This window comes from Pantoea sp. CCBC3-3-1, assembly GCF_007981265.1.
Taxonomy (GTDB): domain Bacteria; phylum Pseudomonadota; class Gammaproteobacteria; order Enterobacterales; family Enterobacteriaceae; genus Erwinia.
The window spans coordinates 2,865,117-2,917,990 of record NZ_CP034363.1 but is presented as its reverse complement, the minus strand read 5'-3'; the positions used below and the strand labels follow the sequence as shown (position 1 = coordinate 2,917,990).

The following is a 52,874-nucleotide window of genomic DNA, read 5'->3' as shown; positions in this document are numbered from 1 at the left end:
CCAGCAGCACCCATGAGAGCCAGAAGTGCGTCGCACCGAGCGTAAAGGAAGCAATGAAGCACACCGCGCCCAGCCCAAGGAAAAGCAGCACGATGTTTTTACGCTGCTGGTATTTATCGGAGAACCAGGATGCGGTCAGCATCAGCGGCACGGCGAGCAGATAGGGCGCGGCTGAGAGCCAGCCAGTCGCGACGATGCCCATACCTGACGCGCTCTTCAGCATGGAAGGCAGCCACATGATGAAACCGTACATGCCGATATTCCAGAAGAAGTGGATAAACGCCAGCGCCAGCACTTTAGGCGAGCGGAAAGCTTCACGGTAATTCTTAACCGGTTTAATCGACTGCTGCTCTGCCGCCAGCGCGTTTTCAACCGCACGCTTTTCGGCCTCGCTCAGCCATTTGGCATCACGCGGTCGGTCGGCATAAATTTTCCACCAGACAAACGCCCATAAGATGGCAGGCACGCCTTCAATAATGAACATGCCGCGCCAGCCAAAGGCGTTCACCAGATAGCCGGAGAGAATCGACATCCACAACACGGTGATCGGATTGCCGAGGAACAGAAAGGTATTGGCTTTGGAACGCTCCGCGCGAGTGAACCAGTGGCTGAGGAAGATCAGCATCGCCGGCATCACCACACTTTCCGCTACGCCGAGCAGGAAGCGGATCACCGCCAGCAGCGCCACGCTGTGCACCATGCCGGTGGCGGTGGCCAATGCGCCCCACAGGATCAGGCTCCAGAAAATCAGCTTCTTCGCCGAGTGCTTTTCAGCATAAATGCCGCCCGGCACCTGGAAACAGAAATAACCAAGGAAAAACAGTGCGCCAAGTAACGCCGAAATGGCGGGCGTGATATTGAGATCTTCAGCCAGACCTGCGGCGGCACCAAAACCGTAGTTGGCACGATCGAGGTAGGCGAGGCTATAGGTAATAAAGGCAATCGGGATGAGTTTTCCCCACCGACTGGCCGGTAAAATCCCTGCAATATTCTGGTTCATGGTATGACCTCAGGTCGCTTGAGTAGGATACAGCTGAGTCTTGATGCCCAGCTTAGGTCGTTTAAATCGGCCCGTTACAAGGTGGCAAGCCAGCCACCATCCACGTAAATCATCTGGCCATTGACGTAATCGGAAGCAGAGGACGCCAGATAGATGGCGGTACCAACCAGCTCGTCGGGTTTTCCCCAGCGACCAGAAGGATTACTGCTGCAGACCCATTTATTGAACTCTTCGTTTTCGACCAGCGCTTCGTTCATATCCGTGAGGATGTAGCCCGGCCCGATGCCGTTGGTCTGGATATTGAACGGCGCCCATTCAGCCGCCATCGATTTGGTTAACAGCTTGATGCCGCCTTTTGCCGCAGTGTAAGGCGCGACGGTAGGGCGCGCGGCTTCGCTGGTCAGCGATCCGATATTGATAATTTTCCCGCCGCGCTGGCGTTCCACCATGCGTTTGGCTGCGGCACGCGAGACGAGGAACGCGCTGGTGAGATTGACATCCAGCACCCGCTGCCAGTCGCTCAATGCCAGTTCCAGCATCGGTTTGCGGAACTGAATGCCTGCGTTGTTGATCACGATGTCGACGTGAATGTTCTCTTCATCAAGCTGCTGAAATACCGCTTCAATCGCGGCTTCATCTGCCACATTGAACAGAAAGCCTCGGGCATCAAATCCCTGTTGCTGTAATTGCTCCAGCGCCGTATCCATGTGCTCCTGACGCGTGCCATTCAGCAGCACCTTAGCGCCGGCCTGCGCCAGGCCTTGTGCATAAGCAAAGCCCAAACCGCGCGTTGAGCCGGTGATCAGGGCGGTTTTCCCGGAGAGGTTAAATAAGGTCTGCATAACAAAACGTCCTTCATGTAACATGACTAACAAGTTGGATGGGTCACTTTTACGTTATGCGCAGAATGGCAGCAATTGGCAGGCGAGAGATTTGTAAGATATCTCACAAATTTTTAATGCCATCGCCAGTAGGGAATTATCCGGCTTATAAACTAAATTACTGAAAACAATTACTAAATTTCGCCATTTTGAACTGTCGCTGTTGATGTCAGCAAAATTCCTGCTTGTGTTGCAGGCAGTGACGCGTTAAAAAGCGGTAGACATGTAGGACAAGTGAGTAACGCCGTGGCGCTGGAAAGTATCCAAAAACATAATGTGGTTGATGTCATCTACGAGCAGATGAAGCAGAACATTCAGGATGGTCTGTGGGAGCCGGGCTGTAAGTTGCCGTCTGAGGCGGAATTGACCGCAACCTTTCAGGTGAGCCGCGTCAGCGTGCGGAGTGCCGTGCAGAAGCTGCGTGACCTTGGCGTGGTGGTGACGCATCAGGGGAAGGGCACATATGTTACCCGCGAAGTGGCGCGCTACGGATCGTTCAGTGATAACCAGCCCATTCTGCATCTTTCACAGGAAGAGTTTGATGATATGCGGGTTTTCCGTCAGACCGTCGAGTTCAAATGCATGGAGCTGGCAGTGCAGAACGCCACCGATGAAGATGTCAAAGTGCTGGAAAGCGCCTTGAATCGCATGCTGGTGAGTAAAGATGACTATAAGAAGTACTCGCTGGCGGACTACGATTTCCATCTGGCGATTGTGAAAGCCTCGCACAACAAGGTGTTCATCCACGTCATGGAATCCCTGAAGGGGATTTATGTGCATTACCTCGAAGAGTTGAACCGCGTATTGGGCATTACGCTGGAAAGCTTTGAAGCCCATATCAAAGTCTTTATGGCGTTGAAAAACCGCGATGCATCGCTGGCGGCCGAGACGCTTAATAGCGCGATGACACATAACGTGCATGCCATTGAAGATGTACGCCATAACTGAATAACCAAAAGCCCTGCTCAGGGCTTTTTAATACACATAACATGTAGGACATCATACAGCATGTTATCCAGATACCGTGAGGATCATGATGAGTAACCTGAAAATTACCGATGTAAAAACCATCCTTACCGCGCCAGGCGGCATCGATTTGGTGGTGGTAAAAATCGAAACCAGCGAACCCGGTTTATACGGTTTGGGCTGCGCCACCTTTACTCAGCGTATCTACGCGGTCGCCGCCGCGATTGAAAACTACATGAAGCCGTTTTTGATCGGCAAAGACCCGGCGCGTATCGAAGACATCTGGCAATCGGCGGCGGTCAGCGGTTACTGGCGTAACGGTCCGGTGATGAATAATGCGCTCTCCGGCGTGGATATGGCGCTGTGGGATCTGAAGGGTAAAGTTGCCGACTTGCCGGTGTATGAACTGCTTGGCGGCAAATGTCGCGATGGCGTGCCGCTTTATCGCCACTGCGACGGCGCCGATGAGATCGAAGTTGAAGATAACATTCGCGCACGCATGGAGGAGGGCTATCAATATGTGCGCTGTCAGATGGGCATGTATGGCGGCGCGGGTACCGATGATTTGCGTTTGATCGCCGGCAAGCTGGCCAAAGCTCGCAATATCCAGCCGAAAGTGTCACCGCGTAATCCTACTCAAGGCATCTATTTCGATCCGGATGCTTATGCGCGCGCCGTACCGCGCCTGTTTGATCATCTGCGCAATAAGCTCGGTTTTGGCGTCGAGTTTATTCATGATGTGCACGAACGCATCACGCCGATCGCTTCAATCCAGCTGGCGAAAGCACTCGAACCGTATCAGCTTTTTTTCCTTGAGGATCCGGTCTCGCCAGAAAATATCGACTGGCTGAGCAAATTACGCAGCCAAAGCAGCACGCCAATTGCCATGGGCGAGCTGTTTACACAAATCAATGAGTGGAAACCATTAATTCAAAACCAGCTGATCGATTATATTCGCTGCCACGTCAGCACCATTGGCGGCATCTCGCCAGCGAAGAAACTGGCGACTTTTGCGGAACTGTTCGGCGTGCGCACTGCATGGCACGGTCCGGGCGATATCTCACCGATTGGCGTGGCAGCAAACCTGCATATTGATCTGAGCATCACCAATCTTGGCATTCAGGAATATACTCCGGTGAATGAGGCGTTGCAGGAAGTATTCCCTGGTTGTCCTGAGATTGATCGCGGCTATGCGTATCTCAGCGATCGTCCGGGGCTGGGCGTGGATATCGATTTGAAAGAGGCAGCGAAGTACCCTGTGTCGGGCGGTATTCCGGAATGGACCAATGCACGTTTGCCCGATGGAACAGCTGCAAGACCTTAATAAATTACTAAAGGCGTACTTTGTACCGGTAGCCATATTCAATTGCCATTTCTTAACCGACCAGTAGGTGAAACAAGACGAAGAGATATCTCCGCCTTGTTTCACGAGTTATCATCTGTTTTGTTTTATATCTTGAGTCACCAGATAACAACATCTTTACTGAGACAGACTTGAGCCAGATGATTCTTTCTATCAGGACTAATGGCCTTTCATGGACACGAGATAAGGCGGCATGAATATCACCCTGCATCTGTCAAGATAATCCGACCACCATTGCATCATGGCCCTTCGAGCATCAAGGTGCTCAGCTTTATGTGTATAAGCTGCCCGTACAGTGTTACGTTCCTGGTGGCTCATCTGACGTTCAACTGCATCCTGCAACCAAAGCCCGGATTCCATCAGAGCGCTACATGCCATAGACCGGAATCCATGTCCGCAGACATCGACTTTCGTGTTGTAGCCCATCATCCGTAATGCCTTGTTAACCGTATTTTCACACATCGGCCTATAGGGGTTATGATCGCTAGGGAATACTAACTCCAGATGACCTGACATTTCCTTTATTTGTTTTAGCATACAAAAGGCCTGCCGTGACAACGGGACAATATGTGGCGTGCGCATTTTTGCTCCTCGTTCAGAGTAGCGAATGCCGGGAAGAGCTTCTCGGGTTGAGGGAATAGTCCAAATTTTGTTTCTGAAATCAATTTCCGACCAGCGTGCAAAACGTAGTTCACTTGAGCGAATGAACAGGTGCAAGGTTAGCATAACGGCGAGCCGGGTAAGTTCACGCCCCTGATGATAACCCGCAATGCGTTCAAGCAGCTCAGGAAGACGCTCGAGTGGCAGTGCGGGATAATGGTGCTTAACGGGCGGAGATATCACGCCGTCAAGGTTTGCTGCCGGGTTTGTGTCGATTAATCCCTGATGAACAGCATGGCGCATGATGTTACTGAGGTGCTGCCGCGTGCGGGATGCAACTTCCAGAAGGCCTTTTTCCTCGATACCTTTCAGCAGCCCAATGAAATGCCGGGGTTTAAGTTCTGATACTGACAGATGCCCTAGAACCGGAAAGATATGGTTGTTCATACTGGCCAGCAATCGATCAGCGGTATTTTGCGACCACTTTTTATTGCTTTTATGCCAGCTCAATGCAACGTGTTTAAAGGATTTTTCAGATGAGCGGGCAGCATTTTCTGCGATACGTTGCTGTGATGGATTAATATTCTGCACCAGCAGCTTGCGGATCCCGTCACGATGTTGTCGAGCATTCGCCAGAGATACTTCTGGATAGGCACCTAAGGCAATGCGGGATTCTTTGCCATTGATACGATATTTGAGATACCAGAGACGTGAACCGTGAGGATTAACTAAAAGGTATAACCCTTGTGAATCGGAGACTTTGAATGGTTTATCAGAAGGCTTGAGGCTGCGGATTTTAGTGTCGTTCAGAGACATATGGTGGTCACTCCATAATCGAACTGAAATGACCCCAAATCAGACCACCAATCTTGCCCGATGCGGAGGGGGAAATAAAAATGCAACGGGAAGACTTTTCACGCTAACCTATTGAATCTGAATCAAATAAGGATTCGAAAAGCAGCATGAAAACAAGAATTTGGCTCCTCTGACTGGACTCGAACCAGTGACATACGGATTAACAGTCCGCCGTTCTACCGACTGAACTACAGAGGAATCGGTTGATGGGGCGCATAGTAACGGGGCAGGCCCGGCGTGTCAACACTAAAAAACCCGATAGCTTTCAACTGGCTGGGAATAACTCAATCCGCACAGTTAATGAACGATGCTGCCATTTTGCCTCGATTCAGCTTCCCCGCCAGTACGCCTGGGATCCTGGCGGTAAAAGCGGCAAAACCGTTCATACAGCTGAGGAAAGCGTTCCGCCAGTAAATCAGGCGCGCTAAAGAAGTATTCCGACAGCACGGCGAAGCACTCGGCCGGATCGCTGGCCGCGTAGGCATCGATAGTTGCCGCGTTCTCGCCTACCGAATCGATTTCATCCTGAATACTGCTCATCGCAGCGTTCAGCTCGCGCTCCCATCCGGCCACTTCACGTAGCGGCATCGCCGGCACGCCATTAGCGTAGTCGCTACCCCGGGCATCCAGTTTATGGGCCACTTCATGAATAATCAGGTTATAACCTGAAAGATCAAATGAGTCCTGCACATCCAGCCAGTTCAGCACGATGGGGCCTTGCTGCCAGCTTTGACCTGACTGGACCATACGCTCGCGGTGCACGAGGCCAAATTCATCCTGCCACTCGTCGTCCACCATAAAAGGAGCGGGATAGATCAGCACCTCATGAAAACCATCCAGCCATTCGTAGCCGAGATTGAGCACGGGCAGGCAAAAAAGCAGGGCGACACGCGCAGATTTCACATCGTCGAGAACGAAATCCTGCAAAGCCAGCAGCCGTTTCTGTTGCAGAAAGCGCTGGGCAAGCTGGATGAGCTTTTGCCGATCGCTCTCACTCAGCGTTTGCAGCAATGGGATTGCCAGTGCCTGCTGCCAGGGCAGATTATCAGCCGTTTTGGTTTTCCAGGGCCATTTGATCATCATGCAACCCAATCCGGTGGAGGAGGTATTACCATGCCGCAGCATACTGTTAACCGCAACTGTTACATTCGGCAATATGAGAAACGTTTTCGCGTATGGACGCAGAGCGGCAATTTAATCAGTAAATTCAGAGAGAATCTGTGATCGCAGGTGGGTGAGGAGCAAAATAAGCATCCCGGCTGGCGATCTCAGCCGGGATGAACGTCATCAGACGCGTTTAAATTCGATGACCCAAACCCAGGGATTCACTTCCCAGCTTGTGCCGCCATACTGCAGCGCCCACTGTTTGCGGTAGCTGTCTTTCGGGGAGATCACTTCATTGTGCATAGTGAAAAAGTTATTCAGGAAGTGAGAGTCAGTTTGCACGCCTTCAGCAAAAATATCGTCATCGCTGATGTCCTGAATCTTCTCAACCCGCACCGCCGTTACCAGCAAATTGATGCGGCTTGCCCAGCGCGGCATATGGATGCCCGCCTGCCAGCCGAACTGATCGTCTTCCTCAGCGGCGCTGGAAAAGGTTCCGGTATCGGCACGATATTGACAATAGTCAGGCGTTTTAAACCGTTCGGGATTACGTTCGTATTCGGCCATTTCTTCCGGGGGAATTACCGGGCCTCGCCAGGTTTCTCTCACCCATAAACGGTCGCCGGGCTGCCCAAAAGGACAGTGGTAACTTAAGTTTCCCATGCCCATTACCCGGTTGCCCTGGAGGTGGTTGTTTAAGACATCAATGCCATAACAGCCTTCGTGGTTATCTTGTCCTGGTCCAAAGAGTTGGGATTTCATAATGCGCCGGGTCTGGCTCTGTTGGCCTGAGAGCAGTGCTCGCACCCGTTGATCGTTAAACAAAATCGGGCGTTCTTTCATGGTTTGACCCCTGTTACTTATTTGGTTAAGGCACCGATCGCAGCCATTACTTAAATGACAATACAGATTAATCTGAACTTTAGCCTGCGTGGAACTGTGTGTGTTTTAAATCAAATGAAACATAAGCTGAGCTTTTTTATTTAAGCTACCTGTTCCGCCTTGTACTCTTCAGGGACAAGGGCGGCATTTTCGCAGGTCTGACCTGCGGGTTCAGGCCCAACAATCCTCGCGATCATAAATTTGACATATGCCGTCTTTACAATCTCTTACGTTAACAGCAGCCTGAGACAATCTGTTACTGTTACGACGCTCCGCTGCCAGAATCGATTGTGGGTTGATGATGATTCTAACTTACTGTGCGTCAAAATGCCGATAACTTATTACAAAAAGTACATTATTAATGTTTAACCATTTGCATAAAAAATCAGCAATTAAAGGCTGGGTAAAAACCTGAAAAACCAAAACGCATTGCGAAAATGTGAAGATAAGCGCTATAAACAGAGAAGGGTGGCATCGGGCCCGCTGCCCTTATCTACAGTGGATGAGCGTTAACCCACTGACATCTCTACAAGTTCAAACTATAAGGAGAAGTCTATGACTCTTAATCACTGGCAACGCCGCTTTGAAAGCTGGCTGCATGCGACATGGCCTCAGGATGATAAAGCTCACGACGTCGCGCATTTACGTCGAGTCTGGCTGACTGCCCAGCGTATTATGAAAGACACACCGGCTGATGAGCTGGTTGTGCTTACCGGGTGTTATTTTCATGACATCGTTAACCTGCCTAAAAATCATCCAGAGCGTCACCTGGCTTCCGCAAAGGCCGCCGTTGAGACGCGTCGGATCCTGCTGGACGTTTTCCCTGATTTTCCTGAAGAGAAACATGATGCGGTATCGCATGCCGTTCACGCTCACAGCTTTAGCGCGGGTGTGGTAGCAGAAACGTTAGAAGCGCAAATCGTGCAGGATGCCGATCGACTGGAATCATTAGGCGCAATAGGACTGGCTCGCGTGTTTTATGTTTCCGGTGCGCTGGGACGTTCGCTGTTTGACAGCTTCGACCCCTTGGGTAAGGAGCGGCCTTTAAACGATGCGGAATGGGCGCTGGATCATTTTCAGAAAAAATTACTTAAGCTGCCTGAGACCATGCATACCGAAGAGGGGCGCCGGCTGGCGCGTCATAATGCCGATTTTTTGGTGACCTACATGGCAAAGCTGTGCGCCGAGCTGAACGGGGATTTTTGCGCGCTGGATCAGGATGTATTACAGGCGTTTGCCACGAGTCACTAAAATATTAAATTTTTGTGACAGTATGGTTATACACAAGCTTTCATGCGAGGGTGTTGCGGTCATTTATCAGGAGATTCGGACATGACTACCGACACCGTTAGCTTAACAATAAAAATCGATCCAAATCTGAAAGAAACGCTGAAAACGCTGGCCACGGAAAATCAAATTTCGCTCAGTCAGGAGGTTAGTCAGCGTCTGCACAGTAGCCTGACAACGTATCCGCATCCCACCGTGGATAACCTGGATACGTCGGAGGAGGTCGATGCGCAATTAACGTCCAGTGAACTTAAGCAAATCCGTGCGTTGCTGAAAAAATCGAAAAAGAAAAAATAGTGTTGCCCCATCCTCAGGATGGGGTCAGTCAGCAATCGACGGAATCATGCCTGCTCATCATCACCGTAATAGAGGACGCCCAGCTTAATCAGCTGGCGGCCCTGGCTTTTACGGTGAAGATTAGTGTCACGCAGCGAGTAGACGCAGCCGCAATATTCCTGCTGATAAAAACGTTCGCGCTTGCTGATATCAATCATGCGTGCTGAACCGCCTTTTTTCCGCCAGTTGTAATCCCAATAGGTCAGATTATCGTAAGGCGCGGCGGCGCGTTTGCCGCAATCGTTAATTTGCTGCATGTTTTTCCAGCGGGAGATCCCCAGACAGCTGGAAATAACCGGAAAACCATGTTCATGAGCATACAGCGCGGTGCGTTCAAAGCGCATGTCGAAACACATGGTGCAACGTACGCCGCGTTCGGGTTCCCACTCCATTCCTTTTGCGCGTTCAAACCAGTTATCCGTATCATAATCAGCGTCCACAAAAGGCACGCCGTTCTTTTCTGCGAAGCGGATATTCTCCTCTTTACGCAACAGATACTCTTTCTGTGGATGAATATTCGGGTTGTAGAAGAAAATGGTGTAATCAATCCCGGCGGCCGCAATGGCCTCCATGACTTCGCCAGAGCAGGGCGCACAGCACGAGTGCAGCAGCAGTTTACTGGCACCGTTTGGCAGGCTCAGGGGCGGGCGTGAGATGTCGCTCATGACGTCAGGCTCCATGAATGGGTCAAAAAAACAGAGCAAGTTTAAGCTCAGGCTCGCAGGATGTCACGGATTGTGCCCCGGCTGCTGTGTAAATCGCCAGTTGAGCCAGTTAGCGCCTGGCTTTGGTGCAGTGAAGTGATAAACTGCCAGGCTCAATCCTTATTGATGAGTGACTATGAGCGAGTTCGACAGTAGCGGCGAAGCACCTCTGCAGGCGCAGCAAAAATATCAGCAGGATCGTCAGCGAGTAGAGCAATTACTGGAAATCTACGATCTGAAAACGCTGGCGGCAACGTTACAGCAGGCCGGCCAGTCTGCCTGGACACGCGACACGCTTAGCCGCTGGGTTAAAGGCAGCAGCGCCATGACGGTTTTGACCGAGGCCGAAATAGCGGCACTGGACAACCTGCTGCCTGCGCCGCCCGCTCATCATCCGCATTATGCATTCCGTTTTATTGACCTCTTTGCCGGTATTGGCGGCATTCGCAGCGGTTTCGAAGCGATTGGGGGTCAGTGCGTGTTTACCAGTGAGTGGAACAAGTACTCGGTAAAAACTTACCGCGCGAACTGGTATTGCGATCCAGAAAGTCACGTTTTCAATCAGGACATTCGTGATGTCACTTTAAGCGCAAAGCCTGACGTCAGCGAGCAGGAGGCTTACCAGCATATTAACCGGCAGGTGCCGGATCATGATGTGCTGCTGGCGGGTTTCCCCTGCCAGCCTTTTTCGCTGGCGGGCGTGTCGAAAAAAAACGCGCTGGGCCGGGCTCACGGCTTTGAGTGTGAAGCGCAGGGCACGCTGTTTTTTGACGTGGCCCGTATTATCACCGCTAAAAAACCGGCCATTTTTGTGCTGGAAAACGTCAAAAATCTGAAGAGCCATGACAAAGGCAATACCTTCCGCGTGATTATGGAGACGCTGGACGAACTGGGTTATGACGTGGCGGATGCTGATGCCAGCGGCGCAGCCGATCCTAAAATCATCGACGGGAAACATTTTTTGCCGCAGCACCGCGAGCGCATTGTGCTGGTGGGGTTTCGACGTGATTTAAAACTGCCGCAATTCAGCCTCAGCGCGCTGAAAACGCTCTATCCTCAGCAGCGAACGCCGCTGCGCGATCTGCTGGAGCCCGCGGTGGATGCTAAATACATCCTGACGCCCGTGCTGTGGAAATACCTCTATAATTATGCGAAGAAACATCAGGCTAAAGGTAATGGCTTTGGCTACGGCCTGGTGGATCCGCAGCTGGAAAATGGCGTGGTGCGTACGCTCTCCGCGCGTTATTACAAAGACGGATCGGAAATTCTTATTGACCGTGGCTGGGATCGCCAGCTGGGTGAAAGAGATTTTGATGATGCGGACAATCAGCAGCGCCGTCCACGTCGTTTGACGCCGAGGGAATGTGCACGCCTGATGGGCTTTGAAAAGCCAGACCAGCGCTTTCGTATTCCCGTTTCAGACAGTCAGGCTTACCGCCAGTTTGGTAACTCAGTGGTTGTGCCGGCGTTTGCGGCGGTAGCGAAACTGCTGCTGCCGTGGATTAAGCAGGCGGTGCAGGCGCGGCAGGGGAATCAGAACGCCTGACCCTCAAGGAGACAGTATGGCTGACGTTCACTCATCGATAATTCGTAGCAAGAACATGCGGGCCATACGCACGCGAGACACGGCGATTGAAAACCGGCTGGCCGAACAGCTGGCCGAGCTGGGTTTCAGCTATCGCGTGCAGGACAAAAGCCTGCCTGGACGGCCCGATTTTGTGCTGGATCGCCATCAGGCGATTGTCTTTGTGCATGGCTGTTTCTGGCATCACCACCACTGCCATCTCTTTAAAGTTCCTGCAACCCGCACCGCTTTCTGGATGGAAAAAATAGACGGCAACGTTGAGCGCGATAAACGCGCGGTTGCTGAACTGAGCGCTGCGGGCTGGAAGGTACTGGTGGTATGGGAGTGCGCGCTGCGCGGAAAAACTAAACTGGCATCAGAAGCGCTAGGCGCCCGCCTGGAAGAGTGGCTGTTTGCCGCAGAAGGCAATGCCGAAATCGACGGGCAGGGAGTTCGTCCTCTGAGCTGATCCCTGCCTGCCGCAACAGAACTAGTCCGCTTTAGTGACCGGTTTGATCACCGGTTTGCAGGGAATGAGATATTTTCCCAACGTCACCAGAATTACCGCCAGAACGATAACTGCCAGCGCCAGCCACTCGCGCGGGGTGAGGCTTTCGCCCGCAAAACTAATGCCCAGCAGCACGGCGACAACCGGATTAACATAGGCGTAGCTGGTGGCAATAGCCGGGCTAACGTTGCGAATCAGGAACATATAGGCATTGATGGCGATGATCGAGCCAAACAGGCTGAGATAGCCCAGCGCCAGAAAACCCGGTAATGCAGGGGCGGCATGCAGCTTTTCGCCGCTTAGCTGGCTGGCCGTCAGCAGAACCACGCCCGCTGCCAGCATCTCAATCGCGCCCGCCATCATGCCTGTGGGCAAATTAATACGCGATCCCCAGACCGAACCAAACGCCCAGCTTAGCGAGCCGGCCAGGATCATCAATGCGCCCCACGGATTATTGCCAAGATGGCCGCCGCTGTTCAGCAGGATAATGCCCACCAGCCCAACGGCAATCCCTAACCATTCAATCCAGCGGGTTGCAATGCCGAACAGGCGGCTGAAGCACATAGCGAACAGCGGCACGGTCGCGACCATCACAGCCGCAATGCCGGACGGGACATTCTGATGCTCGGCCACCGTAACCGCGCCGTTACCGGCAGCCAGCAGCATAATGCCGACCAGCGCGGCATTCCCGGCCTGACGCCAGCTGGGAAGCCTGTCGCCGCGCAGCAATAAGAAGGCTGTAAGAATTACCCCTGCCAGCAGAAAACGCAGCCCGGCCATCATCATTGGGGGCCAGCTTTCCACCCCGACACGGATCACGAAATAGGTCGATCCCCAGATAAAATAGAGGGCGAACAATGAGGCCAGAAGTGGAAGCAGGGCAGGCGCGCGGCGTAACATAATTTTTCCTGAAGCCGGATAAAGAGCGCTACGTTAGCGTTAAAAAAAGATTTCAACCAGATGAAATCTCGCTTTTTTTGCCAATCTGGACGATTCAGATCACATAATTTGCATCCCTCGTTCATAATTGCTTAGATCACACTCTTTAACATCTTCTGTCTACGGTGGATTATGGCCAGTATCAAACTCACAGTCAGACGACTGTATAAAATCAGCGGCGAACGAATGGTCAACACCACGGCTACCGCGCGCATTTTTGTGGGCAACACGCTGGTGGCGACAGAAGAGATCGCGGGTCAAACCGAAAGCCCGGTCAGTAAATATGTGCATCACGCACAAGCGGAAGGGCCGGTTCGCGTAGAGTGGGATTGTGACGGTATTGCCGATATCTCGGTAGCCGAAGTGCAGGTTTGTCCCTGCTGTCAGCATGACTAAATAAGGAAGGAAATTTTGGCAGGAAGTAGTTTACTGACATTACTGGATGATATTGCCACGCTGCTGGATGATATTTCGGTGATGGGAAAAGTGGCGGCAAAGAAGACCGCTGGCGTATTGGGTGACGATCTGTCGCTAAATGCACAGCAGGTTAGCGGCGTAAAGGCTAATCGCGAACTGCCGGTAGTGTGGGGCGTGGCGAAAGGCTCTTTCCTGAATAAGCTGATTTTGGTGCCGCTGGCGTTGGTCATTAGCGCGCTGGCACCCTGGGCGATTACGCCTTTGCTGATGCTGGGTGGTGCCTATCTTTGCTATGAAGGGGTGGAAAAAGTCTTCCACAGCCTGCATAAGGATGAAAACGCGAAAACGCCTGAGGCCAGAGAGCAACGCATCCGCAAGCTCAATCCGCAGGAAGCCGCCGTCTATGAAAAGAAAAAAATCAAAGGCGCAGTGCGCACCGACTTTATTCTTTCCGCGGAGATTGTCGCAATCACCCTGGGTATTGTTTCCGACGCGCCGCTACTGAATCAGGTCGTTATACTGGCAGGCATCGCCATTCTGGTGACGGTTGGGGTGTATGGCATCGTAGCCTGTATCGTTAAAATTGACGATTTGGGCCTGTGGCTTAAAGAGAAATCCTCCGCGCTGGCACAAGGCGTGGGTGGTCTGCTGTTGACGCTGGCACCAAAAATGATGAAGGTGCTGTCCGTTGTCGGCACGCTGGCAATGTTCCTGGTCGGTGGCGGCATTATCGCCCACGGCGTGCCGCTGCTGCATCACTACATTGAGCACGTCAGTGCAGGCTTTAGCGGAATGATCGCCTCGCTTATCAGCAACCTGGCCAACCTGGTGCTGGGATTCATCGTGGGATCGATTGTGCTTTTTGCGGTAAATCTGGCTGGTAAACTGCGAAAACAATCAGTATAAAGGCAGCCCTCAAGTGCTAAGTAACCTGGAGCAATGATGAAAGACGATATTTTTGAATTCGATATTGATGCCGAACTGGAACAGGCGGAAGCCAATGCCGAGAAAAAAGCCAGCGAAGTCCCGGCTGATTTAGGCGATGAAGCTGACTGCGAAGGTTGCAAAATCTAACTGCCTTTCAAAGCGAGTAATGAACTTTACTCGCTTTTTTTATTTTTCGCATTTTCAACTGCATATTTTTATTTAACAAAACTTTTACCTGCAATTAACGGAATAAATGCGGAGCGACTGCTATACCTTAATTTCCGTCCGCAAATAGTACGCTCAGCGCAGGAGATGAAAGATGATTCTGGTCAGTGAGGAAGTGCAGCTTAAAGAAGGTGGGCCATCGATGATTGTTACCGGCTATGCCAGCGGAATGGTCGAGTGCCGCTGGTACGACGGCTATAGCGTAAGGCGGGAGGCCTTCCATGAAGATGAGCTTTGCGCTCTGAACCCGGAGCAAACTCAACTTGCCAGCTAGCCCACACTGAACAGGACGATACTTCCGTCCTGTTTCTTTTTATCTCCCGCCTGTACCCCTGTCGCTCAGTTATACTTTTCCCTCGTTGTCCTCTTCGACCGCCTGATAGATGCGCTGCATAATATCCGGGAAAGCGGACTGTACGCGGCTCCAGCTGGGAATAAACGGCTTTTCGTTAGGGCGTTCAATAAACGACTGTCCGGCTTCCAGAATCGACTGTGTAAACATTTCCACGGCCGCTTCCTCAGCGTGCTGGTCGAATTTCAGGCCGTTCATCGCAGCATCATGGCTGTAGATCTCCATCATATCCAGCGCGTTACGGTAGTAGGTTGCTTTCAGGACGCGGAAGGAGTCGCTGGTGATATTGACGCCCATCGTCGCCATTTTACGCAGCAGCGATTGCACGATATCGTTACTCATGCGGCGCAGACCGCCGGTGCCGTCCTCTTCCGAAAGCGGCTGATGTTTGTGGTCATAGTGATGCGCAATCTCTACCTGACAACTTTGACGGGTAATATAGTTGCGGTAGATCTCCGACAGCACGCCTATTTCAAGCCCCCAGTCGCCGGGTATTTTAATGTTATTCAGCACGTGAGTACGCATCGCAAACTCGCCGGAAAGGGGGTAGCGGAAGCTGGCAAGGTATTCCAGGTATTCGGAGTGACCATAAACTTTTTGCAGCGAACGCAGCAGCGGGCCAACCAATAATCTTCCCACTCTGCCATTAAGCTTGTTATCTGCAACGCGGGCGTAAAAGCCTTTACAAAACTCATACTGAAACGCCGGATTTGCCAGCGGATAAAGCAGGCGTGCCAGCATGCCTCGTTCATACGTCACGATGTCACAGTCATGAAGTGCGACGCAGGCTGAACGTTCTGAGGCCAGCGTGTAGCCGGTACAAAACCAGACGTTGCGGCCTTTACCGGGTTGAGAAGGGGACAGACCCTCTTTGTCCAGCTCGGCATCAATCGCTTTCAGGCGTGGGCCGTCGTTCCATAAAATGCGGTGACGCTGCGGCAGGCGTGAAAAGAATTCCCGAGCGTAAAGAAACTGGTCGCGGTCAGCGCGATCCAGCCCGATAACGATCTCCTCCAGATAGGGAACTTTAGCCAATTCATCAACAATATGGCCCAGTGCCGGGCCTTCCAGTTCCGAAAAAAGCGACGGCAGGATCAGTCCCATTTTGCGCCGTCTGGCAAAGCGAACCAGATCTTTCTCCAGCTCCTCTACCGGGCGGGCGGTGAGATTGTGAAAATTCGTTATAACGCCGTTCTGGAAAAAATCACTCATCGCGTTCCCCTTATAATCCGCCTGAAATCACCGGATATCGTCACGTTAATCCTGGATAAAATGTGTCAGGCCTTCGCTCCATCCTTCAGGACCAAAGCCTGTACTGTAAAAAACACGGTCTTTATCCTCTCTTTTTAATTCAACGCTGTTTTTACTGTAGCCCTTAATCACCACGGCGTAATCGACCTTATCCAGCATCGGCGCATCGTTTGGCCCGTCACCTAAACCGATGGTAATGTAACGCTGACCGGTCGGATGGGCGTAATGCGTTAACAGCCACTCCAGCGCGGCACCTTTGCCGCTGCCCTGGCTCATCACGTGCCAGAACCTTCCGCCCTGCACCAGTTCCAGACTGTCGGCGGCCAGCGCCTGTTGGAAAGCCGTAAACTGTTCCGTAGTATCCCGCCAGATCACACTTTCTGAACCTTCACGTGCTCGGGCAAGCGTGGCGTCATGCGGCGTCAGGCCTGTCCATTCCGCCACCTCTTTTTCAGTCACATCGGAAAAACCGGTAAATTTGAAACCGTGCTGGTCGCGCAAGCGCTGCAAAACCTGGCAAATATCGTCATAACTTCTGGCAGACTTTGCCTGAACCTGGCCTTCCAGCTTAACAACGGCACCGTTTTCAGCAATAAAAGGCGCGCCTACTATTCCCAGCGAGCGCTGCAACGGCACAATTTCTGCGGCGGTTTTGCTGGAGCAAACCACCAAAGGCACATCTGCGCGGGTAAGGCGATTCAGCCATGGCTGCGCGGGTAGCCAGCTGTAGGAGTGATGATCCAGCAATGAGCCATCCAAATCCGTCACTATCATTAGCGGGTCATGTAGTTTTGGCATCGCCTTACCTCCTCATGCCGTTAAAAAAAGCAGGATAATCAGAAAGTATAGAGCCATCCGCATGCGCTGCTGGCGTTTTTAGAGTGAACAAGAGGGGGAGGAGGAATAACAGGCTGGAAAAAGGCAAAAAAAAAGCCCGCGCTGCGCGGGCAAAAATCCTTGTTACTTTTTAGGTTGACTGCCCCTTTGGGGTTGGTGCAGTGGGGACAGTGTAGGCTTTCAGGTTGTCAAAAGTCTCACCAGAAAACGTTAAAAAAACGAAAAGGAAGTCACCCCGTTAACATTACGTTGTTTTACACGACATTCCGGGCAAATTGCAATATAACCGCTATACTTATCAACCGATTACAAAATAAACCGATTGTCCACGCTATGGAGGCGACATGGATTTTTTACGTATCGTTATTGCTATTCTTTTACCGCCGCTGGGCGTTTTTATGCAGGTTGGCTTCGGCGGTGCCTTCTGGTTAAATATCTTGCTGACGCTGTGCGGTTATATCCCAGGCATCGTGCATGCCGTATGGGTAATTGCACGCCGTTAAGCCACTCTGATGCGTTTTATCAGAACCTGATGGATTAATGGAGAGGGTGAAATGAAAGTAAACGATCGTGTGACGGTCAAAACGGATGGCGGACCGCGCCGTCCGGGAACGGTACTGGCGGTAGAAGATTTCAGTGAGGGAACAATGTATCTGGTTTCGCTGGAAGATTATCCGCAGGGAGTTTGGTTCTTTAATGAGACAGGTCACGCGGACGGAATTTTTGTAGAACCGCATGCCCAGAGCTGACAGCGCACAGACAATTCAGGTAAAGGGGCGATTTAACTCGCCCCTTATTCTTTTTACCGAATCAGATTCAGTTATTCATTTGCCTTATGACCAGGCAAAAAAAACCGGCTTGCGCCGGCTTTCTTCAGATTCATCGAACGTTAACGTAGATACCGCTGGTTACGTTGTCAGTCAGGCGAACCACATGATAAATAACTTGTTTGTTGTGTGTTTTAATTTTACGTTTAATGTTTCCTTTATGCGAGGAAACCGTCTTGGCCTTAATTTGCATCTTGTCCGATATTTGAATCGTATCGTGGCCAGACATCCACATTTTCAACATGTTTGACTCGGTCTGGCTCAGCGTCAATGGGTGAACATCGAAGCCTGCAGAGTAACGAGGGGAAACATTGAGTTTCTTTTGAAAATAGGAAATTAATAAATTATCCAGAGTTGCTGGCTTGATCGATTTTGACGTAATAATCAGGTTCTTACGAACGTAGAGGTATTCCTCAAAATGGATATTGGAGATAGCCATAAAGATAAAGAACAGTGTATCAGGGTGCTGCATAATAATGGTTCTTATGCGCTGGCTGGCGTCTGCTTCATGAATGAAGCAATCCTCGTTAATAAAAACCACACCCGGCTGAAGCTGTTGGCATTTCGTTTGTAACTGATCGATATCATTTACGGAAGTTATATTTTTCTTTTTCACTCCCTTTACTGACATATAATCTGTAAGCCCTAGTCGTGTATAGCTGCATGAATCCATTATAATTGTTGGCATAATAGCGACCCTCACCAAATTGTTATCCGTTTAAATCAACGATGAATTACGCGTTTGTATAGTTACGAGAGTAATATGTTCTGTTTTCAATTTTATTATATGTACTTAGTACTGAATCCGCAGCGTTAGCACGTTCCATCCATGCTTGATATTACCGTTAAGTTTGGGCGACATAACGCACAACCAAAGCACCGAAAACAGTCAGAACGGAGGATCCGGCTGACGGTTTGTCTTAGCACAGCATGTAGCTTTGTTTTTGTGAACCGAGCCACTATCGCGCAGAACGCGGAAAAATCTGATAGGACGATTCCTAAAAAACATTCACTCTGCGAATGTGTATCGCGAAAAGTGTTGCTGACAATGCCGTAAAACGCGGTTTGATACAAGGGAAACAACAAAAAATAAAATTTCCATTAAAAACAGTTAGTTTTGCGAAACGTCAACTTTAACTTATTCGCAACAATCAACCCGTTTCGTTAAACAAAATACGCTAACATCGATTTAATAAGAATAATTTTCATTGCGCGAGGCGATTTATCAGATTTTCCTTAAGACTATTCTGGTAAAACCGGTTTGAAAAATGCACAAAAACATTCTACCTGCTTACCAATGATATTATCACCAGTACACAATACTTAAGTTTATCTGGATGGCAATTCGCTCAAAATTCCAGCGAGCAAATCAAATACTTCGCTGAACAGGTGCTCGCAGAAGGGGGCAAGGAGCGGCATCATCAGGCTCATAAAGATGATTCCGATCGATAAGGTGATGGGAAAACCAATGGCGAAAACCGACAGCTGAGATGCAACACGGTTTAACAAACCCAGGGCCAGGTTAAGGGTAAGTAACAAGGTTATCAACGGTAGCGCTAATCGCATGCCATTAAGGAAAATTAAACCGGCTGCCTTCGTTAAAGCCAGAAACGCATTGCCATTGATCAGATTGCCGCCGATCGGCAGCGTTTGAAAACTGTCTGCGACCATTGAGATTAGCCACAGATGTCCGTTGAAAGACAAAAACAGCAGCATGGCGAGCATATCCAGAAAACGCGCCAGCACCGGCATGTTCAGGCGGCTGGCCGGATCGAAAAAGGTGGCGAAAGAAAGTCCCATTTGCAACCCAATCACTTCCCCGGCGGTTCTGACCGCGGCGAAGGCGAATTGCATCGTAAAACCGATAGCCACGCCAATAAGAATCTGCTGAATCAGCAGCCAGAAGCCGCCAATTGAGAAAATACTCACGTTGACCGGCGGCAGGGTTGGGATCAGCACCCAGGTAATCATCAGACCGAGGCCCAGCTTGACCTTTTTGCTGATGGATTTTTCGCTTAACAGCGGAGCAGTCATGATCAACGCCAGCACGCGCGCCAGGGGCCAGAACAATTGCCCCATCCATAACACTAATTGACTGCTGTCGAAGTTAATCATTTAACCGATGATATTAGGCAGATTGCTGAAGAGGGTGCGCATGTAATCCAGAATCAGATTCAGCATCCACGGGCCGGCAACCACGATGGTGGCAACAACGGCAAGAATTTTAGGGATAAACGACAGGGTTTGTTCGTTGATTTGCGTTGCAGCCTGCAACAGGCTGATCACCAGTCCGCTGACCAGCGCTGCAACTAACAGCGGGGCGGCTAACGCCAGCGCAACGTGCAGCGCATCTTGCCCCATAACCATTACCGATTCAGGTGTCATAACGACTCCAGCAAAAAAATAGTAGGTTAAATTCTTCGCTGGACGACTTTTGGCGTCGCTGAAGCGAGGTTATTGCTTGTGGCGGACACGTCCGCGCAATCTTTATGAATAGAAACTTTGGGCCAGCGACCCTATCAGCAGCTGCCAGCCGTCAACCAGCACAAACAGCATCAGCTTAAAGGGGAGCGAGATGGTCGCGGGCGGCACCATCATCATCCCCAACGCCATCAGAACGCTGGCGACAACCAGGTCAATAATCAAAAAAGGAATAAAGACGGTAAAGCCAATCTGGAACGCCGTTTTCAGCTCGCTGGTGACATAAGCGGGCAGCAGAATACGCATGGGTACCGCTTCCGGCCCCTGCAACGGTGGCGTATTTGCCAGGCGAGCAAACAAAGCTAAATCGGCTTCACGCGTCTGGCGCAGCATAAATTCGCGCAGTGGCTGAGCACCTTTATCAATCGCATCCTGCATGCTGATCTTGTCTTCGCTGAACGGCAGATAGGCATCCTGATAAATTTTGTCGAACACCGGCCCCATAATGAAGAAGGTCAGGAACAGCGACAGACCAACCAGCACCTGGTTTGGCGGCGCAGAGGGCGTACCCAGCGCGTTACGCAGCAGGCCAAAAACGATAATGATGCGCGTAAAGCTGGTCATCATCAGCATGATGGCCGGAAGGAAAGTCAGCGAGGTGATAAACACCAGCGTCTGCACCGGCAGTGACCAGCTTTGTCCGCCGTTAGCCGTGGGTTGGCTAATCAGGCCGGGAAGCTGAGCGTGAACGTCAGGCACCAGCAGCAGAAGAAGAAGCGGAGCCAGCAGGGGAAGAATGCGTTTCATTATGACTTTCCGGGGCGCTTGAGTAAGGTCTGTAACACCTGACGGAAATCTGCCGTCGCAGCCGGAGGTTCCGGATTTTCCTGCTCGGGCAAAGGCGGCAGGGTGTGCAAATGGGTGATCTGCTGTGCTGTAACGCCTAATACCAGACGTGCATCTTTGACATCAACAATCACCACACGTTCGCGTTGACCCACCTGGCAGCTGGCGCTAACGGACAGGTCTTGCTGTCCGCGAGCGCCGCGCTTGGGTACGAAGCCAATGCGTTTGGCTATCCAGGCACAAGCCAGGATTAACAGAATAATCACGGCCAGTACGCTACTGACCTGAGTCAGCATCGATCCGGTTGAAATAGCCGGTTGACCAACCGGCTGCTGTGTCACCTGGCTCGTTGTCTTCATTTAGCGACTCAGACGGCGCATACGTTCAGATGGGGTGATAATATCGGTGATGCGCACGCCGTATTTGTCGGCAACGACCACGACTTCACCCTGAGCAATCAAATAACCGTTAATCAGAATATCCAGTGGCTCACCGGCCAGGCCTTCCAGTGCAACCACGGAACCTTGCGTCAGACGCAGTAGCTCTTTGATGGTCATTTTGGTGCGGCCCAGTTCCACAGTCAGCTTGACCGGGATATCCATAATCAGATCGATATCCTGCAACGATCCGGCAATGTCGTTACTTTCCAGAGATTTAAACACCCCTTCAGATGACGCGCTGCTGGTGCTGGTCTGCTCATTCAGCGCGTCAGCCCACAGGTCGTCCGCGGAGATGTCGTCTTCGGACGGCTTATTGGTGTCACTCATGGGGCTGTTCCTCATTCATCGAATTCAAAATCGGGTTAATCAGATGTTCAACTCGCAGCGCGTACTGCCCGTTAAGGGTGCCGTACTGGCTGGTTAATACCGGCACGCCATCGACATGAGCGATAATGCGATCCGGTTTATCAATCGGTAATACGTCGCCAGGCTTCAGTGACAGCAGTTTAGAAATCCGCATCGACACGTCGGCAAAGTTAGCTATCAGCTCCAGTTCGGAGTGCTGAACCTGCTTAACCAGCGTTTCACGCCAGTTATGATCTTCCTGGCGCGAGTTCTCCAGCGGTGGATTCACCAGCGTTTCGCGCAGCGGTTCAATCATGCTGAACGGAATACAGATGTTGAACTCACCCACCAGGTTGCCAATTTCGACCTGGAACGGTGTGGTAATCACGATATCGTTCGGCGAGGTGGTGATGTTGGTAAACTTCACCTGCATTTCCGAGCGAACATATTCCACATCCAGCGGATAAATTGGCTTCCAGGCATCGCTGTAACCTTCCAGCGCCAGCTTCAGCATTTTGCGGATTACGCGCTGTTCGGTAGCGGTAAACTCGCGACCCTCAACCTTGGTCGGAAAACGGCCGTCACCGCCAAACAGGTTATCAACTGCAATAAAGACCAGGCTGGGTGAAAACACCACCAGCGCGGTGCCTCGCAGTGGCTTCAGGTGGATCAGGTTCAGGTTAGTCGGCACCGGCAGGTTGCGAGCAAATTCATGATAAGGCTGAATTTTAATCGCACCGACCGTGATGTCCGGGCTACGACGCAGCAGGTTAAACAGCGCCATACGGTATGAACGTGCAAAACGTTCGTTAATGATCTCCAACGCCTGCAGACGTTCGCGAACCATGCGACGCTGGGTGTTGGGATCGTAAGGACGAATGTTGCTGTCGCCCGCACTACTAACCTTTTCTTCTGCCGCGCTGTCGCTGTCGCCATTAAGCAGCGCGTCAATTTCCGCCTGTGAGAGAATGCTGTCGCCCATGTCGCCTTACCTCAAAATGAAGGCAGTGAACAATACGTCACTCACTGTCTGCGGAGGTTGACCCTGCACCAGCGGTGGCGCGAGAACGGCTTTGATTTGCTTAACCAGTTCCTGCTTACCCTGTTCGTTGCCCAGCGCCGCAGCATCCTGGCGGGAGAGCAGCAGCAGCAAGCGGCTACGCACCTCCGGCAGATAATCCGTGATGCGCTGACGGGTTTCATCATCCGGCAGGCGCAGAGTAAAGCCTACATAGAGCACACGGTCAGGGTCGTTATCCGGGTTAATCAGGTTAACGGTAAACGTGTCCATGGCGAAAAAGACGGGCGCCGGAGGCGGTACTGGTTTTGCAGCTTCAGCCGCATCAGCAGGACCCTTCATCTTATGCCAGACCATGTAGCCGCCTACGCCTGCCGCCGCCAGTACAACCAGCAGAATCAGAGGTATTAAAAGTTTGCGTTTGCCGCTTTTTGCTTTCTTATCAGTCATACGAGCGATAATTCCTGTGAGTATTTCCGAGAGGCGGTCTACCGCTCTCTGACGACGTTATGGGCAGATTATCCCGCATCGCCCGCCAAACAATAGGCAGAAAAGACGCGGGTTTTGCCGCTAGCTTATGCGTTTGTTGTCGTCAGGCGAAAATATCAACCGCGCTGGAACCGGCGGCACGCGCTTGCAGCGCGGCTGGAACGGCAATTGCGGTCACATCGCTGTCATTTTCAGCTGCCAGACTAAAGGTGTTGCCGCGACTGTTATTTTTCTGCTGTTCCTGCTGACCGGCAAAACTCTGCCCCTGCTGGAACGCGTCGCTGCTGACATTAGCCTGACCAAGGTTGATACCGTTTTCCGCCAGTGCAGTACGCAGCTGTGGCATAGCCGCTTCCAGCGCAGCACGAACCTGACTGTGATTCGACACCATGCTCAGCTGCGCCTGATCGCTGTCCAGCTTCAGGCTGATCTGGATACTGCCCAGATCCTGCGGATGCAAATGCAGCTCGGCGGTTTGCTGTCCGTTACGGCTAAACATCACAATCTGCTGGTTCAGTGCCTGCTGCCATTCCGGACTGCCAAGCTGAGAACTAAGCTGTGGCGCGGCCGGCGCGGTCACAACCGAAGTTGTGGTTGGCGTCATGGCGGCAGATGCAGCGCTGATGACATTACTGGTTATCGTCGGTGTTGAAGAAGAACTTGAATTTTCTTTATCGTTGTCTTTATTGACCTGACCCAGCACTTGCTGGAACGCCGTATTCAACGCAGCCGTATCCGAAGAGGCTTTCTGCGTAGAGGTCGTGGTACTCAGAGTAGCAGCCCCGACGAGTTTGTCATTGTTGTCGCTATTTTTTGCTTCATCTTCGCTGCCCGTGGTTTTGGCATCGGAGGAGAGCAGAGAGGCAAGCGTCGCCTGTTTACTGCCTTTAATGCTACCGTCGCCTTCCAGGGTTTCACCGGCTTTTGCGGTAAGGGAAGGTTGCTGCGTCGTTGGCGGCAACATAGCAAACAACGCCTGGAGCGATTGCATATCGCTGCTGCTCAGCGTGGTCGTCGCTGCCGCTGTTGTCTCGCTCTCATCAGTGGCTTTTTCGCTCTTGATGCTGTCGCCTTCTTTTACTGATGCGGGCTTCAGCAGGGCGTTTAATGTCTCAGGCTTATCCAGTGCCGCGAGCAATGCATTCAGCTTCGCTTTCGGCGAGGGATCCGTTTCGCTGGTTTCGGTCAGCGTTGCTGTCGTGGTTGCGACGCCTGTTTTCGCTGCCGCGTCGCCTTTTTGCGCGAGCGTCAGTAATTTATTGCCAAGCAGAGTCAGAAAACCTTCTCCGCCGGTCTGAGCGGTTTCGCCAGCAACGCCGGAAGCTGTGGTCGTTGTGTCGGTGCCAACGTCGGCAGAAGCCTGCGTTGAGCCGGAAGTCGAAGCGCTGGCGACCTTAGTCGCGCTGGTAACCAGTGGTAAAGTGATCATTCACCTTTCCTCAATGATGCCCGTTGGGCAAATTCATCCATCCGTTTCTGATCGAGACGGTTTTCCTGTAATAATGCGTTGGCCAGCGCCCGGGATTGCAGCGTTTCATAGGCATGAAGCCGCTGTTGTTTATCCCGCCACAGGCGTAATGCGTTTTCTACCCGACCATTCCAGTGCGCCAGCTGTTGGCGATGCTGCTCAATGGCCTTTTCCAGCGTTTCAATAAACTGGTGATAGTTGTACCAGCGGGTGCTGTTGATGCCTTCCGACATGGTGTTGTTCAGCGTCTTGCGGTATTCATCCTGATAATTAAGCAGCATGTTCAGCTGCTCATCTGCCTGCTTCTGACCCCGACGCACGTCACCCAGCGAGATGGCGGCTTTTTCCAAATCTTTTTGCGCCAGACCACACAGGGTTTCGATGGGTGATACTTGTTTAGCCATACTTCATCTGCCCCGGTGTTAACCAAATATCGCCTGCAAATGCAGGCAGGCATCATCAAAGGTACTGCGTTCAAACATGCCCTGCGCCAGAAACGCTTCCAGTTCGGGGTAAATTTTGATCGCTTTATCCAGCGTCGGGTCGCTGCCGGCGGCGTAAGCACCCACGCTGACCAGATCGCGGTTACGCTGATAGCTCGACAGCAACTGCTTAAACTGGCGGACGCGCGCGTAATGCGTGTCATCAATCAGGTGCGACATCACACGACTGATTGAGGCTTCAATATCAATGGCCGGATAGTGGCCCGACTCGGCCAGCCGACGTGACAACACGATGTGGCCATCCAGAATCGCTCGGGCGGAGTCGGCGATCGGATCCTGCTGATCGTCACCTTCGGTCAGAACGGTATAAAAAGCGGTAATCGAACCGCCGCCGTCCACGCCGTTGCCGGCACGTTCCACCAGCGCGGGCAATTTAGCGAATACGGAAGGTGGATAGCCTTTGGTCGCCGGAGGTTCGCCAATGGCCAGCGCGATTTCACGCTGTGCCATGGCATAGCGGGTCAGAGAATCCATAATCAGCAGCACGTGCTTGCCACGGTCGCGAAAATCTTCAGCAATACGCGTGGCGTAAGCCGCACCCTGCATACGCAGCAGCGGTGACACATCCGCAGGTGCAGCGATGACCACCGAACGCGCGCGGCCTTCGGTGCCCAAAATATTTTCAATAAAGTCTTTTACTTCACGACCACGTTCGCCGATCAGGCCAACCACAATCACATCCGCCTTGGTGTAGCGAGCCATCATGCCCAGCAGCACGCTTTTACCTACGCCGGAACCGGCGAACAGGCCCATACGCTGGCCGCGACCTACCGTCAGCAGGGCGTTAATGGCCCGGACGCCGGTATCCAGCACTTCGGTAATCGGCGTGCGCTGTAAGGGGTTAAACGGTGGGGTGATAAGCGGCGCGCGATAGCCGGTTTCCGGCGATGGCAAACCATCAAGCGGACGGCCGCTGCCATCGAGCACGCGACCTAACAATTCCGGGCCAAGCATCAGCTGTTTACCGCTGTGCTGGCTGTCTCCTGCCACGCGGGCATACACGCGTGCGCCAGGTAAGATGCCTTCGACTTCTTCCAGCGGCATCAAAAACAGTTTCTGGCCGTTAAAGCCCACCACTTCGCTTTCGACTTCTGCAATCCCGTTGCCGTCCATACGCTCAATCACGCAGGTTGCGCCCAGCGGCAGTTGCAGGCCCGTCGCTTCCAGCACCAGACCGGTGGCGCGGGTCAGGCGACCATATCGACGAACGTCCGGCAATTTATCCAGACGTTGTTCAAATGAATCGAGTGCGCCAAGCCAGCGCGACAGGCGAGTGGTCATTACAGTTCTCCAGGTGCAGCCAGGCGGCACAGTTCATGCCAGCGAGTGGCGATGCTGGCGTCTAAATCGCCATCTTCGGCGCTGACTTTGCAGCCGCCGGGATGGATGGAGGTATCGGCCATCAGGCGCCAGCCGTGCAGGCTGAGCGTCGCGCCTAATGTTTGTTCAACGCGCTGTAAATCATCAGAGTGGACGCGCAGCGTGGGTTTGCCGCTGAACATCGGCTCCTGCTGGATCATGCCCTGAATCTGACGAAGCAGGGCGGTGCCGTCTACGTGCGGCGCCTGGCCAATCACCTGGCGTGCCGCTTCCAGCGCCAGCTGCATCAGACGCGCGGCGATCACGCTGTCCAGCGCCTCCAGCGTGTGGTTAAACTCTGAAACCAGCTGCTGCATACGCGCCTGTAAAGGCGCCTGCTGCTGCTGCGCTTCCGCCATGCCCTGCTGAAAGCCGGCGTCGTAGCCCGCTTTCTGACCTTCGTTAAACCCTTTCTGATAACCCTCAGTATAGCCCTGGCCCTGAGCCTCACTGCGCGCCTGGCTCTGCATCTGCTCCAGCTCGAACTGTTGCAGACTGAACGGATCGTCGGTCACAGGCAGTGAAGGCGGTTCGTCAAATGTTTCCATCAGAGGCTTGTCTGGCTGCCCAAGATCGTTGGGCATCCAGCGCTGCCAGGGCAGCGATGATTTATCAGACATACTGTTCCTCGCCGCCGCCAATCACCATCTCGCCGCTCTCTGCCAGACGACGAACGATAAGCAGGATTGCTTTCTGCTCGCTCTCGACCGCCGACATACGCATTGGGCCACGGTTTGCCAGGTCGTCGCGCAGGATATCTGCCGCACGCGAAGACATGTTGCGCAGGAATTTCTCGCGCAGCGGCTGTTCGGAACCTTTCAGAGCCACCAGCAGCGATTCGGACTCCACTTCCTGCAACAGGCGCTGGATGCTGCGGTCGTCGACTTCCACCAGATTTTCGAACAGGAACATCTCGTCGATGATTTTCTGGGCCAGTTCGCCATCGAATTCGCGAACGGCTTCGATAACGGCTTCTTCCTGCTGCGTCTTCATCAGGTTGATGATTTCCGCTGCGGTTCTCACGCCGCCCATCTTCGCACGCTTCAGGTTCTGGCCATCCAGCAGACCGTTCAGTACTTCGGTCAGTTCTGCCAGTGCGGCTGGCTGTACGCCGCCGAATGTCGCGATACGCAGCATCACATCGTGACGCAGACGCTCGTCGAACTGCGCCAGAATGTCGGCGGCCTGGGAGCGTTTGAGGTGTACCAGGATCGTCGCGATAATCTGTGGATGCTCGTCGCGAATAAGATCGGCAGCCGCCTGCGGTTCCATAAAGTTGAGCGTTTCCATCCCGGAGGTGGTTTCGCGTGTTTCGAGAATATCTTCCAGCAGGCTGGACGCTCGCTCTTCGCCCAGCGCCTTGGTCAGTACCGTGCGCAGGTAATCGTTAGAGTTAACGTTCAGTGCCGCATACTGCTCGGCATCCACTTCAAATTCACGCAGCACGTCGGTCAGCTGCTTGTGTGAAACCTGACGCATGCTGGAGATGGCTGCACTCAGGTGCTGAACCTCGCGGGTTCCGAGGTGTTTGAACACCTCGGCGGCGCGGTCTTCGCCAATTGTCATCATCAGGATGGCGCTTTTTTCGGTACCGGTGAGACTCATAGCTCGTCCTTCATCCACTGGCGAATAACCAGAGCCACCACGCGTGGGTCATTTTCAGACATGTCACGAATACGCTGGCTCATTACCTCAGCACTCATGCGGTGCTGTGACTTACGTTCTTGATCAAGTTCGTCTTTAGACAGCTTGACCGATACTGCTTCGTCCTCGTCCTCACCGCGTGCCTGTTTGGCAAGCGCGACGGCTTCGGCCACGGCTTTCTCCTGATCCGCTTTACGCTTCAGCTGTGGGCGAACCAGCTTGCGGTAGAGGATGAAGGCCACAATCAGTACCAGTACCCAGCGTCCGGCATCCATCATCTTCTCGATGAAGGACTCTTGCTGCCAGAACGGCAGGTCGCCACCGGTGTCTGCGGTTTCGTTGAACGGTGAGTTAACCACGTTCAGGCTGTCGCCGCGTTTGTCCGAGTAGCCCATGGCTTCACGGGTCAGGTTCTCAATCTGCTTCAGCTGTGCATCGGTCAGCGCAACAGGCTTACCTGCGGCGTCCGTTTTGTAGTTCACAACTACGGCCACTGACAGACGCTGTACTTCACCCACATTCATCTTCGTATGCAGGATGGTGCGGTCTACTTCGTAATTGGTGGTGTCATCGTTACGGGTGTTCGATGGACCGGTTTTCGCCGTGCTGGTGTTTTGATTAGCCGCTGCGTTATTCGCGCCGTTGGCTGCATTGGCACCATTCTGGTTATTGGTATTCGGCGTTGTCACCGGCGCGGTGTTAGCTGGCGCTGGTTGATTAGACAAGGCGCCTGGAACACCACCCTGATTTGCACCGCCTAGCTGCTCGCTGTTGCTCGACTGACGTGAACGAATAGCCTGTTTTGACGGGTCGCTGTTTGGCTGATACGTCTCATCAGTCTGCTCGCGAGAGTTAAAGTCAATCTGCGCGGTAACCTGAGCATGTACGTTGCCGTTGCCTACAATCGGGTTCAGGATCGCTTCAATGCGCTGCTGGAAACGGCTTTCCACATCGGTCGCGTATTTCAGTTGAGCATCGTTAAGGTCACGGCCTGCATTATCAGACTGGGTCAGCAGATGACCGGCCTGATCGACAACGGTCACATTGCCCGGCGGCAGACCAGCAACGCTGCTGGAAACCATATGAACGATAGCGCCAACCTGTCCCTGATCCAGTGCACGGCCAGGCTGCAACGTTAAGGTTACAGACGCCGTTGGCGATTTCTGCTCGCGCACAAACAGTGACGGCTTAGGCATAGCGAGGTGAACGCGAACGTTTTTCACCGGGCCCAGCGATTCGATGGTGCGTGCCAGTTCGCCTTCCAGCGCACGCTGGTAGTTAACCTGCTCGCTGAACTGGCTGATGCCGAATTTTTCCTGGTCCAGCAGCTCGAAGCCAACAGCGCCGCCTTTTGGCAGACCCTGTTGCGCCAGGCGCAGACGCAGCTCGTGCACTTTCTCAGCGGGAACCATCAGCGCGCCGCCTTTATCATCGAACTGATAAGGCACATTCATCTGGGTAAGCTGAGTAATGATGGCACCGCCATCCTCATCGCTGAGATTGTTATAAAGCACCTGGTACTGAGGCTGTTTAGCCCACAGCACCATGGCGATAATAATGGCAACGGCAGCCGCCGCAGCGATGATAATCGGGATGCGAGGATTTGCCTTTAAGCGAGTAAAAAGGTCGTTCAAACCTTTCTTCTCTGGTTGATCCTGCGTGACAGTTGCATTCATGACTCTTTCCCGCCTGACAGTTGACCGGACTGTTTCGTGTAGTGTCGTAACAAATCTGACTCCCTGATGTACTGACTAAAAATTTGTTCAACTCTGATGGCTGCCATTATTTGTCGAAACGCAAATTTCGATGGGTGGATAAGCCATGATTTTTGCGTTCATTTAGCGGCTTTGTCTTATTGACATTGTGTTAAGTTTTCCATCAACAAAAATCGTTGTCATAAACCTATCGAGGCAAACCATGTCAATTCAAGGCATTCAGAGCGTAATGCAGCAGTTACAGACCGCAGCACTTCAGGCGAGTGGTCAGAGTAATGAAGCAGCAGGTCAGTCAGATTTCGCAGGACAGTTAAAAGAAGCGCTGAATAAAATCAGTGATACTCAGAACGCAGCCCGTACGCAGGCGCAGGACTTCGAGATGGGTAAACCCGGCGTTAACCTGAACGATGTGATGGTGGATATGCAGAAAGCCTCTGTTTCCATGCAGATGGGCATTCAGGTGCGTAACAAGCTGGTCAGCGCCTATCAGGAAATGATGAATATGCAGGTGTAGATATTTAAATTGCTGATATATAATATCTTTTTCAGGCGGTCTTCTGGGTGGAGCACACCTGTAGCACAAACTCATTGAGTTTATGGTTTAGCATGGCGATCTGTTCGGTGTTGTTTTCCTGCATCCAGGTGCCATAAACTTGATAGACCATCTGTGCATCAGTATGGCCCATTTGATTTGCTACAAAGTTGGGGTTTGCTCCGGCAGCAAGTGACCAGCATGCATAGGTGTGTCGGGACTGGTACGCTTTCCTGTGGCGAAGTCCGGCTCTCTTTAGCGTTGTTGTCCACGTTTGGCCAATCGAATCGACTGAGTAATGTGCGCCGTAATTGCCATTCACAGCGCCTACGGATGGATTAAAAACAAATGTTTTCTGATCGGGGATCCGCTCTTCGTACTCACGTGTATGAAAATCGAAAGCAAAAGGCGGACATAGCCGTGTAAATTCCATCTGGTCTTGTAGAGCGTGAATAGCGCCATCTACCAGACAAATTACACGGTTATTGCTCGCCTCAGTTTTTGGTGGCGTAAAAAGCCCTTCACTGGTTAGGTTGCGGGCAACTGTGATCGTTTTAGCGACCAGATCAATGTCCTCCCACGCAAGCGCACACAGCTCACCATGACGCATACCAGTCATAATGGCCAGTGTCCAGAAATTGGTAATCTGTCGGGTATTACAGGCTTTGATGAAGCGCGGATATTCTTCACGCGTTAAAGGGTCAGGGCGCTTAATAGATTTCTTAAGCGGTTTAATATTTGCCATAGGATTTGCAGCGATATAACCATTGCTATATGCAAATGTGAACAGGGCAAGCAGATCGCCCATACTGCCGTTGACCGTCGAGACGGATCTGCCTTTTTTTCTCACCTTATAATTCCTACCATTCGCATGGTATCCCGTCAAAAGTTCGTTCCGCAGATTGAGAAAATCCTCCTGTTTCACGCTCCTGATGTTTAAATTTTCCCCCATCATTTCAATCGTTACCCTGATCCGACGCTCGTAGGCTTTGTACGAGCTGTGAGCCAGTTCCGGTTTCTTTAGCTTTAGCCAGGTATCAGCAATGGCTCTGAGAGTGACTACCGTATCCTGAGCTACGGATTCGTTTTTAAAAATCCGGGATTCAGGAAAGCTTGAGCGGTAATCAAACACGCCTGTTTTTATCTGATAAACAATATTGTTTCGCATCTCCCCGGCCATCTTGCGATTTTTTGGTGTGTCCAGTACGCCGAGCGTTTCCCACCTTCTGGAACCGCGATACATAAACCATATCCGTAGATGCCCCTTGTTAGGGGCGACTCCGGTTGGGTATTTCGTCATGGGCTTTCTCCTTTGCTAAATGTCTCTGCATTTAAGCAGATTTTCGACGGGGGATCGCCGCTGGCTGACGGTCAATCCACTTTTCGATAGCCCTCCAGTCGTAAAAACACATCGAGTTATCTCGCGGCTGCCCATCTGCTGCCACATGCTTGTACTCTCGGCCCTCCATCCATGACTGATCACGGGCCGCTTTAATGGTGTTTTTCTTCATTCCGGTGATCGCAATAAGCACAGACTCAGCGACCCACTTGCCCGGTACGAGCTGGATTATATTTTCCATACTGCCTCTTTGGTTGCGATGATGTGGGGAGGGTGATTAGCGTGTGCGGAAGCCGTTGCAGCCCAGCAAGAATTCAATGAGGTAGGCTTTCATTTTTGCATGCCATTCTCGGTCGTTGCCGTTTACCCAACCATCTGGCGGCGTCCATGGCTCGATAAGTGCAGCCATCTTTTTTGCTTTCGCTGCGGTTACCTGAAGTGGATCGTTGGTGTTCTGAGTATCAATCAATTTTTTCATGCCGGTGATAGCTAGGACTTTGAACCACGTTCCGTTTGGTAGGCCGAGGTCTCTGATGCGTTCGCCAGCACGGCGCTTATCGATTAATTCAACTGACATTCTTCATCTCCTTATCCACCACGCGCACGAAGTAGACCAGCCATTGGCGGGCCGGGTATCTGCCAGGCGGCAGCGCGGTGATTAGTTTTGTGTATTTGTCTAACAAAAGGGTGGTAATGCGGTCATACTCTGATTTGGGTTTGCCTTTCTTGGTGCTGATGATTTCCTTTCTGCAACTTCGGGCAACTGACCGCAGGGCGTTTTCAGTCTCCGGCGTCATCGGTCAGCCTTATGCCGGGGATTTTACCGGCGGTGATGGCGTCATAGATGATTTCGTAGATAGACTTGAGCTTGCCGTCATCTTCTTCACCTGCGCGTGCGCGCCATGCAGCATTCATAGCATGAACTGATTCTTCACGCCTGCGCTCTGCTTTGGTGCGAATTGGGATAAAACATGTAGCAACTGCATACGCCAGCATTTCACCCCGACCGCCATCGGCTTCATAGAACGCGACAGGGCAAGCGTTTGTAAATCCATTTCCGATTATCTTAACTTTCTCACCAGGCTCCCCTACGAATTCAGGATAATCCTCACCGTAGAAATTAACTAACTCACACTCACACCCAACCGGCGGCAGGCCTTTACCATCCCATTCAATGCTCATGCCACTCTCCTTTGTTGTTCTGTACATGACGGCTCGCGCTCCCATTCTTCACATGCAAAAGCTTCATCTGCGATATCACACATGGTTAACTCCTGAAATTTGGATGTAAAAAAACCACCGCTTGGGTGGTTTGAATTGATAAGCTTGTACAAATTATCACCATAACTTTAAAGGAAAATGTGAAAACCTTTACGTAAAAGATTACTTCTTGCCTCATCCACATTCAGTCCAATAATCCCAAAGCCAAGAGGGAATTTTGTAATAAAAGGCATGAAAGAAATAAAGTCAATTGCTTCCGGACCAAAGTTTTTCACTTCAAGAATCGAACCGGATGGAACAACAATGAATTTTTTATTGTTCTTGTTACTTTGATAAATGTCTATATACATACAATAACCCCCAGCAATAGATACAGGAAAATTACCCGTAGTTATTTCATCGGCAGTTATTGGTGGTTATTTAATTAAAATAACTTATGATTTTAAGAAATTAGGTTTTCTTTTTAATATATGCCAAAATTTCAAAAGATTAGTTGTAGAAGGAAGGCTGCTGTATTAATTTTACTTCTTTCTTAACTAACAGATGAGGTTAATTCATGGTGCCGAACTTGATAAACATCAGTAGCTAAATTTAACTTTTTGATATCATTAACCAACATGCGGGCAGCGTATTTATAGAACTTATCCAGCTCGTCGATGCTTGACGCTTTGCTGGCCGCTTCGGTGAAATCTTTCAGCAGTTCTTCTGGCATCCGATCCGGTGCCTGACCGCTTTCCGGTTGTGCCGGTTGGGCAGCCCTCTGGTTGATCAGATTGTTTAAATCCTGCCGGGTGCGGGCCGGTGTTACGTCGCGTTCAATGCGTTCTTTCTGCTCGAACTCATCCGGTGTGTAGACGCCCAGAATGACGTCAGGACAGTAGAGGCGCGCCCAGCGTTTTACGCCCAGATAAGCCAGCTGCTGTTTCGGATCGCTTCCCCAAAGTGTGGAGTTACGCACCTGAGCCTGAGATAAAAGAAGTTCAAGGACGCGTGGTTCATCTTCACCTTTGAGTGTCGCCCAGACACGTACGCCGCAGCCTTTCTCGTCGGTCATGTTCCAGTTGGGGGCTATATATTTATTCCCTTTCTGAGAGGTCTTTTCGACAAACTTCCCGATGACATTTTCCCACGGGCCGAACCAGTCGTAATGGAGCCTGTCTTTTGTTGGAGCCATAGAGGTAATAACGGCATTGACCAGTTGCGCCTCATAGCCAAGAACGCCATTAATCAGATGGGTTTTCTGAGCAACGGCGTACGGGTTCATCCCCCACTGAGCAGCCTGTAATGCCACGGCCATGCAATCAGCGGGACTTCCTGCGAGGTGAGCCGGGACTGTGGCGCGTCCCTTAGCCATAACATCAGCAAAGGCCTGTAGCTTTTGCAGTCCTGACGGACTGAAGATGGCCGCTTTGGTCTCGGCTTCGTTAACCGGGGCGTGGATGATTTCGTTGCTCATGAGTGATCCTTTTTCTTCGCCCAGGCCGGGCGGGTGATTTCTTCAATGCCGCCCCAGCTATCAGTCGTGCGGCATTCGTGATAGGTGTCCAGGCTGCGGCGAAACAATTCAAAGCCTGCGGCGGTGTCTTCTTCTTCGAGCTGGAAAACGCGGGTGGGGTAACGGCCACAGTCGATGGTTTCGCTCACGGCGATGAAGATAAACATGGGGTATTCGTTGAAGTGCCGGTAAAAGCCTTCACGGTACATGGCGTCCTGCATGTGATAGCGGAACTCTTCGACATGGCGTGGGAAGCGATCCATATCAGCGACCTTTTTTACATCGACTACCACGGGCTGGCCGTTGAGGAACTTGTCCGGTCGGAACCGGCAAAGCTCGCCAGTCTCCTCGTCGTTCCAGTAAACAGATGCCTCACAATGGCCCTCAGCCTCAAGCAGCCAGCGTGCGGCAGGGTGGGCCAGCGCACTTTCGCGCATCAGCATCAGCTTGCGACCCTGTTCGGCATCCATAACTGTCATGCCAGCGTTTTCGCAGTCTTTCAGGAACTGCTTTTCATCTTCTTTGCCTGCGGTCGTGCGCCGGTTAAATTCCGGGGCCACGATAAAGCGCTTATCAAATTCCTGCGGCTCCAGCAGAAGGCAATGCAGGGCGGTACCCATATCCAGCGCCTTAAGCTTTTCAGTGTCGACCGGCGCTTCCTTACGCCACTTGAAGATCGCCGGATTAATCAGGATATCGTCCAGCTGCGATTTACTGACACCAGCACCGGCGTGGTAATCCTCATTGCTGATATTGAGATAAAGACCCGGTTCCATCACGCCACCTCACCCAAAAAATATGCTTCAACGTAAAGTTGCTTCGCTTTAGCCTGGCAGACAGCGTCAACGAATGCGGCGTATGCATCTTGCGCTTCGTCTGAGTCGAGGCCGACACGATAGGGAGACATAACTAAAGACGGCCTGTAAAACTCCATAGCTGTTTCGGGGAAGCTGTCAGCCAGCTCAGCAGCTTTGGTGCGGATCCATTCATCACGCGCTACCTGGGCAGCCTCAGCATCGTGTTTCGCCTGTTCGTTGCGGTCGTACATTACGAAGCGATTCATGGACGGCCCTCTGAACAGAGCATTTCCCAAAGCTTTTGCAGCCAGCTTTTACGTGGCGGCGGGGTGAACGAAGCGCTGGTCAGGATGTTGGAACGGTTAAACTGAATGCTGTTAATGGCGTGGAAAGGGCGACCGCATGCCGCCCCTGCAATAGCGATTTGCATGGGTGATTTCCTTAGTTAGTGGGTTTCATAACGGAGAGGCCTCTGTGAAGCCGCTTTGTTATAGGCATAAAAAAGCCCGCACGGTGGCGGGCAAATGCGGAGCAACAGTTTTTTTGGCGTAAAAAATCCGCTTCTATCTAAGCTAGAACCTGATGCTTTTTAGGATTATTTATCTTGCAGCCATAGGCCGCTAGCGTAAAATCCCCCTTTTGCAAGGGGGGTGGATATGAAAAACGTCGTTTTGAGCATGTTAGCTAAAATTTCAAAAATAGACGCTGAAACTAAACAGCTTACGGCTCGAGTAGAAGCGCAATCGCTATTGATCAGTGCTCTTGTACTGGCCGTCAGTAAACAGGGCGGTGTCACAGAGATGATCGAAAGCGCGAACAAGGCTATCAACACAGTAATTGAATCCGCTGATTCCGATGATGTCCTGAAAACCGATGCAGCTATTCTTCTTACAGAGTTGCAAGATTTACTCACCATATCAAGAGCTGTAGACCAGGCTGAACCCGTAATAAATCACGAAGGTCTTACCGAAATTACCGGCCTTTCTACAACTTCTTAAATCAGTGAATACTGTAAGCGCCCTTGCAATAGCGATTTGCATGGGTGGTTTCTTTATTCAGTAGGTTGCATATCTGTGCCAGCTCGCAAACCAGCAATGATATACAGGTGTAAAAAAGGCCGCATATGCGGCCTAGTATAGTTAGGTGCCTGCTTTTAACCACATCAGGCGAGGTGCGCCCGCCATACCCCTACAGCGAGATTCCTTGTATCCTTAAATCACCCCTACAGTGATTTGAGAAAAAATGGATAGTATTCTTTCTAAACTGGCATTAGATGCCTGGTACAAGGTCTTTATTTGGATCGGAACATTCGCGTTTATTGCTACGGCAGCAGGTTTACTTCCCAACCTGCCGACAAAACCAAGCCTGCTAATCTCGCTTGGCGTGATTTTTTTTGGGCTTGGTGAATGGAAGAATCACCCTCTTAAAACAATACTTCAGGAAGCTTCGGGGCGTCAGTTTTTGGCATCCGGGCATAAAAGAGCTTTCAGCTTTACTGGCACTGTCCTGTGTATCTTTGGATTGTTTTTGGCTTATTTGGGCGCTCACGATTTTTTCTAAATCAGCGCCGCAGCAAGGGCACTTTCGAGGTAAGGGCAAAGGTTGCCATTTCATACCCTTCGGCAGTTTAAGCAACATACTCACCTCGCTGTCACTGTTTCTGTTTTCTTGCGGAACCCGGCGGCGTACAAAGCAACGTCGCCCAAGCATAGATTGTCAGCACTTGGCTGCGGCTTACTGCGCACGCTCGGAGCGTTCACTGCTTTCAGTACTCGATCGGAGCAGCCAGATAGCGCTGCTTCAATCTTGCGTTCAAAACGCTGCTGCCCGGCTTTCTCAGCCCGGTGCGCTGCTGCACGAGCCAGATTCTTTTGCTTATTGCGTGGCATAGAGCCTCCTGTAATTGGCTTAGGTGATGCAGACAGCCGGGCGACTAACCCCGGTCGCGTACTCATTGCCAAGCGCCTCCGCCGAAGAGGTTGGCTTCTGCCTGCATCCCAAAGCCAACTGCACTCTGGTGGGGTGTATCACCCTCAATCCTGATTGTTAAAGAGCAGTAAGTCCGTTTCGTGTCTGCCAGCGTCCGGCTGATGGGAGTTAGTATCACCATTAGTAATTTTATAGTCAACACTAATGGTGATAAATTATTACGGGCGGTGTTGATATTCATGAATTTAAAGGAAATTTAGTTTCAGGAGTTGTATCTAGGGTGGGAGGGGGCTGGGTAGTAGGCACAAAAAACCCGGCGCGGCGGCCGGGTTGATTACAGTTAAGCTTTATTAGCTGGCGTTCTCGCAGCCAGGCTGGCCGCGATCGATAACTTCAGTACCTTCGATAATGTATCCAAACCGGCCAAAGAGGAAGGAGTAGTTGAACTGAGTGACTACTACATCTGATAGAGCAACTGAGCAACGATTCTTCTCAATAGCTCTGTCAATGGCGGTTTTCACGTTAGGAATTCCTAGCGGGAAAATTACCACTGGGGCGGCGTCTTCAGCCTTCACGCGAGCGCCTTTGACGAAGTTATTCGAGTTCAAATTATAGTTTTTAGTACTGGCAACAGTGAGATCTGCTACACGGTTGCTACATCCGGCCAGCGCCATTACTACCGCAGCTAAAGCTAAAATCTTTTTCACTTATATTTTCCTTTGATTGCAATCGGAAATATCTTAACAAATTATTTTATTAAACTCATCAAAAACATTACAAAAACTGACCTGTTTAAAGGCAAATTGCAGGCACAAAAAAGCCCGCTCAGTGGCGGGCTATACGGGGGTGGAGATAATTGCTCTTTTTATAATTCTTTAATGAACCTAATTTGTAAACTTCGCAGTAATTCGTTGGTTCTAATGAAGCTAACACCAAAATGGTCACAAATGTCAGGGATTTTTGGTTTTGGGCTTCCCTTAGCCCTGACTTCATGAGTTACTATAGTTGCAGATAAAGATTTTGCCTTTGCGATTAACCATGGATCAGCAACGCTCAAAAACGGAGCAATGTTATGATTGTCTTTCTTTCTTGACCCATATTCCGTCTGAACATATTTAGCAATATCTGCAAAATTTCTTTGTGTTGCTTCATCGTCGACAGCTGAAAAAAAGATTTTTCTGTCTTTCACCCAGTCATAAATTGGATCATCTCTATGAGCAATTTCATCATAGACATTTTTAATGCTTAACAATTCCCCGGAATAAAATCGCTCAGATAAAAAATCCCAAAAACCCGGGCATATATCCATGCAGTAATATTCATTTTGAGCTTGGATGAAAATGTTTGAGTCGATGATATATGTCAAAGTCCCAATTCCTTCTGAGCGAATTCATTGATTTTGCTTGGTCGAATGCCGGTTAATCTTTGTGCTTCTCTCAAAAGCAACTTGCCTTCTAATGCCTGAGTCACAACAGCTTTAGCAAAGGTTTCGCTAACTCTCCCTTTTTGAGTTCTTGGGTAAGAACCGCCACCACCGGGAGATTTATCATTGATTTTAGCGACGTAAGATACATATTGACTCTCAGTAATAAGGTTTAGAGTCAAAGCTCTTCTTGCAATTACCCACCGGCTAACCTTAAAGAAGCTGGTCAAAGAGTGGATATTCTGTTCCCAATCGGAATCATCTATCCATCTGTCCTTCATTTTATCTTCCGGCACCAGAAATTCAGCGGCAACAGCATTACACAGTTGCTCCTCTCTAGATTTATTGTTGTGGTCTAGATCGCTTATAGCAGATTCGCCGATCATGAGGTGAGCCAACTCATGGATAAGAGTAAATAATTGCGCGGACTTCGCATCATTGTTATTAATAAAAATAACTGGTGCTCTTTCGTCCGCCACGCAGAAACCACGGAAATCTTTTACATTAATGGGCCTATGAGTGTTGTTCTTAACAACCCCATTTTTCATTACTAAAATTCCATTTCTTTCGACTTCTTTAGTTAATTTTGTAAAAAAATCTTCCCATTTTCCACTTTTAGGCGGAATGCTAACTAAAAGCCGGCTTCTTAGTTCTTTTACAAGGATTGTGTAAGGGGTATTTTTGTTGTATTTTCCAACAAGGTCTGCCTTGTCAAGACCAACTTCTGCAGAATATTCTTTATACCAATCAACCTTTATCATCACATCCGTTAAGGTGTCTCTGAGCTCAAGAGAGATGTCAACATCCCTGCTTCCAATGGTGCGTCGGTCAGGTATAGGTAGATTTTCATCAATTGGTTTATCAAGATAAAGACAACCAAAAGGGATATTGGCGATATCTGCGAATTTTTGTGCTTCAGCAAAAGAAACAGGATGAGAGCCGTCTTCCCATTTTTCAATGAGTTCCGGTTTTTTTTTCATTTTTAATGCAACATAGCTTGTAGAAAGATTCGCTCTTTCTCTCGCCCACGTTAACATTTTCCTGTTTATAAAAGCCTGAGCCATAAATCCTCAATACAAAAAAAATGCCTATTACACACTTTCATTCTTGTGCATCACTGATTTGCCGTCAACGAGTTTGTGACTGAAAAGGCTGCAACTCTGCGACTTCATATTACCCAAACGTCTCTTCCGGCCACTGGGCCTTAACCACTTTGCCGATGATGCGAATGCTGTGATCGCAGTCAATCGTCCTGTATGCCGGATTCAGCGGCACCAGATAGCTTATGCCTGAATCAAGGTCATACTTCTTGAAGGTTGCCTCTGAATAGCCGTTAGCAGCTGCCACGCAGAAATCACCTGGCTCAACATTTACGGCCGGATCAACCAGAATAAGCATTCCCTCCGGGAAGCTCGGGCGAACTCCTTGTGGGGCCGTCATAGAGTGCCCCTTAACTTCAAGCCAGAATGCTTTCTCGCTGGCTTTCTTCGTCGTTGGCACCCATGCCTTAGCATCACTGGCCGTGTAGCTGCCGATTTCAGCAAAGGGGCCGGCTTGCACATGCGCAAAGAGTGGATACTCGTATTGTGGCTTCGCAGCTGGCGAACCCTGCAACGATGCGTACATATCTGCAATTTCCGCCGCAATGCTGGGACTAAAATCTTCTACCGAAACACCAAGTATTTTGGCTAGCCTGGCAGCATGGGCCGGGCCGATAGCATTTGAGCCATTCAGCAGTTGCGCTACGCCACTTTGTCCCATACCCATCCGCTCAGCCAGCGTCTCTTGAGACAAGCCAAGAACTTTCTTTTTGTTTTCAAAAATCGCTTTTAACCGGTTGGCATCAGCGATCTGTTCTGGTGTTAAGGGTTTCTTTTTCATACTGCCATTTTATAACCACGAGGAATAATCACCAATCACCGTTAGTGTTGACTATTTCATTACTATTGGTGATAATAAGTTCTGTTTTTAAGGAGACAATCATGGAAAAACTGCCTTTGTCAGTGTTCGTCTCCCGGAACGGGCAAGAGAAGGCCGCTGAGATTTTCAATGTACGTCAAAGCGCCATCAGTAAAGCTCTTTCATCAGGGAGAAATATCACGGTCACCATCTTTGAAAATGGACGGGTGATTGCTGAGGAACTTAAGCCATTCCCCAGCAGCAAGCGTGATATCCAGGCCGCTTAAGCAGTACCGCTCTTTAAACAATCTGGCTGAGGGTGTTTCACCCCAAACAACAACGTGAAGGCTTACGGCCTTCGCACGTAATTAACTATTCAACATAGAAATCATACGAAATGGAAAACGCAAGTAACAGCAAGTTGATTAACCAGGTGGAGACTGAACTCCGATCCCGGCTGACGCACAAGGGCCAACGCGTTCTCGCTGCTGAAGCCGGATGGCATGAATCGAAGGTGAGCCGATTAAACCTGCGCGATATGGCGACGGTTTTCGTGCTGCTGGAAAAGGTATGGGAAACAAGCCTGATAGCTGAGGTTGCCAGGCAGGCAGTTGAGGCGGTGATAGGAAAAGAAAAAGCCCCGAGCTGCGCGAACAGCTTCGAGGCCTGATGCGAAAAGACTGGATCAATTTACAGGAGTAATTATGAGTTCTTTATCACTGCTTTACAAGGCAAAAGACAAAAACGGCACCGAAACGACCGTTAAAAAAACGTTTCTGGTTCCGCTGAGCGAATTATATGTCGAACTTGGCTATAACGTCCGTGAAATCGATCAGGAACATGTCGCAGAATTCCGCGATGCGTTTATCGCTGGTGAGTTTGTGCCGCCTTTGGCGGTCCAGGTAACAGAGCAGGGCGTAAAAGTTATCGACGGCCATCACCGCTATTACGGCGCGAAGATGGCTACCGATGCCGGGCATGAAGTCGCCAGGCTGGAGTGCAAGGATTTTGTTGGGACTGAAGCCGATCGCATCGCGTTTATGGTCACCAGCTCACAGGGTAAGGCGCTGGCCCCACTGGAACGTGCTGCGGCATATCAACGGCTCAGTAATCAGGGCTGGGAACCTGCGGAGATAGCGAAGAAGGTAAAACGCTCAGTGGCGGATGTGAGTTATCACCTCCAGCTGCTGGAATGTGGCGATGGTCTGATCGCAATGGTCAAATCTGGCGAAGTAGCCCCGACAACAGCCGTAGCACTTTCACAGCAACATGGCGCCAGGGCGGAATCAGTGGCGCTGGCCCAGATGGATAAGGCCCGTGCTGCCGGTAAGAAGAAGCTGACCAAGAGCGACGCCATGCCGCAATTCAGCGCCAAGAAAGCCCGGCGTCTGGTAGAGCTGCTGGTGAATGCAAAATTCTTTGACGAAATTTTGGGGCCTCGTTTGGAATTTAGCCCTGATTACTCTGAAGAAATCAACCGCATCCTGGCTGAGTACCGAGCTGGCATCCCAACTAACGGCGGGGGGGCCGCATGAACCTCGCTTATTCCAACGTAACACCATTACGGCCTGATAAGCAGGCCGCTGACAGACCGGAGGCAACCGGTAAGGGGTTTGCCTTGCTGCACAGAAAAATAATGGAACTGCCTTTCTACAGGACGGATTCTGACGCTGTTCACCTGTGGATACACTTCATCCTCTCTGCCAACCATGCACCCGGACCGGTTAATACCGAGTTTGGCGTTATTTTGTGCAGAAGGGGTGAGTTTGTTACAGGGCGGTACACCCTGGCACAGGAAACCGGTATTGACCCGAACCGGATAAAATACCTGCTGCTGAAGTTCGAAAAAATGGGGATGATCAGCAAAGAATCGAACAAGAAATTTTCGAAGATTCTGGTCACAAAATACGATGATTATCAGCAAAAAGTTGTGCCAACAGATTGCCATCAAAGTGCCATCGCAAACCCGCATACAGCAAGGACTGGCGGGGAGGTAGTGCCAACAGATTGCCATCAAAGTGCCACAAACAATATAACATCTAATACTAACGTATTAGATTCTCGTCAGAGAAATCCCCCTCCTGCTGGCCAGCAACCAAAACCGCAACGACCTGATGCAGCCATTCAGTCACCGAAAGGGGACAAGTGGGGCACTGCTGACGACCTGCGCGCGGCGGAGTGGATGTTTGACGTGGTGAAGGGAGTAGCCCCGTCAGCCAGGAAGCCGAACTACACCGCCTGGGCTAATGACATTCGCCTGATGCGTGAGAGAGACGAGAGGCTGCACCGGGATATGTGCGTGCTGTTCAAATGGGCTTGCCAGGACAGTTTCTGGAAGGGCAACGTCCTGTGCCCTGCAACGCTTCGTGAAAAATGGGTGACGCTGGAAGTCAAACGCAGCAAAGCGATATCCGGCACCGACACCCGCAGACCGGTTCTGGACTTCAACAACACTGACTGGGCAGAGGGGTTACAGCTATGAGAAACGTCGTTACCGCCATTCAGAACCGCGACGGCCAGGCGTTGCAGCAGATGCATGCCGTTGAAAAGCCAAGGCAGCAGGTACCTGAGCAGGCGATCCATATTTTCAATGAGCTATTCCACCAGCTGAAAGCGGCTTTCCCGGCACTGATGGTAAATATCAAAACTCAGGATGAGCTGAACGAGCTGCGCCGACAGTGGGTGCTGGCATTTGCCGAGAACGGCATAACCAGTATCGATCAGGTTAACGCCGGTATGAAGCTGGCCCGTCAGCAGGAAACGCCGTTCCTGCCTTCTCCGGGTCAGTTTGTCGCCTGGTGCCGCCAGGGGGAAGCCAGCCGCTATGGCCTGCCGGACGCGGACGAGCTTTACGACATGGTGATGGAGTACAGCGCGCGCCGTGGTTTCTACGACAGCCCGGAAAAATACCCATGGCAGAGCAACGAGTGCTGGCTGATGGTACCCGCTCTGTATTCGCAGATGCGCTCTATGAACCTGACCCCGGCAGAGCTGCGTCAGAAGTGCGTGAAGGAATTGCGCTCAATGGCTAAGCGTCTCGACTCAGGCGAGAAGATTGGCGCGCCGGTCGCGCAGATACCGAAGCTGCATTGCCCTGTGAGCAACGAAAAGGGACTGGATACAATCGCGGAAATCAGGCAGAAGCTTGGCATGCGGAAGGTGAAATCATGAGCAATGTAACGCAGTTGATAATAGAGCCGCCGCTACGGAGCACGGCGCGGAAACTGGCGCTGTCTGTCGTCAATCTCAGCGAAAAGCCGATCCTGACGCTGGCACAAGCACAGGACACAATTCACGCAATGGGCATGCTGGCCCGCGAGGCGCACGATTACATTATTAAGGCCAATTTTGAATCATTCAATATGGGAGGGTAAAATGAATTAATTGAATGAGAATAGTCTGTTTATAGTGATCTGGCCATGAGGGTTTATTTAGTTACATACGTATGGTCAAATTCTGAATATATTAATCTGAGACAATATTGAGGTGAAACAGAAACAAGAATGTGGAATAACTACCATCAAATTTGATGAGTAATTATTTACTGTCTTAAAAGACAGTAATCTTGGGGAACGGAATGCAGATTGAAACTGTTCAGACTGATGAACTGGAAGGCAAGGCTCTGGAATGGGCGGTACTTAAAGCTATCGGTGGAAGCTGGCCCGAAGGCGTTCACAGCACCTGGGATAAGGCCGGATACCTGATAACCAATTTGAACATCTTCCTGAGCAGCGGAGGGCATAAATTTATGTTTATAGCCTACCTTGATGAAAGGGCACCTTCAGTTGGAAGAAGTTTACCAGAGGCTGTCTACCGCGCTGTAGTTCATTCAGTTATGGGAAGTTGGATTTCTGTGCCAGTATCTTTACTGAAAACTTAAATAACCATAGTGGCACCTGTTATCAATAGAATAATAGGTCCAAATTTTAATGGAGATAAATATGATAGCTGAAATTTCGTCGTTGAATTTACGCAATGACTATCTGGAGGACGTCAAGTGTGCTTTGCTTTTATTGAAAGTGTTCAATATTGAAGGCGGGCATAGTGACCAGGTAATTAATGAGGTGCTTCTAAAAGCAGAAGATAGCTTAAATAAACATTTGGAGACAGCTAACCGGAGGTGATCCGTGCAGGACTTCTGTTTGCACAAATCAACCCTGGACCAGTTCACTCAACACATTTTCGACCTCGTATCATCCGGCAAACGCTGGCGCATCAAAATCACAGAATGGCGTGATCAACGCAGTATCCCTCAGAATTCCCTACAACACTTGTGGTACGCAGAGTTGAGCGCTTATTTGATTAAGCGCGGTAAGCCTTTTGCATCTCCTGAATGGGTCAAGGATGCTATGAAACACACCTATCTGGGATACGAAGAGCGCGAGATGGTCGACGTGGTAACAGGTGGACGAACTCAGGTACAGACGCTACGGCATACGGCAGACCTCGACACGGGCGACATGCATCACTACCTCACACAGGTGGAGGCATGGGCGCTAAACGTGGGATGCAGGCTGACGGTTCCGGCCGATAGCGAATACAACCAACTCAGACAAAAGCAAGTGGCGTGATGAAAAAATACACCCTAATTTATGCAGATCCGCCGTGGACTTATCGCGATAAAGCCAATGATGGCGCGCGCGGAGCTGGCCACAAATACCAGACCATGACCCTGTAGGCACCCCCACCGCCGAAGAACTCCTTTCCCGCTACACGGCTCGCAAAATTCAGACTAAAAAGACGCTCGCTACCGATCCGCGCCTCTGGCTGGTCAGTGCGCTGCTGCCTGAATCACGTGATGAGCCGAAAGTGAGCAGGACCTATCAACACAAAATGTGAAGCTGATATGGAAAACAAGTTATGCGCTAAATGCGCCATACCTCTATCATCTTATAAAGCACATCTGTGCAACGTCCTTTTGAATCACCAATCCCACTGGCTATGGAGATGACGATGAGTGAATTAAAAGCTGGTGGACTGGCGCTAGTGACTGGAGCATTCACGATTGCCGGAAGTATTAATATTGGGAAGGTTGTTACCGTCGAGTTTCTCCTTTCAGATGGTGAAAAATATGTAGCACCCAACGGAAAAGCTTACCATTGTATCTCAACTGGCATTGCTGCGGTAATTACCGGAGGCAGAGTCTACAACGTTGTTACCAAAAAAAATGGCTGGGCACAGGTAAGCTGCAAGCACTTGCATCCTATTGACCGACCTGATGGTGATAAAATTATCGAATTACACAGGGAGCTAATGCATGGCTAAAGGCATTAAGCCGCCGAAGCCGAAAAAGTGCCGTGTCTGCTCTGAGAAGTTTTCTCCCCGTAATAGTCTGCAAACCGTCTGCTCCCCCAAATGTGCAATCCATCTCACAAACCAGCTATCCGATCGCAAGCAAAAGCGCCAGGAGAAAGCGGAACGCGCGGCGTGGAATAAGCGCAAGGCCGATGTGAAGCCGTTAAGCCACTGGATGAACATGACTCAACGTGCATTCAACGACTATATCCGGGCGCGGGACGGGGAAATTTGCATCAGCTGTGGGAGAACGATGGCGATCGCTTATCACGCCGGGCATTACCGGACAACGGCGGCGGCATCACAGCTCAGGTTCAACGAAGACAACGTCCACAGTCAGTGCTCAGCGTGCAATACGCATCACTCCGGGAATATTGGGCCATATCGCATCAACCTTATCGAAAAAATCGGCCTCCATCGAGTCGTAGCGCTCGAATCTAATAACAACCCTCACCGATACACCCGCGAAGAACTGGACGCCATCAGAGCGCGTTACAGGGCTTTGCTTCGTGAACTTATTAAGCAAAGAGAGGCAGTATGAACCTTGAAAGCGCTATTAAATTTCATTCACCAAAATCACCTCAATTCACTGATTCACCACGCGCAACCGCCTCTGAAGCTCTAACGGGCGCGGATGTTATGGCTGCAATGGGAATGGCTCAGAATCGCGCTGAAATGGGCTACAGCGCGTTTCTGGGAAAGATGGGAATCAGTAAGCAGGAAAGCGATCGGGCGATCAATCTGTTAACGAAATATGCTCTTGAAACCTGCGACAGGGTTGCAGCCCTGCGCAAACTCGAAAGTGATATTAAACCAGCGGTCGTGCAAGTGCTCGCAACTTATGCTTACCTGGATTATTGCCGCAGTGCTGCCAGCGTTAAACCGTGTGATTGGTGTTCCGGGGTTGGCTTCATTGAAGCGGAGATATTCACAATAAAATCCCCGTTGGCGGGCGGCGTCAGGCGCAATATCCGGGAGGTAGTACGGGTGAGGTGTAAGCCATGCGATGGGCGTGGCATCGTATCTGCGGCCTGTAATGACTGTTCCGGGCGCGGTAAAGCCCTGGACAGAAAGAAAACTAAAGCCCAGGGCGTTCCTGTTATGGGCGATTGCAAACGATGCTCCGGTCGAGGTTATGAGCGTATACCTTCCACAGACGCCCACCGGGCAGTCTGCGAGGTTACTGATTTGCTCAGCCTGGACACTTGGAAGAAAAGCGTTAAGCCTTTTTACGACTCGTTGATTGGCAAGCTGGAGGTTGAGGAAGCGTGGGCAAATAGCGCTTTGCGCAAGGTGACTGCATAGCACTCTACATAATTGTTCGTTATTTTATCGCGAGCTATTTACTTTTCCCGAAGCTGTGGTAAATTCGCTCTAACGATGGCAGTTGTGCATCCGTTAAGAAATTTAAGCCCTGGCCTAACTGCCGGGGCTTTTTTGTTTCTGAAAGCATCCAGTTTATGATGTTGCCATCAGAGCAATGCTTTTTATTATGGCGATGTGCTTAGCGCAAAAAAAGCGCCATTCGTTTCCAGAAAGGCGCGAGAAATACAAATCTAACAAGATATCAGCCATCTTTCATAAGCTGACTTTTAAAATATAGACCTTTCTGGTTAAGCATGTGTTCATTAAAGGCAATTTAACTTTCTTTAGGACAGTTCTGCCTCTGAGAAGGCCTGCTGATGCGGGTTTTTTATTACTGGCCCTGTTTTATTGTACTACACTGGCACCAGTGGTGAATCCCCCTGTGCGGCGGGGCGTATCAGTTACCGTTCTACTGAATGGCATTAGTAAACAAGTCACGCAAACTTCTGAACTGGGAAGTTTACCGGGAGGCACCCGGCACCACATTATCAGCCAAATCAAAGTTACGGGTGGCTTTCAAAGATGCTCACCTGAGGTGTTTAAAGAAAATGGCTGGTCTGGACTGTGCTTTAGCACAGTTGATGATATCTCTTGTGCCAGGCAGAATGCTTATAGTTTAAGTGTTGTAACCAATGGTAGTAATCGACAAAAAGTATTATCTCTTTCGTGCTCTGAGTGAGAGGATGGAAAGGTGAAAAAAATATCCCCACTTCATTAGTCATTGAAGACAGCTTGGGTGAAGCGGGGGAGCCAATATGGCCAACACCAGGGAATACCCATAATAATAATGTAGAAAATAAAAAAATAAAATTTTTTTGATTCAGAAAGCCCGCGCCTGCGGGCTTTTTTTGTGTCTGCGATTTGTATCCTCAAAACCAGCCTTAAGATTTTCCTCCTACTTTCAAAAAATTAACTAAAAGCCGCCGTCCTGCTGACGGCAGGAATCAAATGTATGCCGCCAGAAAAGGATCCGGGCTTTTGGGCCAGCGTACTGCTGTGGCTCTACAGCCACAAAACAGAATGGGGATATGCCGGAGTAGCAGGCATGTTTTCACTACTACGCAGTGCTTATGCAAAAAGCTCCTGGAGTAAACGAGTACTGGATGCTGTTTCATGCAGCGCCCTGGCATTCTTTGCCGCACCCACGCTTCAGGTAATTGGCGCATTACTCAACTGGAACGTACCGGACGCGGCCGCGCAGGTGTTCGCGATCTATATCGGCTATATCGGCAACGACTACATCAGCGCCAGGCTTCACAGCTGGATAGCCACGAAGACGGGAGGCACGAATGAAAATCAGCAATAACGGCATTAACCTGATCAAGAAATTCGAAGGCCTTGAGCTGAAAGCTTACAAAGACAGCGTGGGCATCCTTACTATTGGCTATGGCCACACTCACGGCGTTAAGGCTGGTGACGTAATCACCGGCCAGCAGGCAGATGCATTTCTGCGTGAGGATGTGCACGTTGCAGAGCTGGCGGTTAACGCCAACGTGAAGGTTAAACTGACACAGGGCCAGTTTGATGCGCTGGTGTCGTTCATCTTCAATCTTGGCGCGGGCAACTTCGTTAAATCCACGCTGCTGAAGAAACTCAACGCGGGCGATTACGCCGGTGCGGCTGATGAGTTCGGCAAATGGGTTAATGCGGGTGGAAAGCTGCTGCCCGGCCTGGTTAAACGGCGTGCTGCTGAACGTGAGGCCTTTAACTCATGAACCCGCTAACGCTAATCAAAAACTTTGGTCCGGCCATCGTTATCGGCCTTATCTGCCTGGCGCTCTGGATGCTGAACGCTCGCAGCTCACAGCTTGAGGCAACCAATCAGCGCCTTGAGCAGCTGGCTAACAGCAAAGACGACCAGATTAACGATCTGCGTTCTAAAAACGATGGGCTGGCGGCAAGTATTGGCGACTTAGTTAAAGCTGTTAAGCAGCAGAACGACGTTGTGTCACAAGTTATAGAGCAACGTGCAGTAACAGCACAGCAAAACAGGAAGCTACAGAGTGAAATTGAACTTTATCTTGCGGCAAATAAGTGTGCTGCCTCTGCTGTTCCCGCTAATGCTGCTGACCGGTTGCGCGAAGCAGCAAAATCCGCTGGTGGAGTACCGGACAATCAGCCAGCCAAAGCTTCCGATCCCCGCTGAGTTAACCAGCCCGATTGATGCACCGACGGTGCCGGACAATATGACATTCGGCCAGGCGGTTGAGCTGTCCGCAGAACTGTACGGCGTTATTGAGCAAGCCAACATCGACCGGGCAGCCATACGGCGACTTCAGAAATAAAATATCCATCGCCGGATATTCATATTGAGCCGGGCAAGAAACTGCGCTAAATTCTCCAAAGATGAAGAGCTATGCCCATTCGGGTCTGGCTCTTTTTTTGTGCCCAAAATCAGCTCTGACAGTTCATTCTGCCAGGGCTTTTTTGTGCCCGCAGTAAACGCGCGCACCGCAATGCGCTTCCAACCAAACCGAATCCGATCCCTTTGAAATGAGCCTTTGAGGAAGTCAGTTTAGTGCTGGCGAGCCTTCGGTGGGCTGATTTCCATTGCGGCAAAGGTTCATCTCAAAGAAAGGAAATACGCAATGCAATATCCAGTAATCAGCGAAGTAGAATTCCATGGTGATCGCCTTACCACTGTTCGGGAGGGGGGTATTGATTATGTGGCGATGAAACCAGTTGTCGAAAGTATTGGCTTGGATTGGGCTTCCCAGACAGTAAAACTGAATAAAGACCGAGAGAAGTATGGGTGTTGTGATATCGCAATACCTTCAAGGGGCGGAATTCAAAACATGCTCTGCATCCCTATTCGCAAGTTAAATGGCTGGCTCTTCAGCATTAACCCGTCCAGGGTGAAAGCCTCCATTCGGGGAAAACTGGTCGAATATCAGGAGGAGTGCTTTGCCGTCCTGCATGACTACTGGACTAAAGGCGTGGTAATTAACCCCCGCAAGCAAAGCATCATGGAGGAACTGAACCAAGCCTGCGCCGACATGAAACATGACAAGAGAATCGCCAGCATGTTTGGCACTGGACTCAATGAGTGGAAAGGCGTTAAAGCTGGGCATGTATCAAAGATCAGATCCCTGGTGAACGAAGCTAACGAGCTGATCAGCTACGTGCTCGCCGAGACAGGAAAGGGGAAGATCACTCGAACATGAGCAAATTAGGAGGCTCTGGAATTGGAGCCTCCTACCAGAGAGCCACTTTCACAACGGCTCTCAGAAAAGCGGGGCCATGCCCCGCAAGTAATTATCCTACCTTACGATAAGAATAAACATTTTTGATGTGTAAATGAAAATACTGCCCCTTTGAGGGGGCAGAAAGCAGGCCCTGATGAATGCTGGCGGGTACCCCACTGTACTGATATATGCCACCGTTATGAAAGGCAATCTCAAGGATGCTTGAGGAAGCATCGTAACCTACTGACTGAAGGTTTGAAGATGAAACAGGTTGACGATTTAATTATGGACTCTCCATTTTATGGCAAAAGCGCCAAAGAGATATTAGAACATTTTAAGAGTTACAGATTTGTAGACGATCATGGTCACCATCTTGAGCTATGCAAGGATTTTACTGAGCTGGTAAATCTGGCTGCACAAGCCAGAGCTGAGTGACCATCACAAGGCCCATTTGCGAGTGGGCCTGATGATGAATCCACCGGCAAGGGATAACGGTTAGCCACGCTGTGAAGTGTCGCGAAGCTGGCAAGGATTGAAAGGGATGCTTTACTGTTAATACCGTCCAAGTGGAGATGCGTTATGAAACAGTCAAAGCTCGCAGAATATTTAGAACTTACCGATGAAGAACTGGAAGAGATGGGTTTGGATGAGGACGATATCTATCCGGATGAAGGCAACTCTGGTGAGATGATTTATTCATACTATTTTAACGTGCCTGAAAATACTCCAGATCACATATTGGCAAAGAAAGGCTGGTCTTTGGGTCAGCGTGTAGAGATAGATTTAAGTTATTTTGATGATCAAGAACAGCCGCATGAAGAATAATTAAGTAAGCCGCCTCCGGGCGGTTTTTATTGGAACTAATATGATCACAACCCCGAATGCTCCGGTAATCGGGGCGAAATCATTCAGCGGTATCTGGGTGCCAGGCGCGATAAGCATAGGCAAGGCGGTTAAGGCTGGCATTAAAGCTATCGACCTGACAGCGCAAGCGCTGGATAGCCGCGTTGCATATAGTGGTCCATCTCATCTCTACTGGGATGCATCCGGTAGACTCGCTACCTCTGCTGCTAACGAATGGCCTCTCGAATACCAAAGTGGCGTAATCATCGGCAGGCATCAGCCGGAGCCGGCCAGTACCAATATCCAGGTAAATAACCGCGCAACAGCGGTATCTGGCAATGTGGCTAAGTCCAGTGATTACACGCTGATGCCAGACCCGACCGGTGCGCCTGACGGTGGAGCGATCGGCCAGGTGCCAAACACAGCGCCTTACTTTATGGTGACTCAGGATAACGGCAATGTTCAGCTGGTCCCGCTGACGCACTACGCGCTAACGGATAAGTGGACACGCTTCACTTTCCCGGTGACGCCAACCCAGGCGAGCCGATGCCGGATATGGGTAGGCCGCAATGGTGATGACCCATCAGGCAACCCGTTCCTGTTTCTTACTCAGTCGGCAAACATCGCTGTAGCGAATTACGTGTTCTCATGGTTCGCCAGGGCAAGCAGAGACGGCAGCAACTTCCCGGCAGGTATCGGCATGATAGAGACCGGGAACTATCCATACGCCACGTCGCCGATCATTACTGAATCATCATCAACTGTTACCCGCGCTGCTTCATCTGTAACTGTCCAGAGAGACGGTAACGCCAGCGGCATCAGGATTCACTTTAGCGACAACACCAACACCACTATTTCATTTAACGGTGCCGCATCGGTAACCGTCCCGTTTGCTACTACTCACTGGGGCGAGAGATACATGACGCGCATTGAGTACGAGGCATAACGATGGCAACCGAGACAATCACACTCAACGATAGCGAATACATCCAGATCACCGATGGTACCAATAACGCTTATATGACCGTTGTAAGCTGGCCTGGCTTCTCTGAGGTGTGCTGGTCGGATTCACCGTCAAAGCCTGCTGTTAACGCACCTGCGCACGATGAGACAGGGAAGATAGGGTTCACTGCACCTTTGCATGTATGGGCAAAGGCCAAGAGAGGTAGCGCTCTGATAAGCATAACCCGCTGGAGCTCGTAGGCTCTAAGGATAATCGGCTAAAGTCACACAAATGAAAAGTATTTAGTATAAATAATATACAGGGTGGTACGATTAGTCTCATTCATAAAAAAGGTTAGATACCATGTCTTATTTTAGCCGGGTAATGGATCAAATCTCGAAAATCACCTCTGACGCTATGTGCCCTGTTTGCAGGAAAAAATCAAAGCAATCCATTACCAAAATATCCAGAGAAGAGGTAGTGGTTTGCCCTCACTGCCATGCCAGGTTCATTGTTCATGCGTAGCCTTAAGCAT

The 52,874-nt window shown here is 50.7% G+C and carries 74 protein-coding genes, 1 tRNA gene and 1 pseudogene (2 of these 76 cut by a window edge); 36 read left to right on the top strand and 40 right to left on the bottom strand.

All coding sequences use genetic code 11. The features are described 5' to 3' along the window. Together EHV07_RS13790 and EHV07_RS13785 are read right to left on the bottom strand one after the other, a co-directional pair. Window positions 1–1,000 carry the 5' portion of an MFS transporter gene (locus EHV07_RS13790; RefSeq protein ID WP_147198606.1) on the bottom strand. The gene continues 290 nt to the left of window position 1, outside the view, so 1,000 of the gene's 1,290 nt are visible here — the first part of the coding sequence; its start codon is at window positions 998–1,000; its stop codon lies off the left edge, out of view. Window positions 1,001–1,074: 74 nt separating this feature from the next. After that, entirely contained in the window at window positions 1,075–1,842 is a 768-nt protein-coding gene (locus tag EHV07_RS13785) for an SDR family oxidoreductase (protein WP_147198605.1), read from the bottom strand. Window positions 1,843–2,127: 285 nt separating this feature from the next. On the opposite strand from EHV07_RS13785, the gene EHV07_RS13780 reads away from it, so the two are divergent. Both EHV07_RS13780 and EHV07_RS13775 read left to right on the top strand, forming a co-directional pair. Then, a complete protein-coding gene (locus EHV07_RS13780; protein ID WP_147200626.1) occupies window positions 2,128–2,829 on the top strand; it encodes a FadR/GntR family transcriptional regulator in 702 nt (233 codons plus the stop codon). An 88-nt stretch (window positions 2,830–2,917) separates the two neighbouring features. Beyond that, the gene (locus EHV07_RS13775) at window positions 2,918–4,171 is read left to right on the top strand and encodes an enolase C-terminal domain-like protein (protein WP_147200625.1); all 1,254 of its coding nucleotides are present in this window, start codon (window positions 2,918–2,920) and stop codon (window positions 4,169–4,171) included. Window positions 4,172–4,369: 198 nt separating this feature from the next. On the opposite strand, the gene EHV07_RS13770 is transcribed toward EHV07_RS13775, so the two are convergent. The 4 genes from EHV07_RS13770 to EHV07_RS13755 all read right to left on the bottom strand — a co-directional run bounded on the left by EHV07_RS13770 (window position 4,370) and on the right by EHV07_RS13755 (window position 7,612). Beyond that, window positions 4,370–5,626, bottom strand: a complete 1,257-nt coding sequence (locus tag EHV07_RS13770; RefSeq protein WP_147198604.1) for an integrase arm-type DNA-binding domain-containing protein — start codon at window positions 5,624–5,626, stop codon at window positions 4,370–4,372. Window positions 5,627–5,787: 161 nt separating this feature from the next. Then, a tRNA-Asn gene (locus EHV07_RS13765) sits at window positions 5,788–5,863 on the bottom strand. A 99-nt stretch (window positions 5,864–5,962) separates the two neighbouring features. Beyond that, complete coding sequence (gene mtfA, locus EHV07_RS13760; RefSeq protein ID WP_147200624.1) at window positions 5,963–6,745, bottom strand: DgsA anti-repressor MtfA; 783 nt, start codon at window positions 6,743–6,745, stop codon at window positions 5,963–5,965. A gap of 207 nt (window positions 6,746–6,952) precedes the next feature. Then, on the bottom strand, window positions 6,953–7,612 hold the full coding sequence (locus EHV07_RS13755) for a hypothetical protein (RefSeq protein ID WP_147198603.1): 660 nt from the start codon (window positions 7,610–7,612) through the stop codon (window positions 6,953–6,955). A 594-nt stretch (window positions 7,613–8,206) separates the two neighbouring features. On the opposite strand from EHV07_RS13755, the gene EHV07_RS13750 reads away from it, so the two are divergent. Further along, complete coding sequence (locus EHV07_RS13750; RefSeq protein WP_147198602.1) at window positions 8,207–8,902, top strand: phosphohydrolase; 696 nt, start codon at window positions 8,207–8,209, stop codon at window positions 8,900–8,902. 81 nt (window positions 8,903–8,983) lie between these two features. Continuing rightward, entirely contained in the window at window positions 8,984–9,235 is a 252-nt protein-coding gene (locus tag EHV07_RS13745) for a hypothetical protein (protein WP_147198601.1), read from the top strand. Window positions 9,236–9,279: 44 nt separating this feature from the next. Here the strand turns inward: EHV07_RS13745 and EHV07_RS13740 are convergent, their stop codons facing one another. Then, window positions 9,280–9,939, bottom strand: a complete 660-nt coding sequence (locus EHV07_RS13740; RefSeq protein WP_147198600.1) for an epoxyqueuosine reductase QueH — start codon at window positions 9,937–9,939, stop codon at window positions 9,280–9,282. Between the two features lie 175 nt (window positions 9,940–10,114). On the opposite strand from EHV07_RS13740, the gene EHV07_RS13735 reads away from it, so the two are divergent. Continuing rightward, window positions 10,115–11,524 (top strand): DNA cytosine methyltransferase, encoded by a 1,410-nt coding sequence (locus tag EHV07_RS13735; RefSeq protein WP_147198599.1) that lies wholly within the window; start codon window positions 10,115–10,117, stop codon window positions 11,522–11,524. Between the two features lie 16 nt (window positions 11,525–11,540). Beyond that, window positions 11,541–12,011 (top strand): very short patch repair endonuclease, encoded by a 471-nt coding sequence (locus EHV07_RS13730; RefSeq protein WP_147198598.1) that lies wholly within the window; start codon window positions 11,541–11,543, stop codon window positions 12,009–12,011. Between the two features lie 21 nt (window positions 12,012–12,032). On the opposite strand, the gene yedA is transcribed toward EHV07_RS13730, so the two are convergent. Further along, entirely contained in the window at window positions 12,033–12,950 is a 918-nt protein-coding gene (gene yedA / locus EHV07_RS13725) for a drug/metabolite exporter YedA (RefSeq protein WP_147198597.1), read from the bottom strand. Between the two features lie 171 nt (window positions 12,951–13,121). On the opposite strand from yedA, the gene EHV07_RS13720 reads away from it, so the two are divergent. From EHV07_RS13720 to EHV07_RS13710, 4 genes are all read left to right on the top strand, one after another. After that, window positions 13,122–13,385, top strand: a complete 264-nt coding sequence (locus EHV07_RS13720; RefSeq protein ID WP_147198596.1) for a hypothetical protein — start codon at window positions 13,122–13,124, stop codon at window positions 13,383–13,385. A gap of 15 nt (window positions 13,386–13,400) precedes the next feature. Then, the gene (locus tag EHV07_RS13715) at window positions 13,401–14,312 is read left to right on the top strand and encodes a DUF808 family protein (RefSeq protein WP_147198595.1); all 912 of its coding nucleotides are present in this window, start codon (window positions 13,401–13,403) and stop codon (window positions 14,310–14,312) included. A 36-nt stretch (window positions 14,313–14,348) separates the two neighbouring features. Then, window positions 14,349–14,480 carry a hypothetical protein gene (locus EHV07_RS25065; RefSeq protein ID WP_013202694.1) on the top strand — a complete coding sequence of 44 codons (132 nt, stop codon included), beginning with the start codon at window positions 14,349–14,351 and terminating at the stop codon, window positions 14,478–14,480. Window positions 14,481–14,652: 172 nt separating this feature from the next. After that, window positions 14,653–14,832, top strand: a complete 180-nt coding sequence (locus EHV07_RS13710) for a YodC family protein (RefSeq protein ID WP_147198594.1) — start codon at window positions 14,653–14,655, stop codon at window positions 14,830–14,832. A gap of 69 nt (window positions 14,833–14,901) precedes the next feature. Here EHV07_RS13710 and EHV07_RS13705 read toward each other — a convergent pair whose 3' ends face one another. Together EHV07_RS13705 and EHV07_RS13700 are read right to left on the bottom strand one after the other, a co-directional pair. Beyond that, window positions 14,902–16,122, bottom strand: coding sequence for a glycosyl transferase (locus EHV07_RS13705; RefSeq protein ID WP_147198593.1), 1,221 nt, complete (start codon window positions 16,120–16,122; stop codon window positions 14,902–14,904). A gap of 45 nt (window positions 16,123–16,167) precedes the next feature. Further along, window positions 16,168–16,959: a mannosyl-3-phosphoglycerate phosphatase-related protein gene (locus EHV07_RS13700; RefSeq protein WP_147198592.1), complete on the bottom strand. Its 792-nt coding sequence runs from the start codon at window positions 16,957–16,959 to the stop codon at window positions 16,168–16,170. Between the two features lie 383 nt (window positions 16,960–17,342). Between EHV07_RS13700 and EHV07_RS13695 the strand changes: the two genes are divergently transcribed. Further along, complete coding sequence (locus EHV07_RS13695) at window positions 17,343–17,501, top strand: YqaE/Pmp3 family membrane protein (RefSeq protein ID WP_017800079.1); 159 nt, start codon at window positions 17,343–17,345, stop codon at window positions 17,499–17,501. A gap of 51 nt (window positions 17,502–17,552) precedes the next feature. Continuing rightward, window positions 17,553–17,747, top strand: a complete 195-nt coding sequence (gene dsrB / locus EHV07_RS13690) for a protein DsrB (RefSeq protein WP_147198591.1) — start codon at window positions 17,553–17,555, stop codon at window positions 17,745–17,747. Window positions 17,748–17,877: 130 nt separating this feature from the next. Here the strand turns inward: dsrB and rcsA are convergent, their stop codons facing one another. The 14 genes from rcsA to fliF form a co-directional block, all read right to left on the bottom strand. Continuing rightward, window positions 17,878–18,513, bottom strand: a complete 636-nt coding sequence (gene rcsA, locus EHV07_RS13685) for a transcriptional regulator RcsA (protein WP_147198590.1) — start codon at window positions 18,511–18,513, stop codon at window positions 17,878–17,880. A 641-nt stretch (window positions 18,514–19,154) separates the two neighbouring features. Beyond that, entirely contained in the window at window positions 19,155–19,940 is a 786-nt protein-coding gene (gene fliR / locus EHV07_RS13680) for a flagellar biosynthetic protein FliR (RefSeq protein WP_147198589.1), read from the bottom strand. Continuing rightward, the gene (fliQ, locus tag EHV07_RS13675) at window positions 19,941–20,210 is read right to left on the bottom strand and encodes a flagellar biosynthesis protein FliQ (RefSeq protein ID WP_147198588.1); all 270 of its coding nucleotides are present in this window, start codon (window positions 20,208–20,210) and stop codon (window positions 19,941–19,943) included. It abuts the gene before it with no gap. Between the two features lie 102 nt (window positions 20,211–20,312). Continuing rightward, a complete protein-coding gene (gene fliP, locus EHV07_RS13670) occupies window positions 20,313–21,053 on the bottom strand; it encodes a flagellar type III secretion system pore protein FliP (RefSeq protein ID WP_147198587.1) in 741 nt (246 codons plus the stop codon). Continuing rightward, a complete protein-coding gene (gene fliO / locus EHV07_RS13665) occupies window positions 21,053–21,451 on the bottom strand; it encodes a flagellar biosynthetic protein FliO (protein ID WP_147198586.1) in 399 nt (132 codons plus the stop codon). Before fliO ends, fliP begins: the two co-directional genes overlap by 1 nt. Further along, window positions 21,452–21,859, bottom strand: a complete 408-nt coding sequence (gene fliN, locus EHV07_RS13660) for a flagellar motor switch protein FliN (protein ID WP_147198585.1) — start codon at window positions 21,857–21,859, stop codon at window positions 21,452–21,454. Then, window positions 21,852–22,859, bottom strand: coding sequence for a flagellar motor switch protein FliM (gene fliM / locus EHV07_RS13655; protein WP_147198584.1), 1,008 nt, complete (start codon window positions 22,857–22,859; stop codon window positions 21,852–21,854). The genes fliN and fliM overlap by 8 nt, the downstream gene beginning before the upstream one ends. Window positions 22,860–22,865: 6 nt before the next feature. Continuing rightward, window positions 22,866–23,345: a flagellar basal body-associated protein FliL gene (fliL, locus tag EHV07_RS13650; RefSeq protein ID WP_147198583.1), complete on the bottom strand. Its 480-nt coding sequence runs from the start codon at window positions 23,343–23,345 to the stop codon at window positions 22,866–22,868. A 142-nt stretch (window positions 23,346–23,487) separates the two neighbouring features. Continuing rightward, complete coding sequence (locus tag EHV07_RS13645; RefSeq protein ID WP_147198582.1) at window positions 23,488–24,813, bottom strand: flagellar hook-length control protein FliK; 1,326 nt, start codon at window positions 24,811–24,813, stop codon at window positions 23,488–23,490. After that, window positions 24,810–25,256, bottom strand: coding sequence for a flagellar export protein FliJ (gene fliJ, locus EHV07_RS13640; protein WP_147198581.1), 447 nt, complete (start codon window positions 25,254–25,256; stop codon window positions 24,810–24,812). Before fliJ ends, EHV07_RS13645 begins: the two co-directional genes overlap by 4 nt. A gap of 18 nt (window positions 25,257–25,274) precedes the next feature. Continuing rightward, window positions 25,275–26,636: a flagellar protein export ATPase FliI gene (gene fliI / locus EHV07_RS13635; RefSeq protein WP_147198580.1), complete on the bottom strand. Its 1,362-nt coding sequence runs from the start codon at window positions 26,634–26,636 to the stop codon at window positions 25,275–25,277. After that, entirely contained in the window at window positions 26,636–27,334 is a 699-nt protein-coding gene (gene fliH / locus EHV07_RS13630; protein ID WP_147198579.1) for a flagellar assembly protein FliH, read from the bottom strand. The genes fliI and fliH overlap by 1 nt, the downstream gene beginning before the upstream one ends. Then, complete coding sequence (gene fliG, locus EHV07_RS13625) at window positions 27,327–28,319, bottom strand: flagellar motor switch protein FliG (RefSeq protein WP_147198578.1); 993 nt, start codon at window positions 28,317–28,319, stop codon at window positions 27,327–27,329. The genes fliH and fliG overlap by 8 nt, the downstream gene beginning before the upstream one ends. Next, window positions 28,316–30,034, bottom strand: coding sequence for a flagellar basal-body MS-ring/collar protein FliF (gene fliF / locus EHV07_RS13620; RefSeq protein ID WP_147198577.1), 1,719 nt, complete (start codon window positions 30,032–30,034; stop codon window positions 28,316–28,318). The genes fliG and fliF overlap by 4 nt, the downstream gene beginning before the upstream one ends. A 241-nt stretch (window positions 30,035–30,275) precedes the next feature. Between fliF and fliE the strand changes: the two genes are divergently transcribed. Beyond that, window positions 30,276–30,587, top strand: coding sequence for a flagellar hook-basal body complex protein FliE (fliE, locus tag EHV07_RS13615; protein ID WP_147198576.1), 312 nt, complete (start codon window positions 30,276–30,278; stop codon window positions 30,585–30,587). Window positions 30,588–30,618: 31 nt separating this feature from the next. On the opposite strand, the gene EHV07_RS13610 is transcribed toward fliE, so the two are convergent. The 10 genes from EHV07_RS13610 to EHV07_RS24545 all read right to left on the bottom strand — a co-directional run bounded on the left by EHV07_RS13610 (window position 30,619) and on the right by EHV07_RS24545 (window position 35,887). Then, entirely contained in the window at window positions 30,619–31,905 is a 1,287-nt protein-coding gene (locus EHV07_RS13610; RefSeq protein ID WP_147198575.1) for an Arm DNA-binding domain-containing protein, read from the bottom strand. A gap of 31 nt (window positions 31,906–31,936) precedes the next feature. After that, window positions 31,937–32,185: an excisionase family protein gene (xisR, locus tag EHV07_RS13605; protein WP_147198574.1), complete on the bottom strand. Its 249-nt coding sequence runs from the start codon at window positions 32,183–32,185 to the stop codon at window positions 31,937–31,939. 36 nt (window positions 32,186–32,221) lie between these two features. Then, window positions 32,222–32,521: a hypothetical protein gene (locus EHV07_RS13600; protein WP_147198573.1), complete on the bottom strand. Its 300-nt coding sequence runs from the start codon at window positions 32,519–32,521 to the stop codon at window positions 32,222–32,224. Beyond that, complete coding sequence (locus tag EHV07_RS13595; protein ID WP_147198572.1) at window positions 32,511–32,741, bottom strand: hypothetical protein; 231 nt, start codon at window positions 32,739–32,741, stop codon at window positions 32,511–32,513. The genes EHV07_RS13600 and EHV07_RS13595 overlap by 11 nt, the downstream gene beginning before the upstream one ends. Next, window positions 32,725–33,126: a hypothetical protein gene (locus tag EHV07_RS13590; protein WP_147198571.1), complete on the bottom strand. Its 402-nt coding sequence runs from the start codon at window positions 33,124–33,126 to the stop codon at window positions 32,725–32,727. The genes EHV07_RS13595 and EHV07_RS13590 overlap by 17 nt, the downstream gene beginning before the upstream one ends. A gap of 167 nt (window positions 33,127–33,293) precedes the next feature. Then, the gene (locus tag EHV07_RS13585; protein ID WP_147198570.1) at window positions 33,294–33,515 is read right to left on the bottom strand and encodes a hypothetical protein; all 222 of its coding nucleotides are present in this window, start codon (window positions 33,513–33,515) and stop codon (window positions 33,294–33,296) included. A 182-nt stretch (window positions 33,516–33,697) separates the two neighbouring features. Next, the gene (locus EHV07_RS13580) at window positions 33,698–34,621 is read right to left on the bottom strand and encodes a RecT family recombinase (protein ID WP_147198569.1); all 924 of its coding nucleotides are present in this window, start codon (window positions 34,619–34,621) and stop codon (window positions 33,698–33,700) included. Then, entirely contained in the window at window positions 34,618–35,436 is an 819-nt protein-coding gene (locus tag EHV07_RS13575; RefSeq protein ID WP_147198568.1) for a PD-(D/E)XK nuclease-like domain-containing protein, read from the bottom strand. Before EHV07_RS13575 ends, EHV07_RS13580 begins: the two co-directional genes overlap by 4 nt. Beyond that, window positions 35,436–35,723 (bottom strand): host nuclease inhibitor GamL, encoded by a 288-nt coding sequence (gamL, locus tag EHV07_RS13570; protein ID WP_147198567.1) that lies wholly within the window; start codon window positions 35,721–35,723, stop codon window positions 35,436–35,438. Before gamL ends, EHV07_RS13575 begins: the two co-directional genes overlap by 1 nt. Beyond that, on the bottom strand, window positions 35,720–35,887 hold the full coding sequence (locus EHV07_RS24545) for a hypothetical protein (RefSeq protein WP_168199629.1): 168 nt from the start codon (window positions 35,885–35,887) through the stop codon (window positions 35,720–35,722). The genes gamL and EHV07_RS24545 overlap by 4 nt, the downstream gene beginning before the upstream one ends. A gap of 226 nt (window positions 35,888–36,113) precedes the next feature. Here EHV07_RS24545 and iraP point away from each other — a divergent pair, with 226 nt between their 5' ends. After that, the gene (gene iraP, locus EHV07_RS13565; RefSeq protein WP_147198566.1) at window positions 36,114–36,455 is read left to right on the top strand and encodes an anti-adapter protein IraP; all 342 of its coding nucleotides are present in this window, start codon (window positions 36,114–36,116) and stop codon (window positions 36,453–36,455) included. A gap of 244 nt (window positions 36,456–36,699) precedes the next feature. Then, entirely contained in the window at window positions 36,700–37,017 is a 318-nt protein-coding gene (locus EHV07_RS13560; RefSeq protein ID WP_147198565.1) for a hypothetical protein, read from the top strand. 80 nt (window positions 37,018–37,097) lie between these two features. Here EHV07_RS13560 and EHV07_RS13555 read toward each other — a convergent pair whose 3' ends face one another. The 5 genes from EHV07_RS13555 to EHV07_RS13535 form a co-directional block, all read right to left on the bottom strand. Then, complete coding sequence (locus tag EHV07_RS13555) at window positions 37,098–37,346, bottom strand: hypothetical protein (protein ID WP_147198564.1); 249 nt, start codon at window positions 37,344–37,346, stop codon at window positions 37,098–37,100. Window positions 37,347–37,736: 390 nt separating this feature from the next. After that, window positions 37,737–38,093 (bottom strand): hypothetical protein, encoded by a 357-nt coding sequence (locus EHV07_RS13550; RefSeq protein ID WP_147198563.1) that lies wholly within the window; start codon window positions 38,091–38,093, stop codon window positions 37,737–37,739. A 158-nt stretch (window positions 38,094–38,251) separates the two neighbouring features. Further along, entirely contained in the window at window positions 38,252–38,752 is a 501-nt protein-coding gene (locus EHV07_RS13545; protein WP_147198562.1) for a DUF4411 family protein, read from the bottom strand. After that, window positions 38,749–39,873 (bottom strand): ImmA/IrrE family metallo-endopeptidase, encoded by a 1,125-nt coding sequence (locus EHV07_RS13540; protein ID WP_147198561.1) that lies wholly within the window; start codon window positions 39,871–39,873, stop codon window positions 38,749–38,751. Before EHV07_RS13540 ends, EHV07_RS13545 begins: the two co-directional genes overlap by 4 nt. A gap of 109 nt (window positions 39,874–39,982) precedes the next feature. Continuing rightward, a complete protein-coding gene (locus tag EHV07_RS13535; protein WP_147198560.1) occupies window positions 39,983–40,690 on the bottom strand; it encodes a LexA family transcriptional regulator in 708 nt (235 codons plus the stop codon). 101 nt (window positions 40,691–40,791) lie between these two features. On the opposite strand from EHV07_RS13535, the gene EHV07_RS13530 reads away from it, so the two are divergent. The 16 genes and pseudogenes from EHV07_RS13530 (at window position 40,792) to EHV07_RS13445 (ending at window position 50,532) form a co-directional block, all read left to right on the top strand. Continuing rightward, the gene (locus tag EHV07_RS13530) at window positions 40,792–40,995 is read left to right on the top strand and encodes a Cro/CI family transcriptional regulator (protein WP_147198559.1); all 204 of its coding nucleotides are present in this window, start codon (window positions 40,792–40,794) and stop codon (window positions 40,993–40,995) included. Between the two features lie 110 nt (window positions 40,996–41,105). Next, window positions 41,106–41,378: a CII family transcriptional regulator gene (locus EHV07_RS13525; protein ID WP_147198558.1), complete on the top strand. Its 273-nt coding sequence runs from the start codon at window positions 41,106–41,108 to the stop codon at window positions 41,376–41,378. Between the two features lie 34 nt (window positions 41,379–41,412). Then, window positions 41,413–42,243 (top strand): DNA-binding protein, encoded by an 831-nt coding sequence (locus EHV07_RS13520; protein WP_147198557.1) that lies wholly within the window; start codon window positions 41,413–41,415, stop codon window positions 42,241–42,243. After that, the gene (locus tag EHV07_RS25190; protein ID WP_147198556.1) at window positions 42,240–43,190 is read left to right on the top strand and encodes a replication protein; all 951 of its coding nucleotides are present in this window, start codon (window positions 42,240–42,242) and stop codon (window positions 43,188–43,190) included. Before EHV07_RS13520 ends, EHV07_RS25190 begins: the two co-directional genes overlap by 4 nt. Continuing rightward, window positions 43,187–43,879, top strand: coding sequence for a replication protein P (locus EHV07_RS13510; RefSeq protein WP_147198555.1), 693 nt, complete (start codon window positions 43,187–43,189; stop codon window positions 43,877–43,879). Before EHV07_RS25190 ends, EHV07_RS13510 begins: the two co-directional genes overlap by 4 nt. After that, window positions 43,876–44,082: a hypothetical protein gene (locus EHV07_RS13505; RefSeq protein ID WP_147198554.1), complete on the top strand. Its 207-nt coding sequence runs from the start codon at window positions 43,876–43,878 to the stop codon at window positions 44,080–44,082. The genes EHV07_RS13510 and EHV07_RS13505 overlap by 4 nt, the downstream gene beginning before the upstream one ends. Before the next feature lie 203 nt (window positions 44,083–44,285). After that, window positions 44,286–44,588 (top strand): hypothetical protein, encoded by a 303-nt coding sequence (locus EHV07_RS13500; RefSeq protein ID WP_147198553.1) that lies wholly within the window; start codon window positions 44,286–44,288, stop codon window positions 44,586–44,588. Window positions 44,589–44,850: 262 nt separating this feature from the next. Then, window positions 44,851–45,279 carry a YbcN family protein gene (locus EHV07_RS13495; protein ID WP_254446244.1) on the top strand — a complete coding sequence of 143 codons (429 nt, stop codon included), beginning with the start codon at window positions 44,851–44,853 and terminating at the stop codon, window positions 45,277–45,279. After that, window positions 45,276–45,383, top strand: a pseudogene (locus EHV07_RS24920) (adenine methylase); the annotation flags it as partial. The gene EHV07_RS13495 and the pseudogene EHV07_RS24920, both read left to right, overlap by 4 nt. Before the next feature lie 278 nt (window positions 45,384–45,661). Continuing rightward, complete coding sequence (locus EHV07_RS13480) at window positions 45,662–45,973, top strand: hypothetical protein (RefSeq protein ID WP_147198551.1); 312 nt, start codon at window positions 45,662–45,664, stop codon at window positions 45,971–45,973. Next, window positions 45,966–46,544, top strand: a complete 579-nt coding sequence (locus tag EHV07_RS13475) for a recombination protein NinG (RefSeq protein ID WP_147198550.1) — start codon at window positions 45,966–45,968, stop codon at window positions 46,542–46,544. The genes EHV07_RS13480 and EHV07_RS13475 overlap by 8 nt, the downstream gene beginning before the upstream one ends. Next, window positions 46,541–47,308 (top strand): antitermination protein, encoded by a 768-nt coding sequence (locus EHV07_RS13470; protein ID WP_147198549.1) that lies wholly within the window; start codon window positions 46,541–46,543, stop codon window positions 47,306–47,308. Before EHV07_RS13475 ends, EHV07_RS13470 begins: the two co-directional genes overlap by 4 nt. Before the next feature lie 1,012 nt (window positions 47,309–48,320). After that, on the top strand, window positions 48,321–48,674 hold the full coding sequence (locus tag EHV07_RS13465) for a phage holin, lambda family (protein ID WP_147198548.1): 354 nt from the start codon (window positions 48,321–48,323) through the stop codon (window positions 48,672–48,674). Next, window positions 48,658–49,083 carry a lysozyme gene (locus EHV07_RS13460; RefSeq protein ID WP_147198547.1) on the top strand — a complete coding sequence of 142 codons (426 nt, stop codon included), beginning with the start codon at window positions 48,658–48,660 and terminating at the stop codon, window positions 49,081–49,083. Before EHV07_RS13465 ends, EHV07_RS13460 begins: the two co-directional genes overlap by 17 nt. Further along, window positions 49,080–49,514 carry an Rz lytic protein gene (locus EHV07_RS13455; protein ID WP_147198546.1) on the top strand — a complete coding sequence of 145 codons (435 nt, stop codon included), beginning with the start codon at window positions 49,080–49,082 and terminating at the stop codon, window positions 49,512–49,514. The genes EHV07_RS13460 and EHV07_RS13455 overlap by 4 nt, the downstream gene beginning before the upstream one ends. 442 nt (window positions 49,515–49,956) lie before the next feature. Continuing rightward, entirely contained in the window at window positions 49,957–50,532 is a 576-nt protein-coding gene (locus tag EHV07_RS13445) for a phage antirepressor N-terminal domain-containing protein (RefSeq protein ID WP_147198544.1), read from the top strand. A gap of 91 nt (window positions 50,533–50,623) precedes the next feature. Here EHV07_RS13445 and EHV07_RS13440 read toward each other — a convergent pair whose 3' ends face one another. Continuing rightward, window positions 50,624–50,764 (bottom strand): KTSC domain-containing protein, encoded by a 141-nt coding sequence (locus tag EHV07_RS13440; RefSeq protein ID WP_254446360.1) that lies wholly within the window; start codon window positions 50,762–50,764, stop codon window positions 50,624–50,626. 50 nt (window positions 50,765–50,814) lie between these two features. On the opposite strand from EHV07_RS13440, the gene EHV07_RS24540 reads away from it, so the two are divergent. From EHV07_RS24540 to EHV07_RS25185, 5 genes are all read left to right on the top strand, one after another. Then, window positions 50,815–50,988 carry a hypothetical protein gene (locus EHV07_RS24540; RefSeq protein WP_168199628.1) on the top strand — a complete coding sequence of 58 codons (174 nt, stop codon included), beginning with the start codon at window positions 50,815–50,817 and terminating at the stop codon, window positions 50,986–50,988. A gap of 144 nt (window positions 50,989–51,132) precedes the next feature. After that, a complete protein-coding gene (locus EHV07_RS13435) occupies window positions 51,133–51,378 on the top strand; it encodes a hypothetical protein (RefSeq protein WP_147198543.1) in 246 nt (81 codons plus the stop codon). Window positions 51,379–51,418: 40 nt separating this feature from the next. Further along, entirely contained in the window at window positions 51,419–52,342 is a 924-nt protein-coding gene (locus EHV07_RS13430; protein WP_147198542.1) for a hypothetical protein, read from the top strand. Window positions 52,343–52,702: 360 nt separating this feature from the next. Continuing rightward, a complete protein-coding gene (locus tag EHV07_RS24780) occupies window positions 52,703–52,864 on the top strand; it encodes a YnfU family zinc-binding protein (protein WP_147198541.1) in 162 nt (53 codons plus the stop codon). Continuing rightward, on the top strand, window positions 52,839–52,874 hold the beginning of the coding sequence (locus tag EHV07_RS25185; RefSeq protein ID WP_371419640.1) for a helix-turn-helix domain-containing protein. It continues 240 nt past the right edge of the window; only the first 36 of its 276 coding nucleotides appear in the window; its start codon is at window positions 52,839–52,841; its stop codon lies off the right edge, out of view. Before EHV07_RS24780 ends, EHV07_RS25185 begins: the two co-directional genes overlap by 26 nt.

Coding starts and splice junctions, on each gene's coding strand:
- EHV07_RS13785 (WP_147198605.1), bottom strand. CDS start 1,842: ATGCAGACCTTATTTAACCTCTCCGGGAAAACCGCCCTGATCACCGGC.
- EHV07_RS13775 (WP_147200625.1), top strand. CDS start 2,918: ATGAGTAACCTGAAAATTACCGATGTAAAAACCATCCTTACCGCGCCA.
- EHV07_RS13770 (WP_147198604.1), bottom strand. CDS start 5,626: ATGTCTCTGAACGACACTAAAATCCGCAGCCTCAAGCCTTCTGATAAA.
- mtfA (WP_147200624.1), bottom strand. CDS start 6,745: ATGATCAAATGGCCCTGGAAAACCAAAACGGCTGATAATCTGCCCTGG.
- EHV07_RS13755 (WP_147198603.1), bottom strand. CDS start 7,612: ATGAAAGAACGCCCGATTTTGTTTAACGATCAACGGGTGCGAGCACTG.
- EHV07_RS13750 (WP_147198602.1), top strand. CDS start 8,207: ATGACTCTTAATCACTGGCAACGCCGCTTTGAAAGCTGGCTGCATGCG.
- EHV07_RS13745 (WP_147198601.1), top strand. CDS start 8,984: ATGACTACCGACACCGTTAGCTTAACAATAAAAATCGATCCAAATCTG.
- EHV07_RS13740 (WP_147198600.1), bottom strand. CDS start 9,939: ATGAGCGACATCTCACGCCCGCCCCTGAGCCTGCCAAACGGTGCCAGT.
- EHV07_RS13735 (WP_147198599.1), top strand. CDS start 10,115: ATGAGCGAGTTCGACAGTAGCGGCGAAGCACCTCTGCAGGCGCAGCAA.
- EHV07_RS13730 (WP_147198598.1), top strand. CDS start 11,541: ATGGCTGACGTTCACTCATCGATAATTCGTAGCAAGAACATGCGGGCC.
- yedA (WP_147198597.1), bottom strand. CDS start 12,950: ATGTTACGCCGCGCGCCTGCCCTGCTTCCACTTCTGGCCTCATTGTTC.
- EHV07_RS13720 (WP_147198596.1), top strand. CDS start 13,122: ATGGCCAGTATCAAACTCACAGTCAGACGACTGTATAAAATCAGCGGC.
- EHV07_RS25065 (WP_013202694.1), top strand. CDS start 14,349: ATGAAAGACGATATTTTTGAATTCGATATTGATGCCGAACTGGAACAG.
- EHV07_RS13710 (WP_147198594.1), top strand. CDS start 14,653: ATGATTCTGGTCAGTGAGGAAGTGCAGCTTAAAGAAGGTGGGCCATCG.
- EHV07_RS13705 (WP_147198593.1), bottom strand. CDS start 16,122: ATGAGTGATTTTTTCCAGAACGGCGTTATAACGAATTTTCACAATCTC.
- EHV07_RS13700 (WP_147198592.1), bottom strand. CDS start 16,959: ATGCCAAAACTACATGACCCGCTAATGATAGTGACGGATTTGGATGGC.
- EHV07_RS13695 (WP_017800079.1), top strand. CDS start 17,343: ATGGATTTTTTACGTATCGTTATTGCTATTCTTTTACCGCCGCTGGGC.
- dsrB (WP_147198591.1), top strand. CDS start 17,553: ATGAAAGTAAACGATCGTGTGACGGTCAAAACGGATGGCGGACCGCGC.
- rcsA (WP_147198590.1), bottom strand. CDS start 18,513: ATGCCAACAATTATAATGGATTCATGCAGCTATACACGACTAGGGCTT.
- fliR (WP_147198589.1), bottom strand. CDS start 19,940: ATGATTAACTTCGACAGCAGTCAATTAGTGTTATGGATGGGGCAATTG.
- fliQ (WP_147198588.1), bottom strand. CDS start 20,210: ATGACACCTGAATCGGTAATGGTTATGGGGCAAGATGCGCTGCACGTT.
- fliP (WP_147198587.1), bottom strand. CDS start 21,053: ATGAAACGCATTCTTCCCCTGCTGGCTCCGCTTCTTCTTCTGCTGCTG.
- fliO (WP_147198586.1), bottom strand. CDS start 21,451: ATGAAGACAACGAGCCAGGTGACACAGCAGCCGGTTGGTCAACCGGCT.
- fliN (WP_147198585.1), bottom strand. CDS start 21,859: ATGAGTGACACCAATAAGCCGTCCGAAGACGACATCTCCGCGGACGAC.
- fliM (WP_147198584.1), bottom strand. CDS start 22,859: ATGGGCGACAGCATTCTCTCACAGGCGGAAATTGACGCGCTGCTTAAT.
- fliL (WP_147198583.1), bottom strand. CDS start 23,345: ATGACTGATAAGAAAGCAAAAAGCGGCAAACGCAAACTTTTAATACCT.
- EHV07_RS13645 (WP_147198582.1), bottom strand. CDS start 24,813: ATGATCACTTTACCACTGGTTACCAGCGCGACTAAGGTCGCCAGCGCT.
- fliJ (WP_147198581.1), bottom strand. CDS start 25,256: ATGGCTAAACAAGTATCACCCATCGAAACCCTGTGTGGTCTGGCGCAA.
- fliI (WP_147198580.1), bottom strand. CDS start 26,636: ATGACCACTCGCCTGTCGCGCTGGCTTGGCGCACTCGATTCATTTGAA.
- fliH (WP_147198579.1), bottom strand. CDS start 27,334: ATGTCTGATAAATCATCGCTGCCCTGGCAGCGCTGGATGCCCAACGAT.
- fliG (WP_147198578.1), bottom strand. CDS start 28,319: ATGAGTCTCACCGGTACCGAAAAAAGCGCCATCCTGATGATGACAATT.
- fliF (WP_147198577.1), bottom strand. CDS start 30,034: ATGAATGCAACTGTCACGCAGGATCAACCAGAGAAGAAAGGTTTGAAC.
- fliE (WP_147198576.1), top strand. CDS start 30,276: ATGTCAATTCAAGGCATTCAGAGCGTAATGCAGCAGTTACAGACCGCA.
- EHV07_RS13610 (WP_147198575.1), bottom strand. CDS start 31,905: ATGACGAAATACCCAACCGGAGTCGCCCCTAACAAGGGGCATCTACGG.
- xisR (WP_147198574.1), bottom strand. CDS start 32,185: ATGGAAAATATAATCCAGCTCGTACCGGGCAAGTGGGTCGCTGAGTCT.
- EHV07_RS13600 (WP_147198573.1), bottom strand. CDS start 32,521: ATGTCAGTTGAATTAATCGATAAGCGCCGTGCTGGCGAACGCATCAGA.
- EHV07_RS13595 (WP_147198572.1), bottom strand. CDS start 32,741: ATGACGCCGGAGACTGAAAACGCCCTGCGGTCAGTTGCCCGAAGTTGC.
- EHV07_RS13590 (WP_147198571.1), bottom strand. CDS start 33,126: ATGAGCATTGAATGGGATGGTAAAGGCCTGCCGCCGGTTGGGTGTGAG.
- EHV07_RS13585 (WP_147198570.1), bottom strand. CDS start 33,515: ATGTATATAGACATTTATCAAAGTAACAAGAACAATAAAAAATTCATT.
- EHV07_RS13580 (WP_147198569.1), bottom strand. CDS start 34,621: ATGAGCAACGAAATCATCCACGCCCCGGTTAACGAAGCCGAGACCAAA.
- EHV07_RS13575 (WP_147198568.1), bottom strand. CDS start 35,436: ATGGAACCGGGTCTTTATCTCAATATCAGCAATGAGGATTACCACGCC.
- gamL (WP_147198567.1), bottom strand. CDS start 35,723: ATGAATCGCTTCGTAATGTACGACCGCAACGAACAGGCGAAACACGAT.
- EHV07_RS24545 (WP_168199629.1), bottom strand. CDS start 35,887: ATGCAAATCGCTATTGCAGGGGCGGCATGCGGTCGCCCTTTCCACGCC.
- iraP (WP_147198566.1), top strand. CDS start 36,114: ATGAAAAACGTCGTTTTGAGCATGTTAGCTAAAATTTCAAAAATAGAC.
- EHV07_RS13560 (WP_147198565.1), top strand. CDS start 36,700: ATGGATAGTATTCTTTCTAAACTGGCATTAGATGCCTGGTACAAGGTC.
- EHV07_RS13555 (WP_147198564.1), bottom strand. CDS start 37,346: ATGCCACGCAATAAGCAAAAGAATCTGGCTCGTGCAGCAGCGCACCGG.
- EHV07_RS13540 (WP_147198561.1), bottom strand. CDS start 39,873: ATGGCTCAGGCTTTTATAAACAGGAAAATGTTAACGTGGGCGAGAGAA.
- EHV07_RS13535 (WP_147198560.1), bottom strand. CDS start 40,690: ATGAAAAAGAAACCCTTAACACCAGAACAGATCGCTGATGCCAACCGG.
- EHV07_RS13530 (WP_147198559.1), top strand. CDS start 40,792: ATGGAAAAACTGCCTTTGTCAGTGTTCGTCTCCCGGAACGGGCAAGAG.
- EHV07_RS13525 (WP_147198558.1), top strand. CDS start 41,106: ATGGAAAACGCAAGTAACAGCAAGTTGATTAACCAGGTGGAGACTGAA.
- EHV07_RS13520 (WP_147198557.1), top strand. CDS start 41,413: ATGAGTTCTTTATCACTGCTTTACAAGGCAAAAGACAAAAACGGCACC.
- EHV07_RS25190 (WP_147198556.1), top strand. CDS start 42,240: ATGAACCTCGCTTATTCCAACGTAACACCATTACGGCCTGATAAGCAG.
- EHV07_RS13510 (WP_147198555.1), top strand. CDS start 43,187: ATGAGAAACGTCGTTACCGCCATTCAGAACCGCGACGGCCAGGCGTTG.
- EHV07_RS13505 (WP_147198554.1), top strand. CDS start 43,876: ATGAGCAATGTAACGCAGTTGATAATAGAGCCGCCGCTACGGAGCACG.
- EHV07_RS13500 (WP_147198553.1), top strand. CDS start 44,286: ATGCAGATTGAAACTGTTCAGACTGATGAACTGGAAGGCAAGGCTCTG.
- EHV07_RS13480 (WP_147198551.1), top strand. CDS start 45,662: ATGAGTGAATTAAAAGCTGGTGGACTGGCGCTAGTGACTGGAGCATTC.
- EHV07_RS13475 (WP_147198550.1), top strand. CDS start 45,966: ATGGCTAAAGGCATTAAGCCGCCGAAGCCGAAAAAGTGCCGTGTCTGC.
- EHV07_RS13470 (WP_147198549.1), top strand. CDS start 46,541: ATGAACCTTGAAAGCGCTATTAAATTTCATTCACCAAAATCACCTCAA.
- EHV07_RS13465 (WP_147198548.1), top strand. CDS start 48,321: ATGCCGCCAGAAAAGGATCCGGGCTTTTGGGCCAGCGTACTGCTGTGG.
- EHV07_RS13460 (WP_147198547.1), top strand. CDS start 48,658: ATGAAAATCAGCAATAACGGCATTAACCTGATCAAGAAATTCGAAGGC.
- EHV07_RS13455 (WP_147198546.1), top strand. CDS start 49,080: ATGAACCCGCTAACGCTAATCAAAAACTTTGGTCCGGCCATCGTTATC.
- EHV07_RS13445 (WP_147198544.1), top strand. CDS start 49,957: ATGCAATATCCAGTAATCAGCGAAGTAGAATTCCATGGTGATCGCCTT.
- EHV07_RS24540 (WP_168199628.1), top strand. CDS start 50,815: ATGAAACAGGTTGACGATTTAATTATGGACTCTCCATTTTATGGCAAA.
- EHV07_RS13435 (WP_147198543.1), top strand. CDS start 51,133: ATGAAACAGTCAAAGCTCGCAGAATATTTAGAACTTACCGATGAAGAA.
- EHV07_RS13430 (WP_147198542.1), top strand. CDS start 51,419: ATGATCACAACCCCGAATGCTCCGGTAATCGGGGCGAAATCATTCAGC.
- EHV07_RS24780 (WP_147198541.1), top strand. CDS start 52,703: ATGTCTTATTTTAGCCGGGTAATGGATCAAATCTCGAAAATCACCTCT.